Source organism: Bradyrhizobium vignae, assembly GCF_004114425.1.
In the GTDB taxonomy this organism is placed as follows: Bacteria; Pseudomonadota; Alphaproteobacteria; order Rhizobiales; family Xanthobacteraceae; genus Bradyrhizobium; species Bradyrhizobium vignae.
Genome location: NZ_RDQF01000009.1, coordinates 1 through 56,106 on the forward strand (window position 1 = coordinate 1; position 56,106 = coordinate 56,106).

The 56,106-nt window shown below is 63.1% G+C and carries 55 protein-coding genes and 2 pseudogenes (1 of these 57 only partly in view); 30 read left to right on the top strand and 27 right to left on the bottom strand.

The genetic code is table 11. From position 1 onward, the window contains the following. A pseudogene (locus EAV90_RS09950) lies at positions 1 to 152 on the top strand (IS481 family transposase); the annotation flags it as partial. A 158-nt stretch (positions 153 to 310) separates the two neighbouring features. On the opposite strand, the gene EAV90_RS09955 reads toward EAV90_RS09950, so the two are convergent. Then, a complete protein-coding gene (locus tag EAV90_RS09955; RefSeq protein WP_129143244.1) occupies positions 311 to 682 on the bottom strand; it encodes a nuclear transport factor 2 family protein in 372 nt (123 codons plus the stop codon). Between the two features lie 146 nt (positions 683 to 828). Between EAV90_RS09955 and guaA the strand changes: the two genes are divergently transcribed. After that, the gene (gene guaA / locus EAV90_RS09960; RefSeq protein WP_129143245.1) at positions 829 to 2,427 is read left to right on the top strand and encodes a glutamine-hydrolyzing GMP synthase; all 1,599 of its coding nucleotides are present in this window, start codon (positions 829 to 831) and stop codon (positions 2,425 to 2,427) included. A gap of 240 nt (positions 2,428 to 2,667) precedes the next feature. Here guaA and EAV90_RS09965 read toward each other — a convergent pair whose 3' ends face one another. Further along, the gene (locus EAV90_RS09965; protein WP_430644724.1) at positions 2,668 to 3,834 is read right to left on the bottom strand and encodes an ABC transporter substrate-binding protein; all 1,167 of its coding nucleotides are present in this window, start codon (positions 3,832 to 3,834) and stop codon (positions 2,668 to 2,670) included. Between the two features lie 83 nt (positions 3,835 to 3,917). Then, the gene (locus EAV90_RS09970) at positions 3,918 to 5,057 is read right to left on the bottom strand and encodes an acyl-CoA dehydrogenase family protein (protein ID WP_129143246.1); all 1,140 of its coding nucleotides are present in this window, start codon (positions 5,055 to 5,057) and stop codon (positions 3,918 to 3,920) included. Between EAV90_RS09970 and EAV90_RS09975 the strand changes: the two genes are divergently transcribed. The 6 genes from EAV90_RS09975 to EAV90_RS10000 are packed head-to-tail and all read left to right on the top strand — an operon-like array spanning position 5,056 to position 12,742. Next, positions 5,056 to 6,000, top strand: a complete 945-nt coding sequence (locus EAV90_RS09975; RefSeq protein ID WP_164936852.1) for a FadR/GntR family transcriptional regulator — start codon at positions 5,056 to 5,058, stop codon at positions 5,998 to 6,000. The genes EAV90_RS09970 and EAV90_RS09975 overlap by 2 nt on opposite strands. A gap of 57 nt (positions 6,001 to 6,057) precedes the next feature. Further along, entirely contained in the window at positions 6,058 to 6,867 is an 810-nt protein-coding gene (locus EAV90_RS09980; RefSeq protein WP_245509488.1) for an enoyl-CoA hydratase/isomerase family protein, read from the top strand. Positions 6,868 to 6,874: 7 nt separating this feature from the next. Continuing rightward, positions 6,875 to 9,115 carry an acyl-CoA dehydrogenase family protein gene (locus EAV90_RS09985; protein WP_129143249.1) on the top strand — a complete coding sequence of 747 codons (2,241 nt, stop codon included), beginning with the start codon at positions 6,875 to 6,877 and terminating at the stop codon, positions 9,113 to 9,115. Between the two features lie 8 nt (positions 9,116 to 9,123). After that, complete coding sequence (locus EAV90_RS09990) at positions 9,124 to 10,332, top strand: CaiB/BaiF CoA transferase family protein (protein WP_129143250.1); 1,209 nt, start codon at positions 9,124 to 9,126, stop codon at positions 10,330 to 10,332. Positions 10,333 to 10,362: 30 nt separating this feature from the next. Continuing rightward, positions 10,363 to 11,475 carry an NAD(P)-dependent alcohol dehydrogenase gene (locus tag EAV90_RS09995; protein ID WP_129143251.1) on the top strand — a complete coding sequence of 371 codons (1,113 nt, stop codon included), beginning with the start codon at positions 10,363 to 10,365 and terminating at the stop codon, positions 11,473 to 11,475. A 31-nt stretch (positions 11,476 to 11,506) separates the two neighbouring features. Further along, the gene (locus tag EAV90_RS10000; protein WP_129143252.1) at positions 11,507 to 12,742 is read left to right on the top strand and encodes a cytochrome P450; all 1,236 of its coding nucleotides are present in this window, start codon (positions 11,507 to 11,509) and stop codon (positions 12,740 to 12,742) included. Positions 12,743 to 12,786: 44 nt separating this feature from the next. Here the strand turns inward: EAV90_RS10000 and EAV90_RS10005 are convergent, their stop codons facing one another. Then, entirely contained in the window at positions 12,787 to 13,275 is a 489-nt protein-coding gene (locus EAV90_RS10005) for a MarR family winged helix-turn-helix transcriptional regulator (protein ID WP_129143253.1), read from the bottom strand. A 203-nt stretch (positions 13,276 to 13,478) separates the two neighbouring features. On the opposite strand from EAV90_RS10005, the gene EAV90_RS10010 reads away from it, so the two are divergent. The 7 genes from EAV90_RS10010 to EAV90_RS10040 are packed head-to-tail and all read left to right on the top strand — an operon-like array spanning position 13,479 to position 20,421. Continuing rightward, a complete protein-coding gene (locus EAV90_RS10010; protein WP_129143254.1) occupies positions 13,479 to 13,847 on the top strand; it encodes a hypothetical protein in 369 nt (122 codons plus the stop codon). Continuing rightward, entirely contained in the window at positions 13,825 to 15,144 is a 1,320-nt protein-coding gene (locus EAV90_RS10015) for a Rieske 2Fe-2S domain-containing protein (RefSeq protein WP_129143255.1), read from the top strand. The genes EAV90_RS10010 and EAV90_RS10015 overlap by 23 nt, the downstream gene beginning before the upstream one ends. Before the next feature lie 34 nt (positions 15,145 to 15,178). Beyond that, a complete protein-coding gene (locus tag EAV90_RS10020) occupies positions 15,179 to 16,141 on the top strand; it encodes a PDR/VanB family oxidoreductase (RefSeq protein WP_129143256.1) in 963 nt (320 codons plus the stop codon). Positions 16,142 to 16,172: 31 nt separating this feature from the next. Next, positions 16,173 to 17,396, top strand: coding sequence for an ABC transporter substrate-binding protein (locus EAV90_RS10025; protein ID WP_129143257.1), 1,224 nt, complete (start codon positions 16,173 to 16,175; stop codon positions 17,394 to 17,396). Between the two features lie 54 nt (positions 17,397 to 17,450). After that, complete coding sequence (locus EAV90_RS10030) at positions 17,451 to 18,740, top strand: CaiB/BaiF CoA transferase family protein (protein WP_129143258.1); 1,290 nt, start codon at positions 17,451 to 17,453, stop codon at positions 18,738 to 18,740. Between the two features lie 5 nt (positions 18,741 to 18,745). Then, a complete protein-coding gene (locus tag EAV90_RS10035; RefSeq protein ID WP_129143259.1) occupies positions 18,746 to 19,933 on the top strand; it encodes a thiolase C-terminal domain-containing protein in 1,188 nt (395 codons plus the stop codon). Next, a complete protein-coding gene (locus EAV90_RS10040; RefSeq protein ID WP_129143260.1) occupies positions 19,930 to 20,421 on the top strand; it encodes a Zn-ribbon domain-containing OB-fold protein in 492 nt (163 codons plus the stop codon). The genes EAV90_RS10035 and EAV90_RS10040 overlap by 4 nt, the downstream gene beginning before the upstream one ends. Before the next feature lie 716 nt (positions 20,422 to 21,137). On the opposite strand, the pseudogene EAV90_RS10045 reads toward EAV90_RS10040, so the two are convergent. From EAV90_RS10045 to EAV90_RS10090, 10 genes and pseudogenes are all read right to left on the bottom strand, one after another. Then, positions 21,138 to 21,907, bottom strand: a pseudogene (locus tag EAV90_RS10045) (SDR family oxidoreductase). 41 nt (positions 21,908 to 21,948) lie between these two features. Then, positions 21,949 to 22,809, bottom strand: coding sequence for a VOC family protein (locus EAV90_RS10050; RefSeq protein ID WP_129143261.1), 861 nt, complete (start codon positions 22,807 to 22,809; stop codon positions 21,949 to 21,951). A gap of 17 nt (positions 22,810 to 22,826) precedes the next feature. Further along, a complete protein-coding gene (locus EAV90_RS10055; protein WP_164936853.1) occupies positions 22,827 to 23,711 on the bottom strand; it encodes a VOC family protein in 885 nt (294 codons plus the stop codon). After that, positions 23,708 to 24,391 carry a TetR/AcrR family transcriptional regulator gene (locus EAV90_RS10060; protein ID WP_129143263.1) on the bottom strand — a complete coding sequence of 228 codons (684 nt, stop codon included), beginning with the start codon at positions 24,389 to 24,391 and terminating at the stop codon, positions 23,708 to 23,710. Before EAV90_RS10060 ends, EAV90_RS10055 begins: the two co-directional genes overlap by 4 nt. A gap of 1 nt (position 24,392) precedes the next feature. Next, positions 24,393 to 24,707 (bottom strand): non-heme iron oxygenase ferredoxin subunit, encoded by a 315-nt coding sequence (locus EAV90_RS10065; protein WP_129143264.1) that lies wholly within the window; start codon positions 24,705 to 24,707, stop codon positions 24,393 to 24,395. Positions 24,708 to 24,716: 9 nt separating this feature from the next. Next, complete coding sequence (locus EAV90_RS10070) at positions 24,717 to 25,481, bottom strand: SDR family oxidoreductase (RefSeq protein ID WP_129143265.1); 765 nt, start codon at positions 25,479 to 25,481, stop codon at positions 24,717 to 24,719. 9 nt (positions 25,482 to 25,490) lie between these two features. Then, positions 25,491 to 25,976, bottom strand: a complete 486-nt coding sequence (locus EAV90_RS10075) for an aromatic-ring-hydroxylating dioxygenase subunit beta (protein WP_129143266.1) — start codon at positions 25,974 to 25,976, stop codon at positions 25,491 to 25,493. A 14-nt stretch (positions 25,977 to 25,990) separates the two neighbouring features. Continuing rightward, on the bottom strand, positions 25,991 to 27,262 hold the full coding sequence (locus tag EAV90_RS10080) for an aromatic ring-hydroxylating oxygenase subunit alpha (protein WP_208738479.1): 1,272 nt from the start codon (positions 27,260 to 27,262) through the stop codon (positions 25,991 to 25,993). Positions 27,263 to 27,284: 22 nt separating this feature from the next. Further along, positions 27,285 to 27,614: an oxidoreductase C-terminal domain-containing protein gene (locus EAV90_RS10085; RefSeq protein WP_129143267.1), complete on the bottom strand. Its 330-nt coding sequence runs from the start codon at positions 27,612 to 27,614 to the stop codon at positions 27,285 to 27,287. Further along, entirely contained in the window at positions 27,581 to 28,438 is an 858-nt protein-coding gene (locus EAV90_RS10090) for an NAD(P)/FAD-dependent oxidoreductase (RefSeq protein WP_164936854.1), read from the bottom strand. The genes EAV90_RS10085 and EAV90_RS10090 overlap by 34 nt, the downstream gene beginning before the upstream one ends. 189 nt (positions 28,439 to 28,627) lie before the next feature. On the opposite strand from EAV90_RS10090, the gene EAV90_RS10095 reads away from it, so the two are divergent. The 3 genes from EAV90_RS10095 (at position 28,628) to EAV90_RS10105 (ending at position 31,201) form a co-directional block, all read left to right on the top strand. Further along, positions 28,628 to 29,605, top strand: coding sequence for an amidohydrolase family protein (locus tag EAV90_RS10095; protein ID WP_164936855.1), 978 nt, complete (start codon positions 28,628 to 28,630; stop codon positions 29,603 to 29,605). Between the two features lie 91 nt (positions 29,606 to 29,696). Further along, a complete protein-coding gene (locus tag EAV90_RS10100; protein ID WP_129143270.1) occupies positions 29,697 to 30,095 on the top strand; it encodes a hypothetical protein in 399 nt (132 codons plus the stop codon). A 131-nt stretch (positions 30,096 to 30,226) separates the two neighbouring features. After that, the gene (locus tag EAV90_RS10105) at positions 30,227 to 31,201 is read left to right on the top strand and encodes a Bug family tripartite tricarboxylate transporter substrate binding protein (RefSeq protein ID WP_129143271.1); all 975 of its coding nucleotides are present in this window, start codon (positions 30,227 to 30,229) and stop codon (positions 31,199 to 31,201) included. A gap of 1 nt (position 31,202) precedes the next feature. On the opposite strand, the gene EAV90_RS10110 is transcribed toward EAV90_RS10105, so the two are convergent. Next, positions 31,203 to 32,057 (bottom strand): MaoC/PaaZ C-terminal domain-containing protein, encoded by an 855-nt coding sequence (locus EAV90_RS10110; RefSeq protein WP_164936856.1) that lies wholly within the window; start codon positions 32,055 to 32,057, stop codon positions 31,203 to 31,205. A 227-nt stretch (positions 32,058 to 32,284) separates the two neighbouring features. Between EAV90_RS10110 and EAV90_RS10115 the strand changes: the two genes are divergently transcribed. Continuing rightward, a complete protein-coding gene (locus EAV90_RS10115; protein WP_245509491.1) occupies positions 32,285 to 33,490 on the top strand; it encodes an ABC transporter substrate-binding protein in 1,206 nt (401 codons plus the stop codon). Between the two features lie 15 nt (positions 33,491 to 33,505). Continuing rightward, entirely contained in the window at positions 33,506 to 34,408 is a 903-nt protein-coding gene (locus EAV90_RS10120; protein WP_129143273.1) for an SDR family oxidoreductase, read from the top strand. Positions 34,409 to 34,454: 46 nt separating this feature from the next. On the opposite strand, the gene EAV90_RS10125 is transcribed toward EAV90_RS10120, so the two are convergent. Next, positions 34,455 to 34,979 (bottom strand): MarR family winged helix-turn-helix transcriptional regulator, encoded by a 525-nt coding sequence (locus EAV90_RS10125; protein WP_129143274.1) that lies wholly within the window; start codon positions 34,977 to 34,979, stop codon positions 34,455 to 34,457. 219 nt (positions 34,980 to 35,198) lie between these two features. Here EAV90_RS10125 and EAV90_RS10130 point away from each other — a divergent pair, with 219 nt between their 5' ends. From EAV90_RS10130 to EAV90_RS10140, 3 genes are all read left to right on the top strand, one after another. Continuing rightward, positions 35,199 to 36,080, top strand: a complete 882-nt coding sequence (locus EAV90_RS10130) for an SDR family oxidoreductase (protein ID WP_129143275.1) — start codon at positions 35,199 to 35,201, stop codon at positions 36,078 to 36,080. Between the two features lie 45 nt (positions 36,081 to 36,125). Continuing rightward, positions 36,126 to 36,926, top strand: coding sequence for an enoyl-CoA hydratase/isomerase family protein (locus EAV90_RS10135; RefSeq protein WP_129143276.1), 801 nt, complete (start codon positions 36,126 to 36,128; stop codon positions 36,924 to 36,926). A 116-nt stretch (positions 36,927 to 37,042) separates the two neighbouring features. Beyond that, complete coding sequence (locus EAV90_RS10140) at positions 37,043 to 38,668, top strand: AMP-binding protein (RefSeq protein WP_129143277.1); 1,626 nt, start codon at positions 37,043 to 37,045, stop codon at positions 38,666 to 38,668. A 1-nt stretch (position 38,669) separates the two neighbouring features. Here EAV90_RS10140 and EAV90_RS10145 read toward each other — a convergent pair whose 3' ends face one another. After that, on the bottom strand, positions 38,670 to 39,473 hold the full coding sequence (locus EAV90_RS10145) for an enoyl-CoA hydratase/isomerase family protein (RefSeq protein ID WP_129143278.1): 804 nt from the start codon (positions 39,471 to 39,473) through the stop codon (positions 38,670 to 38,672). 130 nt (positions 39,474 to 39,603) lie between these two features. On the opposite strand from EAV90_RS10145, the gene EAV90_RS10150 reads away from it, so the two are divergent. Continuing rightward, positions 39,604 to 40,479: an SDR family oxidoreductase gene (locus EAV90_RS10150; RefSeq protein ID WP_129143279.1), complete on the top strand. Its 876-nt coding sequence runs from the start codon at positions 39,604 to 39,606 to the stop codon at positions 40,477 to 40,479. 11 nt (positions 40,480 to 40,490) lie between these two features. Here the strand turns inward: EAV90_RS10150 and EAV90_RS10155 are convergent, their stop codons facing one another. Further along, a complete protein-coding gene (locus tag EAV90_RS10155) occupies positions 40,491 to 41,504 on the bottom strand; it encodes an NADP-dependent oxidoreductase (protein ID WP_129143280.1) in 1,014 nt (337 codons plus the stop codon). A gap of 127 nt (positions 41,505 to 41,631) precedes the next feature. On the opposite strand from EAV90_RS10155, the gene EAV90_RS10160 reads away from it, so the two are divergent. Genes EAV90_RS10160 through EAV90_RS10170 form a run of 3 tightly spaced genes read left to right on the top strand, consistent with a single transcriptional unit; the run spans position 41,632 to position 44,142 of the window. Next, positions 41,632 to 42,084, top strand: a complete 453-nt coding sequence (locus tag EAV90_RS10160) for a MaoC family dehydratase (RefSeq protein WP_129143281.1) — start codon at positions 41,632 to 41,634, stop codon at positions 42,082 to 42,084. After that, complete coding sequence (locus tag EAV90_RS10165; RefSeq protein WP_129143282.1) at positions 42,081 to 42,962, top strand: HpcH/HpaI aldolase/citrate lyase family protein; 882 nt, start codon at positions 42,081 to 42,083, stop codon at positions 42,960 to 42,962. The genes EAV90_RS10160 and EAV90_RS10165 overlap by 4 nt, the downstream gene beginning before the upstream one ends. Then, positions 42,955 to 44,142 (top strand): acyl-CoA dehydrogenase family protein, encoded by a 1,188-nt coding sequence (locus tag EAV90_RS10170; RefSeq protein ID WP_129143283.1) that lies wholly within the window; start codon positions 42,955 to 42,957, stop codon positions 44,140 to 44,142. The genes EAV90_RS10165 and EAV90_RS10170 overlap by 8 nt, the downstream gene beginning before the upstream one ends. A gap of 17 nt (positions 44,143 to 44,159) precedes the next feature. Here EAV90_RS10170 and EAV90_RS10175 read toward each other — a convergent pair whose 3' ends face one another. From EAV90_RS10175 to EAV90_RS10195, 5 genes are all read right to left on the bottom strand, one after another. Continuing rightward, entirely contained in the window at positions 44,160 to 45,305 is a 1,146-nt protein-coding gene (locus EAV90_RS10175) for an acyl-CoA dehydrogenase family protein (protein ID WP_129143284.1), read from the bottom strand. Between the two features lie 39 nt (positions 45,306 to 45,344). Then, positions 45,345 to 46,274 carry a 3,5-dioxohexanoate:acetyl-CoA acetone transferase gene (gene kce, locus EAV90_RS10180; protein ID WP_129143285.1) on the bottom strand — a complete coding sequence of 310 codons (930 nt, stop codon included), beginning with the start codon at positions 46,272 to 46,274 and terminating at the stop codon, positions 45,345 to 45,347. 9 nt (positions 46,275 to 46,283) lie between these two features. Further along, positions 46,284 to 47,078 (bottom strand): enoyl-CoA hydratase-related protein, encoded by a 795-nt coding sequence (locus EAV90_RS10185; protein ID WP_129143286.1) that lies wholly within the window; start codon positions 47,076 to 47,078, stop codon positions 46,284 to 46,286. Between the two features lie 18 nt (positions 47,079 to 47,096). Then, positions 47,097 to 47,855 (bottom strand): SDR family oxidoreductase, encoded by a 759-nt coding sequence (locus EAV90_RS10190; protein WP_129143287.1) that lies wholly within the window; start codon positions 47,853 to 47,855, stop codon positions 47,097 to 47,099. A gap of 72 nt (positions 47,856 to 47,927) precedes the next feature. After that, the gene (locus EAV90_RS10195; RefSeq protein WP_129143288.1) at positions 47,928 to 49,109 is read right to left on the bottom strand and encodes an acyl-CoA dehydrogenase family protein; all 1,182 of its coding nucleotides are present in this window, start codon (positions 49,107 to 49,109) and stop codon (positions 47,928 to 47,930) included. 129 nt (positions 49,110 to 49,238) lie between these two features. Between EAV90_RS10195 and EAV90_RS10200 the strand changes: the two genes are divergently transcribed. Continuing rightward, a complete protein-coding gene (locus EAV90_RS10200; protein ID WP_129143289.1) occupies positions 49,239 to 50,537 on the top strand; it encodes an enoyl-CoA hydratase-related protein in 1,299 nt (432 codons plus the stop codon). A 26-nt stretch (positions 50,538 to 50,563) separates the two neighbouring features. After that, the gene (locus EAV90_RS10205; RefSeq protein WP_129143290.1) at positions 50,564 to 51,754 is read left to right on the top strand and encodes a CaiB/BaiF CoA transferase family protein; all 1,191 of its coding nucleotides are present in this window, start codon (positions 50,564 to 50,566) and stop codon (positions 51,752 to 51,754) included. Between the two features lie 46 nt (positions 51,755 to 51,800). Here EAV90_RS10205 and EAV90_RS10210 read toward each other — a convergent pair whose 3' ends face one another. The 3 genes from EAV90_RS10210 to EAV90_RS10220 all read right to left on the bottom strand — a co-directional run bounded on the left by EAV90_RS10210 (position 51,801) and on the right by EAV90_RS10220 (position 54,604). Continuing rightward, positions 51,801 to 52,190 carry a Zn-ribbon domain-containing OB-fold protein gene (locus EAV90_RS10210; RefSeq protein ID WP_129143291.1) on the bottom strand — a complete coding sequence of 130 codons (390 nt, stop codon included), beginning with the start codon at positions 52,188 to 52,190 and terminating at the stop codon, positions 51,801 to 51,803. Beyond that, positions 52,190 to 53,338 (bottom strand): thiolase domain-containing protein, encoded by a 1,149-nt coding sequence (locus EAV90_RS10215; protein WP_129143292.1) that lies wholly within the window; start codon positions 53,336 to 53,338, stop codon positions 52,190 to 52,192. Before EAV90_RS10215 ends, EAV90_RS10210 begins: the two co-directional genes overlap by 1 nt. Positions 53,339 to 53,407: 69 nt before the next feature. Next, entirely contained in the window at positions 53,408 to 54,604 is a 1,197-nt protein-coding gene (locus tag EAV90_RS10220) for an ABC transporter substrate-binding protein (protein ID WP_129143293.1), read from the bottom strand. A 271-nt stretch (positions 54,605 to 54,875) separates the two neighbouring features. Here EAV90_RS10220 and EAV90_RS10225 point away from each other — a divergent pair, with 271 nt between their 5' ends. Then, entirely contained in the window at positions 54,876 to 56,048 is a 1,173-nt protein-coding gene (locus tag EAV90_RS10225; RefSeq protein WP_129143294.1) for a phosphotransferase family protein, read from the top strand. Between the two features lie 29 nt (positions 56,049 to 56,077). Here EAV90_RS10225 and EAV90_RS10230 read toward each other — a convergent pair whose 3' ends face one another. Continuing rightward, positions 56,078 to 56,106: the 3' end of a MaoC/PaaZ C-terminal domain-containing protein gene (locus EAV90_RS10230; protein WP_129143295.1), read on the bottom strand. It continues 838 nt past the right edge of the window; only the last 29 of its 867 coding nucleotides appear in the window; its start codon lies beyond the right edge, outside the window; it ends in the stop codon at positions 56,078 to 56,080.

Consider the following 56,106-nt stretch of genomic DNA (forward strand, 5'->3'; position numbering starts at 1 on the left):
TCCGTGGCGAGCGCCTCGCCATCCGCCCCTCGGCAAACGATGCGCAATACGGGATCTTCTTTGCCGCCCACCAAGTCGCTATCATCGACTTGGCGAGCGGAGAATGTGTCGGCTATGTCCCCGAACACCCGTCGGTCATGTCCCCGGGCTGAACACTTGACCGGGCGATCCAGTACTCCGAGACGTCGGTAGCCTATCGAGAAGCCGCGGCGTACTGGATTCCCCGCTTTCGCGGGGAATGACAGCGTTGGGTGGGCCGGCATCGTCCGCACACGCCAAGCGCGCTGCTGCGATGGCCCGCGCGCCAGCGTCAATGCGCCAAATGGTTCGCCGAGCCCTGCACGATCAGCCCCGCCTCGTTCACCCGCAGATATTCGCAGATCTTCTTGCCCCGCTCGTTCTCGTAGAACACCACGAGGCTGTCCGGGCTGACGAACAGATCGATCAGCGAGAAATGCAGGTTGGGCAGCAGGGGCAGCGCCTTGCCCCAATAGGCGCGAAGCGCATCCTTGCCGCGCACCGTGCCGCTGGCATCGAACCCAAGCGCCGGAATGCGGTCCGAGGTCATCACGGCCGCCTCGTCATAGAGCGTGAGCACGCGCTCGAGATCGCGCGCATTCCAGGCCTCGACCCAGGTCCGGCCGAGCGCAGCAAGCGTTGATGGCTGATGATGTTGTGTCATGGCATTCTCCCTGACCGCCCCTGTTTGCGAGTGGGCATAATAGGTCAATATTGCTTACCTATATTCGTTTGTCCATGCCCAAAGAAGCATGTGGGCGCACGGCGACCGCGGTTGCGGCCCGCGCGCGGCCAGCGTATTTGCTGGCCATGACAGCAGCACAGAACGACCGCTCCGCGTCGACGCCCTCGGTGGCCTCGGCGCACGACAAGATTCTCATCGTCGACTTCGGCAGCCAGGTGACGCAGCTGATCGCGCGTCGCGTGCGCGAGGACGGCGTCTATTGCGAGATCGTCCCGTTCAACAAGGCCGAAGAGGCCTTCAAGGAGATGAAGCCGAAAGGGGTGATCCTCTCGGGCGGCCCCGAGTCGGTGCATGAAGCCGGCTCGCCCCGCGCCCCGCAATTGATCTTCGATTCCGGCGTGCCGGTGATGGGCATCTGTTACGGCCAGATGACCATGGCGGCCCAGCTCGGCGGTGAGGTCGAGGGCGGCCATCACCGCGAGTTCGGCCGCGCCGATGTCGAGGTGAAGGCCGAGAGCCAGCTGTTCGCGGACGTCTGGTCGTCGGGCAGCAAGAACCAGGTCTGGATGAGCCATGGCGACCGCATCACCAAGATGCCGCCCGGCTTCTCCGTCGCCGGCACCTCGCCGAACGCGCCGTTCGCGATCATCCAGGACGAGAAGCGCAAGTACTATGGCCTGATGTTCCACCCAGAAGTGGTGCACACGCCCGATGGCGCGAAGCTCATCCGCAACTTCGTGCGCAAGATCGCCGGCCTCACCGGCGACTGGACCATGCGCGCCTTCCGCGAGGAGGAGATCGCGAAGATCCGCGCGCAGGTCGGCAAGGGCAGGGTGATCTGCGGCCTCTCCGGCGGCGTCGATTCAGCCGTCGCGGCTGTGCTGATCCACGAGGCCATCGGCGACCAGCTCACCTGCGTGTTCGTCGATCACGGCCTGATGCGCCTCAACGAGGCCGAGCAGGTGGTCGACCTGTTCCGCCACCACTACAACATCCCGCTCGTGCACGTGGATGCCTCCAAGCAATTCCTCGGCGAGCTCGAAGGCGTCACCGACCCCGAAGTGAAGCGCAAGACCATCGGCCGCCTCTTCATCGAGGTGTTCGAGGCTGAGGCCAAGAAGATCGGCGGCGCCGACTTCCTGGCGCAAGGCACGCTTTATCCTGACGTGATCGAGAGCGTCTCCTTCACCGGCGGCCCCTCGGTGACCATCAAGTCGCACCACAATGTCGGCGGCCTTCCCGAGCGCATGAACATGAAGCTCGTCGAGCCCCTCCGCGAGCTGTTCAAGGACGAGGTCCGCAAGCTCGGGCGCGAGCTGGGCCTTCCCGAAATCTTCGTCGGCCGCCACCCGTTCCCGGGCCCGGGCCTTGCCATCCGCTGCCCCGGCGAGATCACCCGCGACAAGCTCGACATCCTGCGCAAGGCGGACGCCGTCTACATCGACCAGATCCGGAAAGCAGGCCTCTACGACGAGATCTGGCAGGCCTTTGCCGTGCTGCTCCCGGTGAAGACGGTGGGCGTCATGGGCGACGGCCGCACCTATGATTATGTGGTTGGCCTGCGCGCCGTCACCTCAACCGACGGCATGACCGCGGACTTCTACCAGTTCGACATGAAGTTCTTAGGCGAGACCGCCACGCGCATCATCAACGAGGTGAAGGGCGTGAACCGGGTGGTGTATGACGTGACGAGCAAGCCGCCCGGGACGATCGAGTGGGAGTAGCGCGGCCGGCTGCCATTGCGCGGTCTGGCGTAGTCTGGAGAAGGTTGTCGATTCCTTCGTATCGGGGACGCTGATCGAAGTAGTGCTTCGACCTATCGCGCTCGAGGTCTGCAATCCACAACGACTATGCTGACGGAATACTACAGCGCCCTTCAGCGTACAGAAGGGCGGGGGCTCCAGTCTCGAGCACAGTCAAGTTTTGGCACAAAGCGCACCGTCCGCTTCGACCCGGCGAACCGCTCATTCAGCCGACATGGGATCGCCGGTGATGCTCCAGCTTTCGCCGTCGAATACCGCGATCCGGAGGGTCTCGAATGCTCCGTAGTCGTCGGGCTTGGTACTGATCGAGATGCCCGGCAGCATCATCGGCAGGCGTTCGCCGTGCAGTGACGTCGCCTGACGGATCAGGTTTTCCCGCGTGAGGTCGTCGCCGCACTTTTTCAGCACGAGTTCGACGGCATGGACGTTCATATAGGCGACGAGGACCGAATAATCGTCCGGATTGACTGACGCGGCGTACTTTTTCAGGAAAGCCTTGTAGGCCCTGACCTCGTCGTCATTGGCCCAGGCCGGGTCGCCGGGCTGCTTGAGGAACTGAGTGGTCACGAGGCCCTTGGAGGCGTCCAGGCCCGCTGGCTTCAGGATCGTCTCGACGGAGGCGGTCGATCCCCCGATGATGTGCAACGGGCTCCAGTTCAGTTCATGGACCTTGCGAATCGACTGCGCCGCTGCCTTTGAGGACGACTGCTCGACCAGCGTGTCGATGCCGGCGGACTTGAGTTGGACAATCTGTGAATCGATCGTGGGGTCGGCGAGTTCGTAGGACGCCTCCAGCACGATTTGCGCTGCCTTGTCGCCGAGGCCGGCACGAAGGCCTTTCAGATAGTCTTTTCCGTAGTCGTCGTTCTGGTAGAGGACGCCGATCTTGGCTTGCGGCCTGGTCTTCAGCAGGTACTTGCCGATGACGCGCCCCTCGGTCTCGAAATCGGGATAAAGCGGCACGGTCCAGCGGAAGTTCTTGGGATCGTTGAACCGACGTCCGCCGGCGGTGATGAATAACTGCGGGACCTGCTTGGAGTTCAGGTATTTCTGGATGGCGACATTCGGTGCCGTGCCGATGGTGCCGACTTCGGCGAGCACGCCGACGTCCTCGACGAGCTTGCGCGACTGCTCGACCGCTTTGGGGGCGCTGTAGGCGTTGTCAAGCTGCGTGAAGTTGATCTTGCGTCCGTTGATTCCGCCTTGCTCATTGAGCATCTCGAAATAGGCGACGACGGCGCGTCCTGCTCCGGCGCCGAATGCCGACGCCGGACCGCTCAGCGGAGTTGATTGCCCGAGCTTGATCTCGGTATCGCTGACACCCGGCCCGTAGGCTTTTTCCGCGTGCAACTGGGTCGACACCAGCATCGCTGATGCGGCGATCACGCCCAGGGCGCGCCCGATATGGCTGTTCAAGTTAGATCCTCCCGCTTGGTTTGTTTTTCAGATTTTTATCGAAGAAGTTCCCGGGCGATGACCATTCTCTGGATCTGGTTGGTGCCCTCGAAGATCTGCGTCAACTTGGCGTCGCGCATCATGCGCTCGACCGGATAGTCCATGGTGTAGCCGTAGCCGCCGAATATTTGCACGGCGTCGGTTGTCACCTTCATGGCCAAGTCGCTGCCGACGCATTTGGCCATGCTGGCAAGGACGTTCAGCCGCTTCCAGTCGCCGGCATCGCCCGCGCGCGCGCATTCATAGACCAAGGCGCGCGCCGCCTCGATCTGCATGGCCATGTCGGCAAGCATGAACTGCACGCCCTGAAATTCCGAGATCGATTTCTTGAACTGCTTGCGCTCCTTCGCATAGGCGAGGCAGGCATCGAGCGCCCCCTGGGCCAATCCAACGGACTGCGCGCCGATCGTCGGGCGGTTGAGGTCGAGGGCGCGCATCGAGGCGCGAAAACCCTTGCCTTCCTCACCGACGAGGTTGTCCAAGGGGACCCGCACGCTGTCGAAGAAGATCGGCGTGTTCGGTGCGCCGCGGAAGCCCATCTTGCGCTCGTGCCGGCCGAATGTGATTCCCGGCATGTTCTTGGGCTCGACGATGAAGGCGCTGATTCCGTCCGCGCCCGGGCTGTCGCTCGTGCGGGCCATCACGACGATATAGTCCGCCACCACGCCGTAGCTGCACCATTGCTTGCGGCCGTTGAGGACGTAGCAATCGCCTTCCTTCTTGGCGCGGGTGTTGATCGCGGTGACGTCAGAGCCCGCCTGCGGCTCCGAGATCGCGATCGCCGTGACGATGCCGCCCTTCGCGATGATCGGCAGGTATTTCTTGCGTTGCTCCTCGGAGCCGAAGTGCAGCAGCGGCATGATGAACATCGTGTTCAGTGCGGCGATCGACGCGCAGGCGGGAGAAAATCGCGAGATCTCCTCGCGGGCGATGCACGCCATGGTCAAATTGCCGTTCGGGCCGCCATATTGTTCGGGGACCCAGAGCTGCATCAATCCCATTTCGCCGAACAGCTTCACGAGTTCGAGGGGAAAGCGATCGGTCTCGTCGATCTCGGCGGCGATCGGTGCCACGTGCTTGGTCGCCATCTTCCGGATGCTGTCGCGGAATGCGATCTGCTCCTCGGTGAAGCTCATGAACGTCTCCGATATTTTTCTTTGGGAGGCCCAGAAAGGGGCTTCCATTGAATGGGTGATCCATTTAATAATTCACCGCATGGCAACCAAGTCAAGCCCCCATTCATCCGCTGGCACGCGCATGGCGTCGTCGAAACGTCGCGAGCGTGCCTCCGATCACCGTACAGCGGGATCGCCGGCCCCCGTGGCATTCCGGCCGATCCATACGCGGCGCGCCTTCGAGGAAATTTGCGACCGGATTCGCGAGCAGCTCGCACTCGGAGTTCTCAAGCCGGGCGACAAGCTTCCGCCCGAGCGCGATCTTGCCCAGCAGCTCGGCGTGAGCCGCAACGTCCTGAGAGAGGCGCTTCGTAGCCTGGAAATGGCCGGCGTGCTGCGGCTGCAGAAGGGTGTCAAGGGCGGCGCCTTCGTCCAGCAGGGTGATACCAGCCGCATGAACGTGGTCATGCGCGACATGCTGAGCCTAGGCACCATCTCGATCCGCGAACTCTCGGAAGCGCGAGTCCAGGTTCTCGATCTCGTGGTGCGGCTGGCTTGCGCGAACGCCCGGCAGTCAGATTTCGAAGCATTGCAGGCGAATGTTGAGCGAACGGAGCTCTTTACCCGCGAGGGCCGGTTGCTGGAGAGGGTCGAATGCGCGCGAGAGTTCTACAAATTGCTCGCTATCGCCTGCGGCAACAAGGTGATTGCCATGATCACCGATGCCGTCACCGAGATCCACATGCGGTTTGTCTATGCCAAGGTCGCATCGAGCGGGGTCGCGATGGCGCGCCTGGTTGAGCGTCGCAAGCAATTCCTGGCAGCGCTGCGCGAGCGGAATGCCGCGGCTGCGGCTCGGTTGATGCGGGGTCACCTGGGTGCGGTTCAAAAGATGCTGGAGCAGGATCCAGGCGCCATGTCGCTCCAAATCGCGTTGGCGGAGATGAAGCCCGGCATGAAATGACGCGCGTTCATCCGGCCAGCAGGCCGGATGCGAAAACAAAAACGAATGGAGGAAGATGTGTCCCGATACGCCAAATATGAATGCTTGACCGTGGATGTCGCCGACAAGGTCGCGACGGTGACCTTGAATCGGCCGCAGGCCCGCAATGCCATAAATCAAAAGCTGATCCGGGAACTCCGCACGATCTGGGACGATCTTGCCGACGACCATGCTGTCAACGTCGTGGTGCTGACCGGGGCGGGAGAATTCTTCAGCGTCGGCGGCGACGTCAAGGCGATGTCGGAGCGGCCGGGCGGCGACGTGCTGGAGGAGGGTGAGGTCCACGACCCCATGATCAGCCGCCGCGGCGTGACGCGTCAGCTCGAGCTTGACAAGCCGATCATCGCCGCCATCAACGGCGATGCCATCGGCCTTGCCGCGACCCACGCGCTGCTCTGTGACATCACGGTCATGGCGGAGGATGCGCGCATCGGCGACACCCACGTGTCGCGGGTCGGGCTCGTGGCCGGAGACGGTGGCACCGTGATCTGGCCGTTGCTCGTTGGCATCAACAAGGCCAAGGAATTCCTCATTCGCGGCACCCTGCTGAAGGGAAAGGAGGCCGAGCGGATCGGCCTCGTCAATCACGTCGCGCCGCGGGCCGAAGTGCTGGCCAAGGCCCGGGAAATCGCGATCGAGCTGGCGAACGGTCCGACCTGGGCCATCCGATGGACCAAGCTGTCGATCAACCAGATCGTCAAGGATCGCGTGAACATGTTGCTCGAAGCCTCCATGGCGCTCGAGCAGGTGACATTCGAGACCGCCGACCACAAGGAAGCGACGACATCGTTCAAGGAGAAGCGCAAGCCCCGGTTTGGCCAAGGCTAGTCGGCCCATGGACGCCACCGAGCTTCCGACCGACGAGGTCAGGCAGATGCTCCGGGACTCCCTGCGCGGGTTTCTCGGCGAGCAGTGGGATGCCGATTGCCTCAGGCTTGGCTCCAAGCCGCAGGAAGTTGCGGCGATGTGGGCCAAGCTGGTTGGCCAGGGCGTTGCCGGTCTCGGCTCCGCTGCCGAGGAAGGGGGCTTGCGCGAGATCGCTGTCGTGCTCGCCGAGCTCGGGCGCGCGGTGTGTTCTGCGCCGATGTGGTCGGCTGCGCTGGCCAATTTCGCGCTTTCGACGGCAAGGTCGGAACTCGCCGCTGATTGTCTTGAGAAGCTGCATAACGGGACGGCTCGGCTCGCCTTCGCGTTTGGAGCGCTCGATCCCGATGCGGGCGCCGGCGCTCTCCGGGTTCGGGAGGGCAGAGCAGACGGGGTGCTCCGGCTCGTGGAAGCCGCGGATAGCTGCACGCATCTCCTGGTTGCCATCGACCCCGCGCTCCTGGGCCTCGTGGCGCTGGATGCCGCCGGCGTCGCAATTGTCCCGACGCGGGCCATGGGTGCCTGGGGGACTTGCGAGGTGCGTCTCAGTTCGGCGCCGATCAGCCTCATCGCGATCGAGGCGGGCATTATCGACGATCTCTTGCTGAGGGGAAAGCTGGCGCTGATGGCGCGAGCGCACGGTGCCGCCCAGCGAGGGTTCGAGCTCGCCACGGACTATGCCAAGGAACGGCATCAATTCGGTCAGCCGATCGGCCGCTTCCAGGCCATCCAGCACAAGCTTGCCAATGGCTTCATCGCCCTGGAAGGGGTGCGGCTGATCATTGATCATGCGGCCAGACTTCACGATCGCGACGATCGCGAATGGCGCTACTTCGCCCATGCGGCTGTCGCTTTTGCGAGCGATGCGTTGCGACGCGTCTCGCTCGAGACGCATCACGCATTCGGCGCGATCGGTTATGCCGATGAGCACGAGGCACCGCTGCATTTCAAGCGGGTGCATCTCGACACCATCATGCTGGGCGGGGCGGCTCCGGCGAAAAAATGGCTGGCATGCGCGTTGCTGGAGCCGGGCAGTTCGGGCCTGCCTGAATATGATCTTGGCCCGGCCGGCAATTCGCTGCGCGAGCAGGTGAAAGATTGGCTGGAGCGGCATTGGTCGGGAGACCGGAAGGCCAAGTTCGATCGCAAGCCGTTCGCCAAGCGCGAGTTCGATGCCGACTTCGCGCGCGATATCGGCGAGACCGGCTGGATCGGTCTTGGCTGGGCCCGGGAATTCGGCGGCCAAGCCCGTTCGCCGCTCGAGCAGATCGCGTTCGTGGAAACGATGGAGCGGGGCGAAGCGCCACGCATCGGCGCCGCGATCCAGGCCAATGCCCTGATGATGTTCGGAACGCCCGAGCAGCAGCAACGCTATTTGCCCGAGATCCTGCGCGGCGAGGCCATGCACGGGATGGGCTACAGCGAACCGCAGGCGGGCTCGGATCTTGCGGCGCTGCGCACCAGCGCGGTGCGCGATGGCGATCACTGGGTCATCAACGGCCAGAAGATCTGGACCACGACCTGGTGGGGCAAATACATGTTCCTGGCCGCGCGCACCGACAAGGACGCCAGGCCGCCGCACGCCGGCGTCAGCATGTTCATCGTGCCCATGGACGCCGAGGGGATCACGGTCCGGCCGGCAACCACGATGTATGACGGCTCCTTCGCCGACATCTTCTACGACAACGTTCGCATTCCCCTGGAAAACCTCGTTGGCGAGGTCAATGGGGGCTGGAAGGTCCTGACCGGCGCGCTCGCTTTCGAGCGCGGGCTGGTCGGCGGCGGCATCGTCCTGAAGGTCGCTCACGCCTTCGAGCAACTGCGCGGGCATGTCATGGAGAGGGACGCTGCGGGAATGGCGCTCAGCGACGATCCCATCGTGCGCGACAGGATGGCGACGTTGGCTGCAGAGATCGAGATCGGGCGTCAATTGATGATGCATTGCGCTGAGCTTGCCGCGGACGGGGTAACCCCGCCGGAGTACGGCGCGATCAGCAAGGTGTTCTCGGGGGAGCTGATGGAGCGCTTCGGCGAGGCAGCCCTCGACATCCTCGGCGCGAGGGCGGCGCTGTCGGAGCAGATGCCTGGCGCGATCGACAACGGCCGTTTCGAGCAGAACCTGCGTCATTCGCTGATGTGGGTGATCAGCATCGGCACCAACGAGATCCAGCGCAGCCTCATCGCACAACGGGCGCTTGGGCTACCCAGATAGGAGTGAGCATGCAGGTGCAGGAGATCACGAATCTGCCGCTGGAGGGCGTCCGCGTGCTCGACTTCTCGATCATGCTGGCCGGTCCCTATTGCGCGAGGCTGCTTGCCGATGCCGGCGCGGAGGTCATCAAGATCGAGCCGCCCGAGGGTGATGACATGCGTCTGCGGGCCCCGTTGCGGGGCGGCCAGAGTGCCTATTTCGGCCAGCTCAATGCCGGCAAGCGCAGCCTTGCGCTTGACCTGAAAAATCCCGAGGCGATCGAACTGGTCCGCCGGTTGGTCAAGGAGACCGATATCCTGGTCGAGAATTTCCGGCCGGGCGTGATGGACCGGCTTGGCCTTGGCTACGAGGCGCTGCGCGCGATCAATCCGCGCCTGATCTACTGCTCGATCTCGGGCTACGGGCAAACGGGACCGGCCGCCGAGCGCGCTGCCTACGCCATGATCGTTCACGCCGAGAGCGGCTTCGACCGCTCGTTGATGCGGTATGCGGGCGATCGCGACCGGCCGGCGGCGGGGGCCGTTTTCGTTGCGGATGTGCTCGGCGGGATCTTTGGCTATTCGGCGATCCAGACCGCCATGGTCCAGCGCGCGCGAACGGGGACGGGCCAAAGGATCGACGTGGCCCTGATGGATTGCATGCTCAACCTGCTCGTCTACGAATTGCAGGAAGCGCAGTTCGCCCCGCAAGCGCCGCGCGCCGCCTATGGTCCGGTGCGGGCTTCCGACGGCGACATCCTGGTTGCGCCGATCACGCCTCGAAATTTCGCTGCGCTGTGCGAGGTGACGGGGCAGGGTGATCTCGCGAACGATCCGCGCTTCAAGACGGTACCGGGCCGCGCGGCCAACTGGAGCGCGATGATGCAGGTCGTCGAGAAATGGTCCGAGCAGCATACGGTGCGCGAGTGCATGGCCGCCCTCGACAAGGCCGGCGTTCCCAGTGCCGAATATCGCGATCCGGGAGCCGCCTTGACCGACCCGCATCTCTTGCAGCGCGGTGCATTCGCGACGATCGCCGATAGCGCTGGGGAATTCCTGGGCGTCAATACGCCCTGGAAGATGTCGAGCGGATCGACCGCCATGCGGCGGGAGATTCCCGCGGTCGGGGCGCACCGGGACGAATTGCTGTCCCGGGTCCTCGGCCTGTCGGGCGAGGCCATCGCCGGCCTCGCTGACGCCGGAGTGTTTGGAAGCGCCAGCACCCGGTCGAAAGGCTAGTTCACATCAGCACGCCGGAGGGCAGCATCCATGAAGATCATCGCTGCGATAGCAAATGGGCCGCGCGATCCTTTCGAGATCGTCCCTTGCGAACTCTCGGCCCCACGCGGCGGCGAAGTCCTTGTCCGGGTGCACGCGTGCGGCATCTGTCACACAGATCTCGCGGTCAAGTATGGGCACATTCCGGTGCAGATGCCGAAGGTTCTGGGCCATGAAGGCGCGGGCGTGATCGAGCAGGTCGGCCTCGGCGTGACGTCGTTCCGGCCCGGCGACCATGTGCTCATGAGCTATGGCTCCTGCGGCGAGTGCCCGAATTGTTGCGACGGCGCGCTCGGCTATTGCGACCATTTTCGTGCCATCAACTTGTTCGGAAACAGGTCTGGCGGCTCGGCGCTGTCGCGTGGCGGGAGCGAACTGGGCGGTCATTTCTTCGCGCAATCCGCCTTCGCGACGCACGCAATCGCCACCACCAGGAACATCGTCAAGGTCGATGCCGATCTGCCGCTGGATCTTCTTGCGCCGCTCGGATGCGGCATCCAGACCGGCATGGGATCGATCATGAACGTGCTGCGGCCGCAGGCCGGGACCTCGATTGCCGTGTTCGGCGTCGGCGCCGTCGGTCTGTCCGCCATCATCGCTGCGCGGATCGTCGGTTGCTCGACCATCATCGCCGTGGATGTCGTGCCGGAGCGGCTGCGCGTCGCGCGCGAGCTGGGCGCTACCCATGCGGTGTCCGGCCGCGCGGAGAATCCCGCGGCGGAGATCGTCGAGCTCACGCAGGGCGGTGCGCATTTTTCACTCGACACGACGGGCGTACCGGCGGCGGTGGCAAGCTCGGTCAATTGCCTGCGCGCGCGAGGTGTCAGCGCGCAGGTCGCGGCCCCGCCCCGGGGAACGATGTATGCAGCCGAAGCCAGTGTGGTGGTCGGGCGGGGAATCTCCATCCGCGGCGTGGTTGAGGGGGATGCAAATCCCAAGCTGTTCATTCCGCGCATGATCGGCTTCTTCCGCGAAGGCCGATTGCCGCTCGACAAATTCGTCAAGACCTATCCACTCGCGGGGATCAACGAGGCCGTTGACGCCCTCGACAGTGGCCGCGTGGTCAAGCCCGTTCTGACCATGGCGGGGATTGGGAGCGCCTAACAAGACATAAAACAAGCAGGGAGGAGGAACGATGCTCGACATCGCAACGGATAATGCAATCGCCGATCACAGAACCTATGGCAATGTCGGTCTGCAGCACCGGCTCTTCGGCGAACTGCGGCGGGAAGATCCGGTCCATTGGACGCAACCTCAAGGGTATCGTCCGTTCTGGACCATCACAAAATACGCCGACATCATCGAGATCGAGCGCCAGGCCGATCGCTTCATCAACGCGCCGCGAACCAAGCTTCTCAGCATCGACTTCGAAAGCAAGGTGAGAGAGGCGATGAGCGGCAAGCCCATGCTGGTCCGGGCTTTGCCGCAGATGGATAATCCCGATCACGGCAAGTATCAGAAGCTCACCCACGCCTGGTTTCAGCCCCGGCACATCCGGACATTGTCCGAGCGCATGGCGGCGCTGGCGAAGGAGAGCGTCGATCGTCTCGTGGCGATGGGCAACCAGTGCGATTTCTACAATGATATCGCGATCTATTATCCGTTGCGGGTCCTGATGACCATCCTCGGCCTGCCGCGCAGCGACGAGGGCCGCCTGCTCAAGATCACCCAGGCCTATTTCGGCGGCGGCGATCCCGAGATGCAGAAGGGCTCCGACCTGATCGACGCCACGATCGCCTATGTCGACTATTTCAAGGACGTCGCGCGGGAGAGACGGAAAAACCCGCAGGACGACGTGGCGACGGTGATCGCAACGTCCGAGATCGACGGCCGGCCGATTGAGGATTTCGAGGCCTATTCGTATTATGTCGCACTCGCGAGCGCGGGACACGATACGACGAGCGCGACGATCGCCGGCGGTCTGCTTGCCCTGATCGAGAACCCCGAGGCTATGGCCCGCCTGCAGCGCGAGCCCGAGTTGCTATCTGACGCCGCGGAGGAGATGGTGCGTTGGGTATCTCCGGTCAAACACTTCTTCCGCACCGCCACGGCCGACTACGAGATTCGCGGCAAGACGATCAGGGCCGGGGACAGCATCCTCCTCAGCTATCCCTCGGGCAATCGGGATGAGGAAGCCTTCGGTCGGCCCTTCCAGTTCATTCCCGATCGGTCGCCCAACCGGCATCTCGGCTACGGCTTCGGCATTCACGCCTGCATCGGACGGCATCTCGCCAAAGCCGAGATCGTCGCCTTCTTCCGCGAATTCCTCGGCAGGATCGAGCGGGTCGAACTCGCGGGCGCCCCGGCGTGGACCGAAACGTCGTTTCTCGGCGGCGTGAAACGCTTGCCGATCCGTTATTCGGTGCGGTAGCGGAGCGTCGCCGCGCGTGCGCGCCCTCGAAGGCAGGGACAGGGTCAGGTCTCTGAGGACGAGGGCGCGGCTGCCTTGGCGATCGCGAGCATGCATTTGAGGAAGTGGACGCGGTCCTCCTTGCTCAGGGGGGCGAGCAGGGTGTTCTGAAGCTCGGCCGCGGCGGGGATGACGCCGAGAAGGGCTTCCTCGCCTTTGGCGGTGATCTGGACCTGGATCGACCGCCGGTCCTCCGCGTTGCTTCGTTTCGAGATCAGCTTGCGCGCCGTCATGCGCTTGAGCATTTCGCTGAGCGTGTTGCGGTCGCTGCTGATGCGCACGGCGAGGGCGGACGGGGTGAGGGGACCATCCTGATAGAGTGCGATCAACACACCGAACTGCCGCGGCGTGATGTCGCTCTGGCCGGTCAGGTCCTGATAGAGCAGATCATAGCGGGCCTCGAGCAGTCGAAGCAGATACCCAACGCCCCCTTCGAGGCGCCAGTTGCGCGCCATCTCCACCGCGCTCGCATTCTTTTCCCTGGGCGCTGACATGCCGTCGCTGACCTAAACTCTCCTGGAATCGCTCAGGCGTTAGCAGCTTGTCCGATGGCTCTCAACCCATGGCGGAACGGGCCCAGAGTGCTGGCGTCCGGAAAAGCCGGCGCGATCGGATTTGCTATTGCAAGCCATTCGCCGATATAGTACGTATACGTATCAAACAGGGGCGCAACAGCCGCTCTGCCGGGGAGGACTGCTTGGATCTGCGGAAGCTGCTGTCGATTCCCTATCTTCTCGAAGCCGAGGCGGTCGAAACCGAACCCGGTCGGTGGCTCGTACGCCTGGCCTATCCCGAACTGCCCGGCTGCAGTGCGGAAGGCGCGGTGGTCGAGGAAGCCCTGCGGGATCTCGAGCGGCGCCGCATCGAGACGATCATCGGCCTCGTCGAGGCCGGGACATTGCCACCCATTCCACGCCAGCCACTGGCCTCGGCCGATCCGCTCTGGACCGCACGCGATCTCGGACTGTCGGCGCGGGTTGCAGCGCTCCTGGGCACTGCCCCAGAGCAAGCCAGCGACGGAATCCCACTGAAGGAGGAAGCAGATGTTGTCGCGCGAGGACAATGAACGTCTCGTCAGGGTCGGCAAGGGCACGCCGCTTGGAGACCTGTTCCGTCTCTACTGGATTCCCTTCCTGCCGTCCGCGGACGTGGCCAGAGACGGCCAGCCGAAGCGGGTCAGGCTGCTCGGAGAGGACCTTGTTGCCTTCCGGGATTCAGAGGGACGCGTCGGGCTGGTCGACCAGGCCTGTCCGCATCGCGGCGCGCCGATGGTGTTCGCGAGGAACGAGGATTGCGGCCTGCGATGCGTCTACCACGGCTGGAAATTCGACGTCACCGGCGCCACGACGGATATGCCGGCCGAGCCGGTCCGCAGCCGCTTGAAGGAGCGCGTGAGGATCAAGGCATATCCGTGCCGGGAGCGGAACGGGATGATCTGGACCTATATGGGGCCCGACCAGGCTGATCTTCCGCCGCTGCCGAACGTGGAATGGAATCTGGTGCCGCAGGAGCAGGTGCATATCTCGCTGCGCGTGCAGGAGTGCAACTGGCTTCAGGCGGTCGAGGGTGAGATCGATTCCGCCCACGCGCCGCTGCTGCATGGGCGGCTGGACGCGCAGGGTACGACCAGCGCCTGGATCCAGAAGCGCGATCTGCGTCCGACATTCGAATGCATCAAGCAGGACTTCGGTATGAGCATCGCGGCGCGGCGCAATTACGATGCCAATACGCTGTACTGGCGCGTCAACCAGTTCATGCTGCCGTTCTATACGCTGGTCCCGCCGCTGATGCCGTTTCCGGATCTCAGCGGCCATGCCTGGGTGCCGATCGATGATGAGAACACGCTCTGCATCATGTTCTCGTATCACCCCTCGCAACCCCTGCTGCCGAAAACCCGCCAGGTCTTTGCCGACGGGCACAATGGCCGCGAGAGCGGGCATGCCAGCCGCCACGCGCTGGTCGACCATCCGGTGACGGTGCCCTATGCGGGCTATTGGACGAAGTACAATCCGCAGAACGGCTTCCAGTTCGACTACCAGGCGCAGCAGACGACCTGGTTCTCGGGCCTGCCGGGCTTGTGGGTGCAGGACGGGGCCTGCCAGAGCGGCGTGTCGCCGATCTTCGACCGGACCAGGGAAAACCTCTGCTCGAGCGACACCGGAATCGCGATGACCCGGCGCTTCATCCTGGAAGCGCTCGGGGCCTATCGCGATCACGGAACCAAGCCGAAAGGGGTGACGGACCCCGACGTGTTCATGGTCCGGGCGGTGTCGATGCGGCTGCCGCCGGAGGAGTCGTGGGTCGATGTCGGTGCGCCCTTCATGCGCGCCAGGCTCGGCGCCGATTTCGGATACGAGATGTGAGCCCTTCGATGGCAGTCCCGCGGAGGCGCGCGTCATGAGCGATGGCTTGTTCGACGTTCGCGTCAAGCGCATCAGCTACGAGGCGGATGGGATCAATTCCTACGAACTGATCTCGCCGACCGGGCACGATCTCGATCCCTTCACGGCCGGCGGTCATATCGATGTGCATCTGCCGAACGGCATGGTCCGGAGCTATTCGCTGGTCAACGATCAGCGTGAGCGCCATCGCTATGTGATCGCGATCAACAAGGACACGGCAGGGCGGGGTGGCTCACGCCTCCTGCACGACAATCTGAAGGCGGGTGACGTCCTCAGGGTGTCGAGGCCCCGCAACAATTTTGCGCTTTGCGAGCAGGCCGAGCATTCGGTCCTGATCGCAGGTGGAATCGGGATTACGCCGTTGCTGTCCATGGCCCGTCGTCTTGACGCTCTCGGACGGCCCTGCGAACTGTTCTACGCGGCAAGGGCGCCGCGCGCGGCGGCATTCCTCGACGAGATCGCAGTGCTCGCGGCGAACGGGCGCTTGAAGGTGCGCCTCGACTTCGACGACCAGCGTTCCGGCCGCCTGTTCGATCTTGCGGCGGTCATCGATCGGGCGCCGGCGCAGGCTCATCTCTATTGCTGCGGTCCGCAGCCAATGCTCGAAGCCTTCGAAGCCGCGGCAGCCGGTCGCCCGGCCGATCATCGGCATGTCGAGTATTTCCAGGCGAGCGAAGCTCCCGCGACGGCGGGCGGTTTCGAGTTGAAGCTCGCCCGCAGCAACCGGACGATTCCGGTCGAAGCCGGAAAGACGATCCTTGAGGCGCTGCTCGAGGCAGGGATCGCGGCGAACCATGCCTGCTCGGAGGGGGTCTGCGGCACCTGCGAGACGCGTGTGCTCGAAGGCATCCCGGACCATCGCGACCAGTTTCTCAGCAAAGACGAGCAGGCATCGAACAAGACAATGATGATCTGCTGCTCGGGCGCGAGGTCGGGCAGGCTGGTGCTGGACCTCTAACAACAACAAAGTTCGTCAACAGGGTGGAAACATGAAAGTCGCTTTACGTGTCGCCGGAATAGCCTTGCTCCTCGCCGGTCTGTGTTCGCCCGCATGCGCGGCCGCAACGCGCACCATCAAGATCGGCGTCCTCAATGATGCGTCGGGGCCCTATTCCGACAATGCCGGTGAGGGCTCCGTGACGGCGGCGAGAATGGCGGCCGAGGACTTCATGGCGCACCACCCCGACCTCAAGGTCGAGATCGTCTCGGCGGATCACCAGAACAAGGCGGATGTCGGGGCGGCGATCGCCCGTCGCTGGATCGAGCAGGAGAAGGTCGACGCCGTCGCCGACGTGCCCAACTCCGCGGTCGGCCTCGCCGTCAATGAGGTGGTTCGCGGCGGCAAGGCCGCGCTGATCGCTTCCAGCGCGGCATCATCCGATCTGACCGGGAAATACTGCTCGCCCAACACGATCCAGTGGACGTTCGATACCTGGGCGGCATCGCACACGATCGGCAATTACCTGGTTCGTCACGGCGGCAATAAATGGTACTTCATCGCCACCGACAATGCGCTCGGCAAGTCCATGGTGCGGGACGGTACGTCGGTCATCAATGCGGGCGGCGGCGCCGTGCTCGGATCGGTCAATGTTCCCATCAACAATGCCGATTACGCTTCGTTCATCCTGCAGGCGGATGCCTCCGGCGCCGACGTGATCGCTTTCGCGACCGCCGGTGGCGATACCGTCAGCCTGGTCAAGCAGTCTGCCGAGTTCGGCTTGAAGCAGAAGGGCCGGACCTTCGCTGCGATGCTGACGACCACGAACGACGTCGGGGCCAGCGGGCTGGCGGTCGGGCAGGGACTCATCATCACCCAGCCGTTCTATTGGGACCTCAACGAGGCCAGCCGGGCCTGGTCGGCGAAATTCAACGCTCGGCAGCATGATCAGTCCCCGACGGCGTTTCACGCCGGCGTCTATTCTTCGGTGCTGGCCTATCTGAATGCCGCATTGGCTGCGGGAACCAACGACGCGCAGGCGGTCATCCGCAAGATGAAGGAGCAGCCCATCGACGACGCGCTGTTCGGCCCGGTCGTGGTGCGGGCGGACGGCCGCGCCATCCACAACATGTACATCTTCAAGGTGAAGGAGCCGAAGGCGTCGAAAGGCAAATGGGACCTTCTCGACAATGTCGGCGTCCTGAGCGGACCCGAGGCATTCCGCCCGATCGACCAGGGTGGATGTTCGATGGTCGAGCAGGCCAAGGGCAATTGACGCCGGTTGCGATCGGGCACGCCGGGGCTGCCGCGCGAACATGATGGATGCACCATGCTGGACAACATCGAAGCCGACTTTCCAGAGTACACGCCGCGGCCATCCGATGCGCCGAGGGCGCTTGGGGGAATCCGGGTCGTGGATTTCTCCCACTTCATCGCGGGACCATTCGCCACGATGATCCTGGCCGATATGGGCGCAGAGGTCATCAAGATCGAGGCGCCAGGCCGAGGCGACGATCTCAGGCGCTACCCGCCGGTGCATCCCGAACTCAAGGCCGGGGCGCCGTTCGTCTGGACCAACCGCAACAAGCGAAGCGTTGCCCTCGACCTCAAGTCGCCCGAGGGCGTCGCGGTGGTGCGGGAGTTGATCGCAACGGCGGACGTCGTCGTCGAGAATTTCTCCACCGGCGTCATGGAGCGGTTCGGGCTCGACTATGCCGCATGCCGGACCATCAAGCCTGACATCATCTACTGCTCGGTGTCGGCCTATGGACGCGAGGGGACCTTCGCCGACCGGCTCGGCTTCGATCCGATCGCGCAGGTCGAGAGCGGATTTGTGTCCATGAACGGTTATCCTGACCGCGAGGGCGTGCGGGCGCTGTCGCCCGTGATGGACATCAGCACGGCGATGATGGCCTGCAACGCCATCCTCGGCGCACTGGTTGCCCGTGAGCGCAGCGGGCTCGGACAGGCGGTCGAGGTGTCACTGTTCGACAATGCCGTGCTGATGTCCGGCTATGCCACGATGCAGCATCTGTTCACCGGCGCCAATCCGCAGCGGCACGGCAATACCAGTCCTGATACCTGTCCCTCGGGCGTGTTCCAGGCGCAGGACTGCGCCTTCTATATCAATTGCGGAAACGACAAGATTTTCCAGCGACTGATGTCGCAGGTGCTCGATCGCGCCGACCTCGCCGCGGCCGAGATCTATGCGACCGGCCCCGACCGCATCCGGCGGCGGGACGAATTGTTTGCGATCCTCGGCGAGGCCTTCGCGCAACGGCCATGGAGCCATTGGCAAGCCCGGATGCGGGCGGCAGGGGTCCCGTGCGGGCAGGTCCGCACGGTCGGGGAGGCGATCCGGTCGCCCGAAGCGCGAGAGCGCGGCCTCGTCACCCGCATTCCGCACGACACGCTGGGCTGGATCCCGAACGTCAGCCTGCCGATCCGTTATTCCGCGACGCCCGTCGTGGATCCCGTCTCCGCGCCTGCGGTCGGCCAGCATACCCGCGCCGTGCTTCAGGACCTGCTCGGCTACGATGATGCGCGTCTGGCGCGGCTCGCCGCGGCGGGCGCATTCGGCGAGGCCGGGGCTGGGCCGGCCAAGGCGGGGCGGACGTGAGGGCGATGGCCATCGCCGATCGCACGCTGAGAGGCCGCGTCGCCGTCGTCGGGATCGGCGAGACCGACTATTACCGGCACGGCGCGTCGCCCGATCCGGAGTTCAAGCTGGCGCTGAAGGCGATCATGGCGGCGTGCAGCGATGCCGGCATCGATCCGCGCGACATCGATGGCTTTGCCGCCTACAGCGAGGAGCGGAGCGAGGCATCCAGGCTTGCGGCCGCGCTCGGCACGCGGCGGCTTCGGGCTGCGACCATGCAATGGGGCGGGGGAGGCGGCGGCTGCTGCGCGGCCGTCGCCAATGCGGCGGCCTCGATCGTCGCGGGCCTTGCGGATTGCGTCGTCGTGTTTCGCTCGCTCGCGCAGGGGCAATACGGCCGGTTCGGGCAGACAACGGGCATCGACACGATCTCCGGCGAGAAGGCGTATCTGATGCCGTACGGCGTTCTGGCGCCACCGCAGCGCTTCGCCATGCGCGTGCGCCGCTACATGCATGAGCACGGCGTCGGCCAGGACGCGCTGCGGGCGATCGCGCTGGCTTCCTATCATCACGCGCAGGCCAATCCGCGGGCCGTCATGTACGGCAAGCCGCTCGACGCGGCCAAGTATGAGGCCTCGCGCTGGATCGCGGAGCCGTTTCATCTCTACGACTGCTGCATGGAGAACGACGGCGCCGCCGCGCTCGTGCTGGTGCCAGCCGAGCGGGCCGGAGAATTTCGCAACAAGCCGGCCTATGTGCTGGGGGCCGCCGTCGGATCCGGATATCGCGCGGGCGCGATCCCGCACAATTCGCCGCATTACGCCAGCGCCGGCTTCGAAACCGTCGCGGCCGATCTCTATGCGATGGCTGGGCTCGGTCCGTCCGACGTCGGTGTCGTCCAGTGCTACGAGAACTTCACGGGCGGCGTGGTGATGGCGCTCGCGGAACACGGCTTCTTCGCGCCGGAGGAGGCCAACGACTATCTCGCCTTCGACAACCTCGTTGCGCCATCGGGGCGGCTTCCACTCAACACCAGCGGCGGCAATCTGGCCGAGTGCTACATGCACGGGTTCGAACTCCTGCTGGAGGCCGTGCGCCAGGTGCGCGGAACGTCCACGAGCCAGGCGAGGCGCAATGATGTGGCCATGGTGATCGGCGGACCCATGGTCACGCCGGTCAGCAATCTCCTTCTCGGCTCGGAGGCGACGCTGTGAGCGATGAGGCGGCCCGAACCTACCTTCCACGGGGGCTGCCGATCCCGGTCGCCGAGGCCGACGGCCTGTCGGCGCCCTATTGGCAGGGGCTGCGCCAGAACCGCCTCCTGGTGCAGCGTTGCCGCCATTGCGGCACATGGCAGTTCGGCCCCGAATGGACCTGCCATCAGTGCCATGCCTTCGATCCCGACTGGACGGAGATCGAGCCGCATGGGCGGATCTTCAGTTGGGAGCGGGTCTGGCATCCCTCGCACGCCGCGCTGAGGCAGCACGGACCGTATCTCGCCGTGCTCGTGGAAATCCCTCACGCCGGCGGCGTCAGGATGGTCGGAAACCTGCTCGGCGATCCCGCGCAAGTGGTCTCAATCGGCGCGGCTGTGGACGGCGTTTTCGAGCACCATCCTCATCCGGAGCGGCCATATTCGCTGCTGCACTGGCGGCTTTCGTCAGCCCGCGGACGCGAGACGAGAGCCTCCAAAAGGTCCTAGGTTGTCTGAGTGACGAGAGCAGGATCCGCTGCATGTGGCCGCGAATACCATGAGGTGTCTGCCAAGAACGCATCAGCGCGTTCCTGATCTCTGACGGTATTTGCAGGGCCGCCGCGAGTGCGGCCAGGGCAGTTCTGGGTATACAGGCAGCCCTGATTAGTCGATTGACGCCGATAGGTGGCGGAATGGCTAGCATCGAGCGCGGTACGAATTCTTCTGTGGATTCAAGGCTGAAAAATTGAGGCGGATGTACCGTCGGCATTTGTCCGTCAGACCCGCAAAATTTTGCTTGCAGATCACGGCGAAGCGATGTTCGCAATAATAGAGTGGGAGTAGTGCGGCCGGCTGGCATCGCGCAGTTTGGCGTACTTTGGTGAAGTCGTTCTTCCTTTCGCATCGAGGACGCCACCGAACTCGTGAGCTTGGTTTAGTCCGATCGAGATCAGAATTCTACCGCGTTCTCACTCGTGGAGTGTTGCAGCGCAGACAATCGTAAAGAAGGCGATGGTCCAAGCCTCAGGCGGCGGCAATTGTTGGCGGAAAGCGGCTACTCTTGCTCAAGCCTGAGAGTGAAGAACTCGTCTCGTGTGGGTTGGTAGCGCTTTCCCGCTACCAATCGTGCGATTTTGCGCGTCAACCTGCGATCCTGTGCGGTTTTTGGTATCGAAATCTTGTCCAACAGATCGGCAGATTTAGACATGATGAACATGTCGGAATTAAAATGCGCCGGGGTAGGCCCCGCCGTCGATCAGAATGTTCTGTCCCGTGATGTAGCTCGCTTGAGCTGAACAGAGAAAGGTGCAAGTCGCACCGAACTCGTCCGGATGGCCGAACCGTTTGCTTGGGTTGCTGGCACGTACTTCCTCGGTGACCTCTGCCAAGCTACGTGACGAGTTTCGGGCGAGTGCCGCAGGATTGGATCTCAGCCGGTCCGTATCGAACGTGCCCGGCAACAGGTTGTTGACGGTCACGTTGTGCTCGGCGGCAGAGCGCGCTAGGCCCGCGACGAAGCCCGTGAGTCCACTTCGCGCACCGTTCGATAGTGCGAGCATTGCGACCGGCGCCTTGACCGCGTGCGACGTGATATTGACAATGCGGCCGAATTTACGCGCGATCATCCCGTCTATGGTGGATTTGATCAGCGCAATCGGCGCCAGCATGTTGCCATCAAGCGCCGTTATCCAATCGTCACGCTCGAAGTTCCTGAAATCGCCCGGCGGTGGTCCACCTGCATTGTTGATGAGAATATCGGGCTCAGGGCAGGTGGACAGAATGGCCTCGCGTCCCTTCGCGGCTCGTTACATCCGCAACGACTGTTTGAGGTCGGTTGCCTGTGGCCAACTCGATCTCTCGAGAAGTTCTCGCACCGCCGGGTGACAATCACGACTTCGACACCCTCGCGGGCCAGCGCCATGGCGCTTGCTTTTCCAAGGCCTTGGCTCGCCGCGCAGACGATGGCCTTGCGGCCTCGCAATCGCAGATCCATGCGTCCTCGTTGGAGGTTAGCCGCGACTGCGGCGCGACATGTTACTTGTTCGGAAGTGTCATGCCGGCGGGTTTGGAACCCCACATGCAAAAGCTCGTTGGCTCGAATCCAAACTGGCGCGGGCGGTGCGTTGCCTCATCTTCGATTTCATCGACACCCACCGAATATTCGAAAATCATCCCGTCCGGTCCTTTGAAGTAGACGAAGCGGGCTCCCGACGTCGGATGGCGACCCGGCCCGAACACGATCGGCACGCGCTGTTCGTTTAGGAAGTAATAGGAGCGCAGCACATCGTCGCTGTTCTCAACCTGGTGATTGATGTGCTGGATGCCGGCCTGCGGCGCGCGGACCAGCGCAATGGTGTGATGGATGGCATTGACCCGCATCAGCGGGATGTCGCCGATGCGATCGCTGACTCGGGCGTTGCAGACCTTGGTCCAGAATCGCTCGTCGCGGGTGGGATCGGTCGAGTTGAGGCCGACGTGACTGAAACCTGTGATGCCCGCATCGCGGCTTCCGAAATAGCGGCGCCCGCTGCGTTCCGGCCGCACGACCAGTTCGATATGGTTGCCGGTGGGATCGCTGAAGCCGATGAACGCCTTCACCTTGCGCCGCTCCGCCTCCTCCGCGGTTCCGGCGTGGACCGCGTGGCCGAGCGATTCGAGCGTGGTTGCCGCATCCTGGAGACTTGCTTCGTCCTCGACTTCGAAGCCGACCGTCTGCTGCTTCGGATCGCCTTCCGAATAGCACAGTGTATGCGCACGTTCGTCCGATCGGAGGTAGAGGTCGCCCTTGCCGCGCTCGGCGATCTGCAAGCCGAGGCAAGCGGTGGCGAACCGCTCGACCTGTTCGAGATCCGGTGATCCCAGGCGGACATAGCTGACGTCCTTCAATTGGATCATGTCTGGCTCCTGTTCGGTCAGCTCTGCGGGCTCAGTTCGGGAACGCCCTTGCTTTCGCTGCCCCAGTTGCAGAGCGAGGTGGCTGTAGGTGGGAATTGCCGGGGTGGGCGCGGCCTGTCGCCGATCTCGGCCGTGCCGGTGACGTAAGACAGGATCAGTCCGTCGGGTCCTTCGACGTGAAGGAAGATTTGCTGTGAGGCGGGCTGACGGCCGGGGCCCTGCACGATCCGCACCTGATTTTCCTGCATGAAGTAGCTGTTCTGCATGATCTGATCGAGCGCCTCGACCTCGAAGGCGGCGTAGAGCAGGCCACGCCGCTGCGACGGATAGAGGGCGATGCGGTGATGCAGGGCGTCGATGCGCAGGTACGCGATGTCGCCAACCCAGTCGCTCACCTCGCCGCCGAGTAGGCGCCAGAAGGCGAGATCACGCTGGTGGTCCGTGCTGCACAGGCCGATGCCTTGAAATTGCACGATGCCGGCATCGCGCGGCGGAAAGTAGCGCCGGCCGCTGCGTGTGGGGCGGGTTACGAGGTCGATCCGATTTCCGGAGGCGTCCTCGGTCAGCAGGGCTGATTGCACATGTCGTCGCTGGCATTCCACCGGACTGGCAGATCTCGCGGCAAAGCCGTGTGTGCAGAGCCGCTCGCCGATCTCCCGGAGCGCGGCGTCGTCCCAGGCCTCGATGCCGATGCTGGTGCCGTCGTCCTGATCGTCGCAGAGGCTCACCGTGCGGAAGCGATCGTCCGAGCGGAAGGCGAGCTCACCGTCCCGGCCTGCGACCCGCTGCAGGCCGAAGATATCGGAAACGAAGCGCGCGCAGGCCTGCGGCTCGCTCACCGCGTGGCGGACGTAGCAGACCGACGTGATCAGCGGCCGTGTTCCGGTCAAGGGAGCGTTCATCGCAGACGCCCTCGCTTCTGCTCGGCTTCGATGAAGACTTTGATCATCTGCCGCCACAGTCCGAACAGGTGATCGAACCATTTGGGATCGTTGTCCCACAGCGTCCGCAATGCCATGCCGCGGACGACGCCGAGGGTGAGTGCAACGATGTCGGCCGCAACGGATGCCGGAACGCCGCCCGCTACCAACGCTTCGGCCCAGGCCGCTTCGACCGGACGGCGTGCCTTGCGTGAGATGTCGAGGATCTTCTTGCGTACCGCCTGGTCGGTGGAGGTCGAGAGCACAATGTCGATCGCCACCATGAAGTGCTCGCTGAAGAAGAATTCCCTCGCGTCGGCGACGACAGCCTCTATCAGGTCCCGTGGCCGGCTCACCGCGGCGGCGCGGCGGCGACTGAGGATTTGTGCCTGCTCGAACACATATTCGAGCGTAGCGACGACGAGCGAATCCTTGGTCGGGAAATGATGGAGCTGGGCACCGCGGGAGACGCCCGCTTCAGCCGCGACCTCGGCGGTGCGAAATCGCGCGTAGCCGCGACGCCGGATCAGGTTGGCCGCCGCCTTCAGGATCCGCAGCTGCGTTTCAGCGGTCCGCTCGGCCTGAGTCCGGCGGCGTGGCGGTGTCAGCGATCGCCGCGCCGTCTTGAGCGGAGCGGGAGCGCGACTGGCACGGGGTGGCATGTCAAACCTCGATCTGAACTTTCCCGTCTGCGACGGTGACGGGATAGGTTTTCAACGGGATCTCGCAGGGCATGCCGGTGGGCATGCCCGTGGTGACGTCGAACGTTCCGAAGTGGAAGGTGCACTCCACGATCTTGCCGTTGATGATGCCTTCCTCCGACAGCGAAGCCTCGCCATGGGTGCACATATCGGCCGTGGCGTAGATCGTGCCCGCCACGCGATACAGCGCGACATTGGTGCCGTCGGGCAGGGGAGCCTGCTTGATCTCGCCTTCGACAACCTCGTCGGCGGCGCAGAGAATGATTGTTTCGGCCATCGCGAGAACCTAGAGCATGGTGCTGCCGCCGTTGACGCTGATGACCTGGCCGGTCACGAACGACGCTTCGGCGGAGGCAAGATAGGAGACCATCGAGGCGACTTCCTCCATTTCGGCCGGGCGCCCCATGGGGATGACGCTGACGAATTTGGCGGCAAGTGTCGGGTCGCTCTTGGCGATGGCGACCATCTGCGGCGTATTCACCGCGCAGGGAGCTACCGTGTTCACGGTGATGCTGTCCCTGGCGAATTCGCGCGCCATGCCGGTGGTCAGGCCGTGCACGCCCCCCTTGGCAGCATTGTAGGCAGCGTGGTCCCAGAGGCCATTGCGAACTGAATCGGCGCCGAGATTGATGATGCGGCCATAACCTTGCTTGCGCATCGTCGGTGCCGCGTACCAGGAGCACCACAGCACGGTCCAGAGATTGCGATCGATCGTCGCCTTCAACGTCTCCGGCGTGTGCTCCGCAAACGGCTTGATGATGCCGCCGCCGGCATTGTTGACGAGGATGTCGAGGCGGCCGAAGCGTTCGGACGCAAGCCGGATGGTCTTCTCGGCGACGGCCTGTTCGGCGAGATCTCCGGCTTCGCATGCAACCTCCACGTCGAACTGGCCGGCGAGGCGAGCCGAGGCGTCCTTGAGCCCTGCCTCATCGAGGTCGGCCAGGATTAACCTCGCGCCGTCCCTGGCGAGCCGCTCCGCGATCGCAAGGCCGATGCCTTTTGCAGCGCCCGTCACTACGGCAACGTTGTTCTTGAGCTTCTTGTCCACCATCGAACGTCCCTAGAGGATAATGCTGACGCGCCCCTGCGTGCGCAGTCCTTCGCTGTCGAGCAGGCAGCGCTTCTCTCTGATGCGCAAACGTCCGTTCTCGGCGACCAAGCGATAGCGGTTGCTGCCGAAATAGGTGTCCGTGATGCCATCCTTGGTGCGATAGGTGATGAAGGCGGCGCCGACCTCCATCTCGCTGTCGCTCCGGCTGCGGATCCGTACGTTGCTGACCAGGTGCCGCGTGCGCGAATGAGGGAACTCAGCATGCGCGGTGCGCTTCATCAGGCGCTTGACGCGCTCGCTGAGGCGAAAGCGGTCGTCGGCGACATAGAAAAGATTCTTGTCCGGCGAGGAGTCCGCGGGAACGTCGGTCGACGGTACGTAGTAGATCGCGTCTTCCGTGAACAGCTCGAGCCATTCCGGCAGGCGCCATTCGTCCAGCAGCTCCGCTTCGGCGAACAGGAAATCTTCGACGTCGGCCCGGGTGATGTCTTGCATATGCGCCTCCCGTCCTACGCCGATGCCGCAAAGACATGCTTATTCCAGTTCGACCAGAACGCGCGCATCTGCAACTCGTCGTCGTACGCAGGAATGTCCTTGCCCATCCCCTTGGAGATGTCATTCCACTGCGCTTCCGTGGCGTTGCGGAAGCCGCGCTGGCACTGCTCCAGCGCCTCGACATCGTCGGGTGTCGCGAAGCCGCCCGGGCCCAGGAATTCGAGGAAATTGAACAAGCGGTATTTGCGCGCCCAGTCGGTTTCTTCCTTTGGCGCGAGCGCCCATGCGCTGACGGTCATGAAATCGGGGGCGTGCGGATAATAGGTACGGATCGTCACCGCCATGATGTCGTTGACGACGAGATTGGGGAACACGAACAGATTGCGATTGAAGAGCGCAATCCGCCTGGCGCGTTCCTCGCCGAAGCGCGCCACCAGCCCCTGGTAGAGCCGGTCGATCTCGCGCTTGCCTTCGTCGCCCCACATGGGAACCCATTGTGCGACCGGCCGCCCCCATGGTGCCTTGTACTCCAGCACCGCATGTCCATTGCCGAGATCGAGCGCGGCACCCTCCAGCGGGACCGGTACGAGCCCGCCATTGGTTGCCTTCAGGTAATCGAAATAGGTCGCGTGGGTGGTGAGCGCGTGATAGCCGTCGATCGAATTCTCGGTGAGCAGCTTCCAGTTGGCGCGCATCGAGTATTCCTGCGTGCCGCCGACGATAGTCATGCCGGCTTCGGCCTGGTCGCCGACGATGTCGAGATATTCCTTGACCGCGCCGAGATAGGCATCGAGTGTCTCGGCATTCCGATCGAAGCACACGAAGCAGAAATCGCGATAGGTTTCGAACCGCGGCACGTGCTGCATGTTGGACGTGCTGCGCTCCTTGAAGTCGGGCGCATAGGAGGCCTCGCCCGGCTGGCTCCGCAACGCTCCGTCCAGCCCGAACACCCAGCCGTGATAAAAGCACTGGAAGGATTTTGCGTTGCCGTGCTTCTCACGGCAGACCTGAGCGCCGCGATGCGGACATGTGTTGAACATGGCGCGCAGGATTCCCTTGGCGTCGCGCGCGAACAGGATGTTGCGGCCGCCGACCTGACGGGTAACGAAGTCGCCGGGTTTGGGGAGCTCCGAAGCGTGACCGAGATAGAGCCAGCATTTGTCGAAGATGCGCATGCGCTCTGCTTCGAGAATATCCGGATCGACGAAAGCCTGGCGGGACACCTTGAAGATCTGCCTGGCCTCGTCGACCATCAGCGCGGTGTTCATTCGCTGGAACGCATTCATTGCAGTCCCTCCCTCAGCTATCTCAGTGTGCCTTCAGCGCGGCCCGGAGGTCGTAGCCCGGCGACTCGAGCTCGGCGCGCTGTGGCTTCGCGTTGGCGGCAAGGATCCGCCGCAGCATCGCCATGTCCTTGGCCGCATTCACCGAGAGCGCACCGACGAGTTCGATGCCGCGCATGGCCATGATCGAAAATCGTGTACTGTTGGGATCACCGCGCGCGATGTGATCGGCATCGCGCATATCGCCGGCGACCTGGATGTTCAGGTCGTATTGGTCGGTCCAGAACCAGGGCGGATCGTGATATTCCCTCGGCTCGCCGATCATATTGGCGCGCGGCCATGGCAGCGGCTCCATTGCAGTGCAGCATCACCCGCACAGAAGATGTCGGGCACCACGGTGCGGCCGCAGGCGTCGACGGCGATGCCCTCGGCGGCGGGCAGACCGAGCCGGACGGCGAGTTCGGCCGAGGGGGTGACGCCAACGCCGACCAAGACCAGATCGGCGGCGATGTCCGCGCCGTTGCTCAAATTGACCGAACGTGACGTGCTTCCGGTCACCGTCGCGCCGAAGACAAACGTGACACCGTGGCTCCGATGCCTGTCGGCAACGAGGGCGCTGACCAGAGGCGGAAATGCGCGTGCGAGGAGACGCTCCTCGCTCTCGATCACGGTGACATGGCAGCCGCTCCTGGCAGCGGCGCAAGCGGCTTCCAGGCCGATGACGCCGCCTCCGACGATGGCAATGCGCGACCTGGCCTGGATGTGACGACGAAATCGGAGCGCGTCCTCGACGCTGCGGAGATACTGGACCTCGATGCCAGCACCTTCCAGCGCCGAAAGCCGCCGCGGCCGTGTTCCTGTGGCAAGCAAAAGCCTGTCGAAACGGAAATCGCGGCCGTCTGCGGTGGACACGATGCGGCGATCGGCATCGCAATCGATCGCCGCGGCGCCGGTCTCGATGCGGATATCGAGCGTCCTGGTCCAGTCTGCGGCCTGCTTGATGTAAGCGACAGGCGCATCGGAAGATTGGAGTAAGCTCTTCGACAGCTGCGGCCGTTCGTAAGGCGGGTGGGGCTCCTCGCCGATCATCGTGATCGAGCCCTTGAAGCCGCGTGCCCGCAATGCTTCGGCAGCACGCGCGCCGGCCTGGCCGGCTCCTGCGATCACGATGTCGTTCATCGTTCGCGCCACGCTCGCTTCGCTCCCTGATGCGATCATCGATCAGTGTCGATTTTATGGTTCACTAGCATACGAATATGAGATTGCCTAGATGATAAAAACAGTCCAACCTGCTTGTAAATTGGCGATCTGCTTCAGCAAAGCTGCTCGATCGCTTGGTGCGCCGCAAAAAGACGTCGGGGAAACGCCTTGGTCGATGCGATCGACACACACACCCATTTCGTTCCGCGGCATATCCCCGCGGAACCGGGTCGCAATCCGCTCTGGCCTTCCGTCGAGATCCGCGACGCTTCGGCCGCTGTCATGGTGGGCGGTAAAGTGTTTCGGGTAATCGATGCCCGTAGCTGGGACGCGCGCCGCCGGCTCGACGATATGGCGATCGACGACATCGATCTGCAGGTCGTCTCGCCGATGCCGGAGTTGCTGTCGCATTGGTTCCCGTCCGATGACGCAGACGCGCTATGCCGTCATGTCAACGAGGGGATCGCAGCGCTATCCGCGGATCATCCTCGGCATTTTGTCGGGATCGGGATGATCCCCATGCAGGACGCCGCGTTGGCGGCGCGGCGCGTCGAAGAGGTGAAATCACTTGGTCTGCGCGGCATCGAGATCGGCACACACATCGATGGCATGCCGCTCGGCGACACGCGCCTGAATGACGTCTACGCGGCGGCGGAGCAGGCCGGATTGATGGTGCTGATCCATCCGCTGCATCCCGTCGGGCTTGATCGAATGGGTGGTCGTCCGGAGCTTGCGGCTGTGGCCGCTTTTCCCCTAGAGACAGCCTTTGCCGCCGTGTCTTTGATGACCAACGGCGTGCTCGAGCGCTTTCCTGGCTTGCGTATCCTGCTCAGCCATGGCGGCGGAGCGCTGCCCTGGCTGTTGCCGAGATTGCATCGCGCTTACGCGATGGGACCGCCCCTGGAGAGTCTTTTCGCGAGGAATCCGGCGGAGATCGCCCGATCCTTCTACTACGATACGATACTCTACGACGGATCGGCGCTGCGATACCTCGCTGACAAGGCCGGGGCAGACCGGCTCGTGGTTGGATCGGATTACCCGTTCACGATCAAGCAAGACAAGCCGGCTCGGTTCGCCGAGCATGCCCTGTCTGTCGAGCGTGGAGTGCTATCCGCCAATGCAAAGCGGCTGTTCGGGCTCGGATAGGGAGGAGACATTGGGACAATGCTATTCCTATCGCCAATTCTGTTCGCTCGGCCCGTTGCCGCCTCGCACGCCGGCACGACCGGATCCGCAGGTGCCGAAGGACTACAAGCTCGGTCCGTGCGCGCATGGCAAGATCGGTGCCTTCTATTTTTACGCCGAAGGTTCGCAGGATGATCCCGCCTTTGGCTTCTGCGAGATCGAGCTGTCGGTCCAGTATGTGGCCCAGAACAGGATGCGGATCGAACTCTACTGCGTCGCCGACGGTTATCAGAGCGCACGCGGCGTTGGCGCGAGGCATCCGCTGAAGATTGCGGTACTTGCCGGAGAGACCGTTCTGGGGACTGCGAACTGGCACTTTCCGGACGTGATCTGCGGTCACGCCGACCCCATGCATTTCGCTGCGGATATTGATCTGGAGGAAGGACTTTTTCCAACGGCCGATCGCATCGAACTGCGCCGGACGAGCGGCGAGTCTGAACCGTGCGCCTGATGGTCGTCTGAAGTCGGAAGTGGATGTTCTCAGAAATCGTAAAGTAGAGTACGATATCGGAACAAATCGGGACTGCGGACTTGGCTGAGCCGCCCTGCGGATCGTCAAGCGCTTACGCTTAAGGAGAAACCATGCGATTTCGGGGTGCGATCGCTCAGTGCCTTCTCGCCGTATTGATTGCGACGGCCAGTTGGCAGCAGGCCGCGGCGGAATCCTATCCTTCGCGGCGCATAACCCTCATCGTGCCGTTCCCGGCAGGCAGCGCAACCGATGCCGTGACCCGGCGTCTCGCCGAAAGCATTCGCATCGAAACCGGAGCGACCGTGCTGGTAGAGAACAAGCCGGGAGCCGACGGCAATCTGGCGGCGCTTGCGGTGCTGAAGGCCGACGCCGACGGTTACACCGTGTTCGTCACCACGAATTCGACGCAGGCGGCCAATGTCAGCCTGTTCAATGCAATGCCCTATGATCCCGCCACGGACTTTGCGCCTGTGGCTGGGATCATGACCATTCCGATGATGCTGGCCGTCAGGCCGGAATTTTCTGCAAAGACGGTCGCGGAATTCATTGCCCTGGCGAAGACGCGCGAGAAGCCAATCTCATTTGGAAGCGGCAACACCTCGAGCCGGGGCGCTGCGGAATTGTTTCGGGCGAGGGCTGGGATCAGCATGCAGCATGTTCCGTATCGCGGGATGCCACAGGCACTGACGGATGTGCTGGCGGGCGAGATCGACTGCGTCTTCGCCGATCCCGCCAGTGCGCAAGGACTTATCCAGGACGGCCGATTGCGCATCCTTGCCGTGACCAGCAGCGATCGGTTGGCGGGGATGCCCGATGTTCCTACGCTCGCGCAGGCCGGATTGCCTGGTGCGGAGCTCACCGCCTGGGTCGGTGTCTTTGTGCGGGCGGGCACGGCTCCTGACATCGTCGCAAAACTCAGCCAGGCTGTGCTGGCTTTCGTCAACAGCAAGGATACTGCCGGTTATCTCGAATCCGTGGGTGCAAAGCCGTTTCCGGCCAGCCCCAGCGAGCTGAAGGCGTTCGAGGAAGCCGACACGCGACGCTGGGCCGAGATTGTCGCAATCGCGAAGATCGACAAAAAATAGCTCAATCGCGCAGCGTCACAGTCCCTCGATCGAGCACCACGACGTCGCGTTCGAGGACCCGTGAGCGAAAGCGGAGCTGGCCGCCGACGGGGAAGAATTCCGTTCTGATCGTCTCACCCGGGAAGACCGGACGGCTGAAGCGGGCCGACAATGAAACGAGGCGTTCGGGCCGGCCATCCGCAAGGGTAGCGAGGGCCGCGCGCGTTGCGACACCGAGCGTGCACAGGCCGTGGAGGATCGGACGGTCGAAGCCGGCCTTTGCGGCGGCGTCGGGATCGGCGTGTATCGGATTGTAATCGCCGCTCAGCCGATAGATCAGAGCACTTTGCGGCAGCGTGGCGATGTCGCAGGTTTGCGCGGGAGTCTGGGCCGGAAGGGCAATTGGCTCGCCGGGGACATCGCCAAAGCTGCCGCAGCCACCGTCGCCGCGCAGGAACAGCACGCTGCGGACCGTCGCCAGCCGGCCTCCCGAATCGGAATCCTTAAGCGTCTTGACGAGATGGAGGATCGCGCCTTTTCCCGGCCCCTTGTCCGCCACGGCGGCAATCTCGTAGCTGGCTCCGACAGTGCCTTCGGCCGGTATCGGAGCATGAATTTCGAAGTGCTGTTCGCCGTGCAGGAGCTTCAGCCAGTCGATGCCGAGTTCCGGCCGTCTCGCCCAGAAGCCGGGATGGGCAAGCACACAGCAGATCGAAGGCACGGCCTTGAGATGTGCCTCATAGACGAAATCGAGCTGCGCCGGGTCAAGGGGATCGGAACCAAAACCGAGGCCGAGCGCATAGAGCATACTGTCGCGACGAGTGTAGCTCTGAGTGACTGACTCAAAATGAAAATTTCGTACGGCTTCGAGGTTCACGGCGTCCTCCAGGCTTGCGATGTCCCGATTCATCGGGACGCGGTCGAATGGCAGTTGCAATCTAGCGCAATCACATAGTACACAAGTGTACTAATTGGCGTGTGACGACGCAATGGGGGCGGAAAGGGAGAGGCGGCGTGAAGTGGGGTGGTGGCCATTCAAGTCGGGCAGTCCGCGTCGCCGGACCGCGCAGGCGGCTTTTGGGGGCGCACGGAAATCGCCGCGTTATCGGGGTCGCGACGCTAATCCTGGCTGGTCTGCTCACAAGCCACGCCTCAGCCGGGGAGAAGCGCTACGGCCCGGGTGTAACCGACACCGAGATCAAGATCGGTAACACATCGCCCTATAGCGGCCCGGCCTCCGCCTTCAGCATGGTTGCCAAGACCGAGGAAGCCTACTTCCGCAAGGTCAACGCGGAGGGTGGCATCAACGGACGGCGCATTGTCTTCCTGTCATATGACGACGCGTATTCGCCGCCGAAGACCGTCGAACAGACGAGGCGACTGGTCGAGAGCGACGAGGTTCTGCTGGTCTTCAACGCGCTCGGCACCGCAGCCAATTCGGCCGTGCAGAAATATCTGAACGCCAGGAAGGTGCCGCAATTGTTCGTGTCGAGCGGAGCGGCCAAGTGGAATGATCCTCAGAACTTCCCCTGGACGATGGGATTTACCCCAAGCTACGAAACCGAGGGCTACATCTACGCAAGATATGTGCTGCGGGAACGGCCGACGGCGAAGATCGCGATCTTCTTTCAGAATGACGATTTCGGAAAGGACTACCTCCGGGGAATCAGGAAGGCGCTCGGCGACCAGGCCGCATCGATGATCGTCGCGGAGGAAGGTTTCGACGTGTCGGAGCCGACGATCGACTCGCATCTCGTCAAGCTGAAGGCAACCGGCGCGGACGTGCTGTTCGATATTGCTACGCCGAAATTTGCGGCCCAGGCGATCAGGAAGGTGTCGGAGCTGGGCTGGCAGCCGCTGCACTTTCTCAGCTATGTGTCGGCCTCGATCGGCAGCGTGATCAAACCCGCAGGGTTCGAGCATGCGCAGGGATTGATTTCGGCAGCCTATTTCAAGGATCCGAACGACCCTACGTGGAAAGATGATTCCGGCCTCAAGCAGCTCAATCAGTTTCTTGATGGCTATTTTCCGGGCGCCGATCGCAGCGATACGCTGATCGTGAACGGCTACAACACGGCGCAGGCGCTCGTTTATCTGCTCAAGCAGTGTGGCGACGATCTCACCCGCGAGAACGTGATGCGGCAGGCAGCCCACCTGAAAGAGGTTGAGCTCGACATGCTGCTTCCCGGCATCCGCTTGAATACGTCACCAAGCGATTTCGCCCCGGTGAAGCAATGGCAGTTGATGCGCTTCGAGGGAGCGAACTGGCATCTGTTCGGCGACGTGATGAGCAGCGAAACGAAGAACTAGGCAGGGAGACGACAAATGGGACGACTATGTGCCGGGCGGGTCGCGATCGTGACGGGGGCCGGCCGCGGACTCGGCCGCGAATACGCTCTGATGCTGGCGGAGCAGGGCGCCAAGGTCGTGGTCAACGATCTCGGCAGCACGGCTGCGGGCGAGGGCGCCGATCTCTCGCCTGCTCAGGAGGTTGTCGACGAGATCAGACGGGCCGGTGGCGAAGCTATTGTGGACGGTAGCGATGTCAGCGACTGGGCCGGCGCCAAGGCTCTGATCGACGCTGCCATCGACGCTTTCGGCCGGCTCGACGTCCTCATCAACAACGCCGGTATCCTGCGGGATCGCATGATGGTCAACATGACCGAGGCGGAATGGGACGCGGTGATCAAGGTGCATCTCAAAGGTACCTTCGCCCCGTCTCACCACGCTGCGCAGTACTGGCGCCAGGAAACCAAGAAGCGTGGAGCGCCGGTCAGCGCCCGCCTGATCAACACCTCATCGGCCTCCGGATTGTTCGGCAATGTCGGCCAGAGCAACTATGGAGCCGCGAAGGCCGGTATCGCCGCCTTTACCATCATCAGCGCCATGGAGCTGCGGCAATACGGCATCACGGTGAATGCAATCGCGCCGCGCGCGCAGACCCGCATGACCGAAGGGTTGCGTGAGCGCACCGAAGAGGAGATCAAGCGCCGAAATCCGCGGTGGGTTGCCCCGATCGTGGTCTGGCTCGCGAGCGAACAGTCTAGCGAGGTGACCGGTCGCGTGTTCGAGGCAGGCGATGGGATTCTCAAGGTCGCGGAGGGATGGCACGCCGGCCCGGGAATTGACCCGGTCGAGGATCCCAACGAACTCGGCCCTCAGGTGGCGAAACTGATGCAGGAAGCGCGGCCCAACGCCGATATCTGGGGACGCGACATCGTCTCATGAGCCTGCCAAGGACTCCTCCCGGAGCACCTCAGGCGGGTGGCTGGCTTCAGGCCGCCGCCCGCCGCTTTTTCCGGGTTTTGGCTCGCGGCGTCTCCTCCTCCTCGTCCTCCCCGCTCTCGGTTTCCGTGCCATCAGACAAGGCCAGAAGGTTGTGCTTCATCGCAAGGAGGGCTTCCGAAGCGGCTTCGAGCTGCTTGCGATCGATCCCGTTGACGATCCTTGCATTGAACTTGTCGGTCTCCCTCCGGAGCTTCTCGAGGAATCCGCGGGCCTGCTTGGTGACATAGACGCGCTTGATCCGCCGGTCGACCGGATCGGCCTGGCGTATCACGAACCCCGAGGTCTCCAGCCGGTCGATCAGGGCACCGACGGCGACCTTGCCGACGTCGAGCTCATTGGCGAGCTGGACCTGGGGAAGGCCATCCTTGCGCGAAATGAACGCCAGGACCCACCATTGCGAGCGGGTGATCCCGAGCGGCGCAAGCGCCCGATCGAACATCATCCTCCTGAGCCGCGACACGTCATGGATGAGATATCCAAGCCGAAGATCCCAATCGGGCTGTTCAACCATTGATGTTTCCCTTGAGGCGAGCCGGAGGCAGAGGTTCAACTAATACCATACACCAGCGTATTTTAAAGCAGAGGCGGTGGGAATCGGGCAGAAATCCCCCAAAATTTCCCAAGAGCCAGGATTTACAAAACAAGTACGCTAGTGTATTAGTTTTACGAGGCGCCGGTCCCTTGGACGAAGAAGCGCTCCCTGAAAGCGATTGCAGGAAGGAAGTCGTCCATGTTCGATGCTGCCGTGCTGAAGGGAAAGCGCATCCTGGTTACGGGCGGGGGGACGGGCCTCGGCAAGGAGATGTCGGTGGGTTTCGCCGCCCATGGCGCTCACGTCTACATCTGCGGGCGGAGGAAAGAGGTCCTCGATCAGGCCGTGCGCGACATCGCCGAGCGGTCCGGGGGAACGGTCTCCGCGCTGCTTGCCAACGTACGTGATCCCGACAGCATCGAGGCGATGATGTCGAGCATCTGGGCGGAGGGGCCGCTCACCGGGCTCGTCAACAATGCCGCGGCCAACTTCCTTGCGCCGACCGAAAGCCTCTCGCCCCGGGGCTACGAGGCGGTGCGCTCCACGGTGATGGATGGTTCGTTCTATGCCTCGCTTGCCTGCGGCAAGCGGTGGATCGCCGCGGGGCTCCCGGGCAGCATCATCAGCAATCTGGTCACTTGGGTGTGGACCGGATCGGCCTATGTGGTGCCGTCGGCGATGGCGAAGGCGGCCGTACACGCCATGACCATGTCGCTCGCGGTCGAGTGGGGACCCAAGGGTATTCGCGTCAATGCCATCGCGCCCGGGCCGTTTCCGACTGAGGGGGCGTGGGACAAGCTCAATCCGCTCGCCGAGACAGGCGTCGGCGCGACCCAGGCCGAGGAGGTGCCGCTGCGCCGTTTCGGCAAGATGGACGAGCTGCGCAATCTCCTGATCTTCCTGATGTCGGATGGCTCTAGCTACATCACGGGGGACACGATCAGCATCGACGGTGGCCATCATCTGGCCGCGCCGAGCACGTTCGCGGGGCTTTCAAAACTGTCGCCGGCCGACTGGCAGCGTGCGCGCGAGGCCATTCAAGCATCGGTTCAGAAAGAGAAGCAGGCGCGCTCCATCTGAGCATTGAGAGTGGGCGCTTCGAGCGCGTTATGAAGGGGAGAGGCGATGGGACTGGGCATATCGACCAAGAGCTTTGAGTGCACCATCGATGGTGCTCTTGCCCATATTGTCCTGGATCAGCCCGCCCGTGGCAATCCGATTGATGGTGATTTTTGTCGTGAATTCGGCCTGGCGATCGCTGAGCTGAGCGAGCGTGCCGACGTGAGAGCCGTGCTCCTATCCGCACGCGGGCGGTTGTTCAGTGTGGGTGGCGACCTCATGGCGTTGGTGAAGCAGAGCGATGCGCTGCCGGCAACGATCAAGGCCTGGACCGCCGATCTTCACGTTGCGCTCGCAAGGATGGTGCGCATGCGGGCCCCCGTCGTCGCAGCGGTTCATGGCAACGTCGCCGGCGGCAGCGTGTCGCTGATGGCGGCGGCGGACCTCGTGGTGATGGCGGAATCGGCGAAGATCTCGGCTGCCTTCTCCAGGATCGGCTTCAGCCCGGATAGCGGGTCGACCACCACTGTCACGCGGCGCATCGGTGTCGCGCGCGCAAGGCGCTTTTTCCTGCTGGGTGAGACGCTCGATGCAGCGGCGGCGCTGTCGCTTGGACTGGTTGATTTCGTCGTTCCGGATGCTGCAGTGCAGACCGAGGCTGCGCGGCTTGCCAGGGAGTTCGCGGCAGGCCCGACCGAGGCGTTTGGCGCGATCAAGCGTCTATTCTCGCAAACGGCCGATCAGTCGTTCGAGAGCCAGCTCGAGGAGGAGGCGCAGACGCTCGCCGCGATCTCGCGAACGGCCGACGCGCGGGAGGGCGTAAGAGCCTTCCTCGAGAAGCGAAAGCCGGTGTTTTCCGGAAGATGAATACGGCCGGAAGCGACAATTTCGACCATTGGCAGGAAATCGTACGCTACAGTAAAGTATCATAATGAATGAATAATCCGGCGCCAAAGCCGGAAAGAGCAGCATTAGAGGGAGAAATGATCGTGGTCGCCGCCATACGAGACACGTCTCATGCACACTTTCGGCAAGCCGGCTATTGGCTGGACAAAACCGTCGATCAGCTCCTGACGGAAGCCGTTGCGAGAGCGCCCGAGAAGGTCGCCATCGTTGCCGACCGCGCCGATCGCGATCAGGCCCGACGCTTCACCTACAGGGAATTGGATGAGCTCGCCAATCGGGCCGCGAGTTCGCTGTCGCGGCTCGGCGTCGGGCGTGGCGATATCGTCACTGTGCAATTGCCCAATTGGTGGGAATTCGTCGTCACAGCCTTCGCATGCAGCAAGATCGGCGCCGTCTTGAATCCGGTGATGCCGATCTTGCGGGAGCGTGAGCTGGTCTACATCCTGAACTTCTGCCAGGCGAAGGTTTTCATCGTACCGAAGAGCTATCGTGGCTTCGACTACGCGGCCATGGCGCAGGGCATGCGCGCGGAGCTGCCGTACCTGAAGCATGTGATCGTTGCCGACGGCGAGGGCGACACGGGCTTTGAGAGGATGCTGCTGTCGGCCGACCCGGACGAGCTCTCGCCCGGTTTGCGTCCGGACGACATGGCCGTGCTGATGTTCACGTCAGGAACGACCGGCGAGCCGAAAGGCGTCATGCACACGTCGAACTCGCTGATTGCATGCTGCAAGGCATTGTCTGGCCGGTTCGGACTCGATTCCAGCGACGTGCTGCTGGTGGCCTCTCCGGTGGGCCATATGACCGGCTATGCCGCGATCGTCCTGCTGTCGGTCTATCTCGGCGGCACGATGATCCTTCAGGATATCTGGGAGCCCAAGCGCGGCGTCGGCCTGATGGCTCGAGAAGGTGTCACCTATACCGCGGCCTCGACGCCGTTCCTGAGCGACATCTGCGATGCCGTGAAGGGTGGCTCGCCGCAGCCGAAGAGTCTGCGATCCTTCCTGTGCGGCGGGGCGCCGATCCCGTCGGTCCTCATCGAGCGTGCGGCCGCAGAGCTCGGTCTCAAGGTCTGCTCCCTCTGGGGCATGACTGAAGTGCTATCGGGGACGCTGACCGAACCGTCGCGAGCGGCCGAGAAGTCGGCGAGCACGGACGGCCGTTCGCTGGAGGGAATGGAGGTCAGGATCGTCGACACCGAAGGCCATCCGGTGCCTGCGGGCGAGCCAGGTCGATTGCTGGTCCGAGGTGCGCAGATGTTCAAGGGCTACTACAAGCGACCGGAGCTGCCGACCTTCGACGGGGACGGCTGGTTCGATTCCGGCGACCTCGCCTACATGGACAAGGACGGTTACATCCGGATCTCCGGTCGTGTGAAGGACATCCTGATCCGAGGCGGCGAGAATGTGCCGGTCGTCGAGATCGAAAACTTGCTCTACAAGCATCCTGCGGTTTCCGCGGTGGCGGTCGTCGGATTTCCGGATGCCCGGCTCGGCGAGCGCGGCTGCGCGTTCATCGTGCCTCGCAGCGGCAGCACGATCGATCTGGCGGCCGTGCAGGCCTATCTGGGCGAGGCGAGGATGGCGAAGCAGTTCTGGCCGGAGCGCATTGAACTTGTGGCCGAGCTTCCGCGCACGGCTAGCGGCAAGATCCAGAAATTCAAGCTGCGCGAGCTTGCCGCAGCAATGGCCGAAGCAAAGTAGGTCATTGGTCGGAGTAGGTCGGAGTTCGCCGCTCGCGAAACGCGGCGACGGCTTCCGCATGATCATGGGTCTCGAGGAGGATGACCTGCTGCCGGTCCTCCATCATCAGCGCCGCGTCGAGGCTCGGCGCGTCGATCAGCGTGTTGAGGGCCTGCTTCGTCATGCGCAGACCCATCGGCGACACGCGTAACATATCCTCGGCCAGCTCGAGTCCCTTGGTGAGAAGATTTTCGGCAGGCACGATGTCGCTGACGAGGCCAATCGCTTTCGCCCGTTCAGCCTTGAGGAAGCGGCCTGTGAGCAGAAACTCCGAAGCCACGGAAAGGCCAACGAGGCGCGGTAGCAGATAGCCCGAGCCCATGTCGCAGCCCCCCACCCCGATGCGGATATAGGCAGCGTTCATCCTCGCGTCGGGCGCCGCAAAGCGGACGTCGCAGGCGAGCACGAAGGAGAAGCCGGCGCCACACGCCGCACCATGGACGAGCCCGATGATGGGTTGCGGACATGACCGCATCAGGCGGATCACGCCCGAATAGTTTTGTTGCATCTTGAGTTGGCTCTGCGGGCGGCCCTTGCCGGGTGCAGCAAATGCATCCGATCCGAGGTCTGCGCCGGCGGAAAACTGTGGCCCATTGCCGCGCAGCAGCACGACCCGCGTCGTTGGCCGATCGTGCAGGTCTGAAAAATAGACGCTCAGTTCCGCAATCATATCGGGCGAGACGGCGTTGAGCTGGGTCGGACGGTTCAACGTCAGGATATCGATCGCGCCGCGGCTCTCGACGGTGATGGTGCTCGGCTGCGTCATGGGCTCGCTCTCCACGTTGATTGTCTTGATGTCAGATAGTAATAAAGTGTACGATCATGGAGCGCAATGCCACCGTCGCCTGGCGAGAACAGCGAATGGCCGGCGATACGACCTTCAAGGGAGACCGGAGATGCCATATCAGTCCGTGTTCAGGCCGGACCTGTTCAAGGGACAGACCGTCATTGTGACCGGTGGCGGGAGCGGGATTGGACGCTGCACCGCTCACGAGCTCGCGGCCCTTGGTGCGAACGTCGCAATCCTCGGCCGGACGATGGAAAAACTCGTCGAGGTACAGCGTGAGATCGAGGAAGACGGCGGACAGGCGATGAGCCATGCCTGCGACATCCGCGATGAGGCCATGGTGGTTGGCGCGATCGACGCCGTGCTCGCGCGCTACGGCCGCATCGACGGCCTGGTCAACAATGCGGGGGGACAATTCCGGGCGCCGTTGAAGACGATCTCGACCAAGGGCTTCGAGGCCGTCGTGCGCAACAACCTGACCGGCGGGTTCATCTTCATGCGCGAAGTCTATAATCGCTGGATGGAGGCCAATGGCGGTTCGATCGTGAATATCATTGCCGATATCTGGCATGGCTGGCCGGAGTTCGGCCACTCGGCGGCTGCCCGCGGCGGCATGCTCACCTTGACGGAGACGGCTGCGTGCGAATGGTCGTCCTCAGGTGTCCGCGTCAATGCGGTTGCCCCCGGCGGCATCGTCTCCAGCGGGTTCGATACCTACACGCCGGAGATGCAGAAGAAGCTTCATGACTTCACCGCTGGCGTACCGCTTCAACGCTTCGGGACGGAGGCCGAGATATCCGCCGCAATCACCTACCTGCTGTCGCCGGCAGCGGCTTATGTCACCGGATCCTGCATCCGCGTCGATGGCGGTACGCCAAATGCCCGCACGACGTGGAAGCTCGAGCCGCACAATCGCAGCGTGCCGTTCGAGGGCTTCCACCGCGCGAAATTGCCCGAGGTAATGAAGCGGAAGGCCAGCGCGTAGCGACCTGTCGATCAATCGACGCTGATGATCAGCTTGCCGTGATTTTCACCGCGGTAGAGTTGTGCGATTGCGCCGGGGGCATGCGCCAGCCCCGGGAGGATCTCCTCGTCGTGGACGATCTTGCCGGTAAGCGCGAGTTCGGCGAGGCGCGCCGCGGCCGCGTCGAATTCGGCGAGGTGATCGAAGATGATGAAGCCCGACCAGCACAGGCGGCGCGTGAGAATCTCGCGTTCGGGCCGCGGCCCGCTCGGGACGGGCGTCCAGGACGCATTCGCGGCCGTGCCGCACTGGATGATGCGTCCGCGCAGCCGCATGGTCCGAATCGCGGCATCGGCGATCGCGCCGCCAGTGTTGTCGAAGAAGATATCATTGCCATCAGGGCATGCCGCGCGAAGCGCCGCCCCAAGGTCGGCGGTCTCGCGGTAGTTGATCATGTCCTGATAGCCATACCGGGCCTTGGCCTGTGCCATCTTGTCGGCGGAGCTGGTGAGGCCGACCGCAGGGCAGCCTGCGATGCGCGCGAGCTGGCCGACGAAGCTTCCGACGCTGCCGGCAGCCGTCGACACCAGCACGTGCTCGCCGGGCTTGGGATGACCTAGGCCGTGAAAGGCAAGATAGGCAGTCAGGCCGTTCATGCCGAGCACGCTGAGATTGGCGCTGAGCGGGAGGGCGGACGGAACGACCCGCCGCAGAACGGCGTCCGGTTTGGTGACGCAATAGCGCTGCCAGCCAAACCATCCATAGACGAACTCGCCGGCGCGAAATTCCGGCACATTGCTTTCGACGATCTCGCCCACGGCGAGCGCGCGCATCGGTGTGTTCAGCGGTACGGGCGCGCTGTAGTTCCCCTCGTCATTGGCCCATCCGCGCTGCGCCGGATCGACCGAAAGATAGCGGTTTTCGACCAGAATCTCGCCTTTGCCGGGCGCGGACACCGGCTCCGTCGTGAGCGTGAAGTGTTCGGCCTGCGGTATCCCATTTGGCCGGGTCGTCAGCCGCACCTGTCGATTTTCGCGCAAGGACATGAGCGTTCCCCACAATTGGTACACTTGTGTACGATCTGAGTATACGGTAGAAATCGGACGGGAGACAAGGACAACGCGGCGGCCGCGGCCGTCGCTCTACCCTGCAACATATGACAAGAGGCAAGCAATGGCGGGGCTCTACTTCGAGCAATTCTCGGTTGGACAGATCTTTGTCCATGAGATCCGGCGCACGGTGACGGATATGGACAACATCCTGTTCTCGTCGCTGACCTACAATCCGGCGGCGGTCCATATCGATCACGAATATGCCAAGGGCACCGAGTTCGGGAAGCCCCTGATGAATTCGATCTTCACGCTCGGCCTGATCATCGGCTTGTCGGTCCAGGACACGACGCTGGGAACCACCGTCGGCAACCTGGGCATGGAGGACACCAAATTCCCGCGGCCGGTGTTTGCTGGCGACACGCTGCGGGCCGAGACCAAAGTGATTGCGGTCAGGGAGAGCAAATCGCGTCCGACGCAGGGCATTGTGACGTTCGAACATCGCGGCTTCAATCAGCGCGATGAGGAAGTGGTCTATTGCCGCAGGAGCGGATTGATGATGCGGAGGCCCGCATGAAGCTGCGCTCGCTTCTCTTCGTGCCTGCCGACAGCGAGCGCAAGTTCGCCAAGGCGGACGGCATCGGCGCCGATGCGCTGATCCTCGACCTCGAGGATTCCGTGGCCCCCGGACGCAAGGCCTTTGCGCGAGGCGCGGTGAAGGAACTTTTAGGCGGCGGGCCACGCAATTGGTCGTTCCTGGTTCGCATCAATCCGTTCGGGACGGGGCTCACGCTGGAGGATCTGGCGGCGGTGGTTCGCCCGGGTCTCGACGGCGTCCTCATCCCGAAGGTCAACGGCATCGAGGACGTCGATCTCGTTTCCCACTATGTCGACGTGCTGGAGGTCGCGACCGGCGTTTCACCGGGGCATGTCAAGCTGCTGGTTGTTGCGACCGAAACGCCGGCCGCCATGATCGGCTTCAATGGCTACGCCCGCAAGAACAGCCGGCTGGTCGCGATGACCTGGGGGGCGGAGGACCTGAGCGCCGCTCTGGGCGCGCTTACGAACAAGGAACCGGACGGCGCCTGGACCTTCCCGTACCAGGTGGCGCGCGCGCAATGCCTGTTCGCGGCGGGCGCAGCCGGCGTCGCCGCGCTGGATACGCTCTATGCGGATTTCAGGGATCAGGACGGCCTGGCCGAAAGCTGCCGCCTCGCACGCCGCGACGGCTTCGTCGGTCGGGTCGCGATCCACCCGGATCAAGTCGCGACCATCAATACCTGTTTCACGCCCTCGGATGCCGATCTTGCGCACGCACGCCGCGTGGTCGCGGCGTTCGCTGCGTCGCCGGATGTCGGAACGGTCGGGATCGACGGGAAGATGTACGACATTCCGCATCTGGTCGCAGCGCGGCGCACCCTTGCGTCGGTTGGGGAGGGACATTCGAATGAATAACAGGTCATTCTCCAACCAGCTCGACGTGCCGGAGGATCACGCCGCGATACGCGAAGGCGTGCGCGCGGTCGTCTCGCGGTTCGATGATGAGTACTGGCTGGCGCGCGATGACGACGGCGAATTTCCCCGCGAATTCCATCGCGCCATGGCCGACGCCGGCTGGCTCGGCATCACCATGCCGGAAGAGTATGGCGGGGCCGGGCTGGGTGTCACCGAGGCCGCAATCATGATGCATGAGGTCGCGAGCCATGGCGGCGGCATGACCTCGGCGTCGGCCGTACATATCAATCTGTTTGGACCGCACCCGATCGTGGTGAAGGGAACCGACGACCAGAAGCGGCGCTGGGTGCCGCGCCTGGTGTCGGGCGAGGACCAATGCTGCTTCGGCTTCACGGAGCCCGATGCCGGATTGAACACCACGCGCATCAAGACGTTCGCCGAGAAGGTGCCTGGCGGCTATCGCGTATACGGACAAAAGGTCTGGACGTCGACTGCGCAGATCGCAAACAAGATCATGCTGTTGACCCGAACGACGAAGTTCGAGCACTGCAAGCGGCCCACCGACGGCATCACCATCTTCTATACCGACCTCGATCGTTCCAAGATCGAGGTACGTCGTATCCCGAAGATGGGACGCAAGGCTGTCGATTCCAACGCCATCTTCATTGATGGCCTCTTCATCCCCGAGACCGATCGAATCGGCGAAGAAGGCAAGGGCTTCTCCTACATCCTGCACAGTCTCAATCCCGAACGCATCCTGATCGCGGTCGAGGCCATCGGAATTGGGCAGGATGCGCTACGACGGGCAACGCAATACGCCAAAGAACGTGTGGTCTTCGACCGTCCGATCGGTCAGAACCAGGGCATCCAGCACCCGCTCGCCGAGAAATGGATGTACCTCGAGTCAGCGTGGCTGATGGCGATGCGCGCCGCCTGGCTCTATGATGCCGGCAAGCCGTGTGGCGCCGAGGCCAACAGTGCCAAATTCCTCGGTGCGAGAGCCGGGCATGATGCCGCGTGGCAGGCGATCATGACCCACGGCGGCTTCGGATACGCCAAGGAGTATCACGTCGAGCGGCTGTTCCGCGAGGTTTCGATCACCCGTCTTGCGCCAATCACCGAGCAGCTCATGCTGAGCTTCATTGCCGAGAAGGTGCTCGACCTGCCGAAGAGCTACTGACGCGCGCCGTCGGCGCGTCAGAGATTGCGGGAGATCAACTCCCGCATGATCTCCGATGTGCCGCCATAGATCCGCAGTACGCGTGCGTCCGCGAACAGGCGGCAGATCTCGTATTCGCGCATGAAGCCATAGCCGCCAAAGAACTGCAGGCACTGATCGACCAGTCGCCCGTGCATTTCGGTGACCCACAGTTTTGCGGTCGACGCGGCGTAAGTCGTCAGTTCGCCGCGGACATGCTGGCTCAGGCACTGATCGACATAAGCCCAGCCGACCTGAAGATCGGATTTGAGGTCCGCGAGCTTGAAGCGCGTGTTCTGGTAAGAGCCGATGGCATGTCCGAAGGCCTTGCGCTCCAGGACGTAGGCCTTGGTGATGTCGAAGGCCTTTTGCGCCGATGCGATCGAGTGAAGGGCGATCGTGAGACGCTCCTGCGGCAGCTCGCTCATCAGCGCAGCCATTGCGCCGCCTTCCGAGCCAAGCAGATTGGTGACGGGCACGCGGACCTGGTCGAAGAAGAGCTCCGATGTGTCGGAAGAGAGATGACCGAGCTTGTCGAGATTGCGACCGTGACGAAAGCCGGGCCGGTCGGTTTCGACGAGGATCAGGCTCATGCCGCGGGATCCGCCGTCCGGATTGGTACGTGTCACCGCGATGACGAGGTCGCACATCTGACCGTTCGAAATGAAGGTCTTCTGCCCGGAGATGACATACTCGTCGCCGTCGCGCACGGCGCGGGTGCGAATGCCCTGAAGATCGCTGCCGGTCCCCGGTTCGGTCATGGCGATAGCGCAGACGGCTTCACCCGACACCATGCGCGGCAGCCATTTTCTCTTCTGCTCTTCGGTGCCGTAGCTGAGGAGATAGCCGCAGCAGACATCGTTGTGGACCGAGAAGTCGGTGGCTGGACCCGCGAAGCCCGAATAGGCGAGCTCTTCGATGACGACGGCGTTGTGGCGGAAATCACCACCGATGCCGCCATATTGCTCCGGCACCTGGGGACAGAGCAGGCCAGCATCGCCTGCCGCCGGCCATAATGCGCGATCAATGATCCCGGCCTTCTCCCATTCCTGGAAATGCGGCGCAATCTTCGATGCGGCGAAGCGCCGGACGCTTTCGCGCAGGAGGGCGTGCTCTTCGTCGAATACGGGGCGATTGGGCAGCATGTCTGTCCGCCATGGGTTGAGAGCTAGAAGCGTTGAGAGCTAGAACGCGACCTTGTCGCCGCCCTTGAGCTGAAGGATTTCACGGGCCTCGTCCGGACTTGCGATCTCGAGCCCCAGGCCTTCGATGATCTTGCGCACCTGCGTCACCTGTGTCGCATTGGTTTCGGCGAGACGGCCGGCGCCGAGCCAGAGGCTGTCCTCGAGACCGACACGGACGTTGCCGCCCATTGCGGCCGCCATGGCGGCAACCGGCATCTGTGCGCGACCCGCGCCGAGCACGGACCAGCGATAATTGTCGCCGAACAGCCGGTCGGCGGTTCGCTTCATGTGCATGACGTCGTCTGGATGCGAGCCGATCCCGCCGAGCAGTCCGAAGCAGGTCTGGATGAAGAGGGGCGCCTTCACCAGCCCCTCGGTCCAGAAATAGTGCAGGTTATAGAGATGGCTGGTGTCGTAACATTCGAACTCGTAGCGCGCGCCGGAGCTGTTGAGCGTCTCCAAGGCGTAACGGATATCCTTGAACGAGTTGCGGAAGACGAGGTCATGCGAGCCCTCCAGCATCTCCGGCTCCCAGTCGTGCTTGAACGACTTGTATCGCTTCAGCATCGGGAACAGGCCGAAGTTCATCGATCCCATGTTGAGGCTCGCGACTTCCGGCTTCCAGGTCGCCGCCGGGCGAACGCGCTCCTCGACCGTCATGTAGGGGGAGCCACCGGTCGTGAGATTCACGACGACGTTGGAACCTTGCTTTATGACACGTAGGAACGGCTCGAACGCCTCGGGCGATTGATCCGGGCGTCCATCGACCGGATTTCGCGCGTGCAGGTGCACGATTGCGGCGCCGGCCGCCGCCGCGCCGAGCGCGGACTCGGCGATCTCCGCCGCCGTCACCGGCAGGTGCGGCGACATCGACGGTGTGTGGATCGACCCGGTAACCGCGCAGGAGATGATGACCTTGTGAGGCGCCATGGGGGGCCCTTAGCGCGTGAACTTGTGGAAGTCCGGATCGCGCTTCTCGTTGAAGGCCGCGACGCCTTCCTTCGATTCCGCGGTGTCGTAGAACAGCTTTACGGCGTGGAGCGCGAAATTGCTGATGCCGCGGATATTGTCGGAATCGGCATTGAAGGAGCGCTTTGCAAGCGCAAGCGCGGTCGGCGAGCGTTGCGCGAGCTTGTCGGTCCAGTCCTTTACGGCGGCGTCGAGCTGCGCCATGGGGACGACCTTGTTGACGAGACCCATCTCGCGCGCCTGTTCGGCGGTATAGCGCTCGTTCAGATACCAGATCTCCCGCGCCTTCTTGTCACCGACATGACGGGCCAGAAAAGCCGTGCCCCAGCCGGCATCCACCGAGCCGACCTTGGGGCCGACCTGGCCGAACTGGGCATGCTCTGCGGCGATCGTCAGGTCGCAAAGCGTTGCCAGCACGTTGCCGCCGCCAATCGCGAAGCCGTTGACGCGGGCGATCACGGGCTTCGGCACGTCGCGGATTAGACCCTGGATCTCGTTGATCGGCAGCCCGACCACGCCGCGGCCGTCATATTGGCCTTCATGGGCCGATTGGTCGCCGCCGGTGCAGAACGCCTTCTCGCCAGCGCCGGTCAGCACGATGCTGGCAACGTTGCGGTCGTTGGCGGCAAGCTGGAAGGCATGGATGAGCTCGTCCAGCGTGCGCGCGCGGAAAGCATTGTAGACCTTCGGCCGGTTGATGATGATCCATGCGGCGCGGTCGCGGATTTCGTAGATGACGTCGGTGAATTGCTTGGGATCGGTCATGAGATTTCCTCGCGCAGGTTAGATCATGTTCATTCCGCCGGAGACGGAAATGGTTTGCCCGGTGATGAATTTGCCGTCGTCGGAAGCCAGCATCGCGACGATTCCGCCATAGTCGTCGGGCTCACCCATGCGCTTGAGCGGGATGCCTCTGAGCATGGCATCCTTCCATTTCACGGCGTGCTCGCCCTCGCCAAGCACCGTCGCCATCATTGGCGTGTTGGTGGGGCCGGGGCAGACGGCATTGAGCAGGACATTCTTGCGCGCCAACTCGCGCGCAAGCGATTTGGTGAAGGAGATCAGCCCGCCCTTGCAGGCGGAGTAGACCGCCTCGTCGCTGGTGCCGACGCGCGCTGCATCGGATGCGATATTGACGATCCGGCCGCCGCCGCGCTCGGCCATCAGGGGCGCAATTGCCTTGTGGGTGTTGAGCGGCCCATAGAGGTTGATGCGGATGATCTTGTCCCACAGTTCCCGGTCGGTCTTCAGGAACGGCATCGGCCGGTCCCAGCCGGCATTGTTGACCAGGAGCCAGATCGGTCCCAGGTCGGCCTCGACCTTGGCGACCGCAGCGTTGACGGAATCCGCATCGCCCACATCGACGGCATAGGTCTTGATGACGGCCTGCGGTGCGAGCTTCGCGGTCTCGTCGCCGCCTTGCGGATTGATATCGAAGATCGCGACCTTGCAACCTTCCTCGGCCAGCCGCAGCGTCAATCCTCGTCCGATGCCCTGTCCGCCGCCGGTCACGACGGCAACTTTTCCCGATAGGCCCTTCAACGTCGATCTCCCTTGTCGTTTTATCGTCTTGTCGTTTCTTTGGCGGCCTTCGATGGGTCGAAGGCGAGGGGGCTATGAAGCCGACCCGTTCTTCTGAATGTCGTATCCGCGTTGCGAGTACATTTGGCGCGCGATGATCGTCTTCATGATTTCGATCGAGCCGCCGGCGATCTTGACCACACGTGCGTCGGCGTAGGCCCTGGCGATCGGATATTCCCACATGTAGCCCCAGCCGCCGAAGAGCTGGAGGCACTCGTCGACCGTCTCGCAGTGCAGTTCGGACGTAAACATTTTGGCCATGGCGGCGTCGACCGGATCGAGCTTGCCTTCCATGAACAGGGCGATGCACTTGTCGGTGAAGACACGCGCGACGGCGGCCTTGGTCCTGAGTTCGGCCAGCTTGAACTGCGTGTTCTGGAAGTCGGCAAGCTTCTGGCCGAAGGCGCTCCGCTCGGAGGTATATTGCAGCGTCCAGTCGATCACGGTCTCGGCAACGGTCGCCGACCGGATGGCCTGTGCCAGACGCTCCTGAGATAGTTTTGTCATCATCTGCGCAAAGCCCCGGCCTTCCGTGCCGAGCATGTTGCTCGCGGGAATGCGGACATTGTCGAAGAACAGCTCGGAGGTATCTTGCGCCCTCATGCCGAGCTTTTCCAGATTTCGGCCGCGCTTGAAACCGGGCCGGTTGCTTTCGACGATGAACAGGGTCACGCCCCTGGCACCGGCCTGGCCGTCGGTCTTGGTGGCGAGCACGATGAAGTCGCAAAGCTGGCCATTGGAGATGAAGACCTTCTGGCCGTTGATGACGAAGTCATCGCCATCACGCGATGCCCGAGTCCTGATCGCCTTGAGGTCGCTGCCGGCGTGAGGTTCCGTCATGCCCAGCGAGCCGATCGCCTCGCCAGAGACCATCTTGGGCAGCCATTTGCGCTTCTGGGCCTCGCTTCCGAACGACAGAAGATAGGTGGCGACCAGGTCGGTGTGGATCAGAAAGCCGGGCCCGCTGGCGCCGGCGCGCCACAGTTCCTCGAACACGACGACGTCGAAGAGATAGTCGAGGCCCATGCCGCCATATTCCTCCGGCACGGTGCAGCAGAGCAGACCGGCTGCGCCGGCTTTCAGCCACAGATCGCGCGGGACGATCCCATCCTCTTCCCATTGAGCGTGGAAGGGCACGATCTCGCGCTCGACGAAGCGGCGGACCGTCTGCCGGAAAATCTCGTGTTCCTCGCGGAAGATCGTGCGTTCGATCATTGTCAAAGCGCGCCCTGTCTGATTTAGTTTGCTAGTGTACAGTATTTGGTTTGGGTATACAACCCGAAACGATAAACAAGCAAGTCCGATCGTACACCAACGAACGGTAACTGAAAGGAGAGGGAAGCGATGACCGTTGGGCCGGAGTTGATGCAGTTTCGCATCGAAGTGTCGCAGCAGCGCGTCCTGCACCTCATCTTTGACATGCCAGGACGTTCGATGAACGTGTTCTCGAATGTGGCGATCGAGGAGCTTGGTCTGTTTGCCGACTGGCTGAAGAGAAGCGATGTGGCGGGCGTCGTCATCCGTTCCGGCAAAACGTCCGCCTTCTGTGCAGGCGCGGACTTGGCGGAGCTGGAAGCGGCCTACGATGTGATCATGGCGGCGCCGTCGGGCGAGCGCGATCAGCTTGCCTTTGACCATTTCTTTCGATTGAGCCATGGTCTGCGCAAGCTCGAGACGGCCGGGAAGCCGGTTGCGGTCGCAATCGCCGGCCTTGCCTTGGGCGGCGGCTGCGAGTTTGCGCTTGCGGCACATCACCGGGTCATCGCCGATCACCCGCAGGCGACGTTCGGCCTGCCGGAATCACTCGTCGGATTGCTGCCCGGCGGCGGTGGAACCCAGCGCTTGCCACGTCTGATCGGGATAGAGGCGGCACTGCCCGTGTTGCTCGAGGGGGCTCGGATCGGCGGGCAGGCGGCGATCGCGGCAGGACTTGCACATGAATTGGTAGCGCCAGGCGAGGAAGTCGCCGCCGCCGAGCGCTGGGTGCTGTCGCGGCCGCAGGCGGCGCAGCCCTGGGATCGGCCGGATCGGCGGGCCGCGGATGAAGAGCACGTGAGCGCGATCATCGGGCAGAAGCGAAGCAAGATGCTGGCCGAGACGCTCGGCCACTATCCGGCTCTCTGCGCGATTCTCGACTGCGTCGAACAGGGGCTGCCGCAGGGCTTCGATTCGGCGATCCGGACCGAGATGCAGATCTTCGCAAAGTTGATCCAGCGGCGGGAGCCCCGCAATATGATCAGGACATTGTTCCTCGGCCGGCTCGATCATGAGCGGCTGAAGAAGAAGGGCGCGAGCCACAAGATCACGGAAGCCGTGGCCGCGGTCTCGAACGTGCTCGGCGCCCAGTCGGAGCGTGGCAAGGAGCTGGCGGAGGCGTTTGCGCGGGCAGGTTTTCGAGTCGAGCCGCCGCGCAAGGTGGAATTCGATGGGCGCATTGCGGGCACCGTCTACTGGCTTGACGACGAGCCGAGGACGTGGGGCAAGGAGCTGCTCCGCGCGCGTCTGGCGGATGCCGAGGCCGCGGCCGCGGGCTGGCGGTCGCAGCTCGACGAATCCGAGCGCCGCGCCGCGGACTATATCCTGGTCACGCAGGCAGGCTTTCCCGCCTATCTCGGCGGCCTGTTTGCCGCGGGGCTGAGCTAGTCAGATTTCGGACAAGGAGAGACGTCGTGTCCAGACCTCTTGAAGGCATCAAGGTTCTCGATCTGTCGAAGGTGCTCGCAGGTCCGCTCTGCGCGCAGTATCTTGGTGATCTCGGCGCCGAGGTGATCAAGGTCGAGGCGGTGGGGCAGGGGGATGAGACGCGGGGGTGGCCGCCGTTCCCTGCCCCTGGGCTCGGTACTGTCTTTCTGAGTGCCAATCGCAACAAGCGCAGCATCGCGATCAACATGAAGTCCGACAAGGGCCGCAAGCTGGTGCACGAGCTCGCTAAGGCCGCCGACGTCGCCATCGAAAGCTTCGGCACTGGCGTCGCCGAGCGGCTGGGAATCGATGCAGCGAGCCTGTGCGCGCTGAATGACCGCCTGGTCCATTGCAGCATCTCGGGCTTCGGCCGGACGGGGCCGCTCAGGAGTTCGCCCGGCTACGATGTGATCCTGCAGGCCTTCAGCGGCATCATGTCCATGACGGGCGACGACGGCGGTGGTTATATCCGCAGCCCGATCTCGCCGATTGACCAGATGACCGGCGTGCATGCCTTCAGCGGCATACTTGCAAGCCTGTTCGCGCGGGAGAAATCGGGCAAGGGGGCGGCGATCCAGGTGTCGCTGTTTGACACTGCGCTAGGGTTTCTCGGCTACAATCTCCAGACCTTTTGGGAGCGGGGAATGCAGCCGGCCAAGTGTGGCTCCAGTCACGAGTCGTTGTGCCCATATCAAGCGTTCGAGGCCGCGGACGGGCCGATCATGATCGGGGTGGCCAACGACAACCTCTGGCGCAAGTTCTGCGCCGTTGCTGGTTTGACTGCCATCGTGGATGACCCGAAATTCCGGACCAATGCCGATCGGGTCAAGCATCGTGCTGAAACATTGCGACATGTCCAGGCGGTGATCGCGACCAAGACCGTCGAGCATTGGAACGCAGCGCTCAACGAGGTCGGCATTCCCTGCTCTCCGATCAATACGCTCGCCCAGCTCTTGGATCACCCGCACACAAAGGCCGACGATCTCATCATGCGGTACGATCATCCTGCGGCGGGGCCGCTGAACTGCGTCGGTCACCCCGTCACGTTTGTCGGAGAAGAACGCAGCGCGGGCCTACCTCCGCCCACGCTCGGCCAGCATACCGATGATGTGCTCAAGGAGCTTGGTCTCTCCGCCGCGAGCATTGCCGAGTTGCGCCGCGAAGAGGTCGTCGGTTGATCGGCGTCCGTGTCATCGAGCCCGACAACAGGACGGCCCGCCGCAGTTAGATCGTCGTGAAGAACGGCAGCGGGGCGCCGTCGGTCGGCTTGAACACCACCTTCACCTTCTGGCCGATCTTGAGCGTCGTAAGATGGCAGTCGACGAAGTTGGTCTGCACCGACGGTCCCTCCTTCAGCGTGACGTAGCCGATGGCGTAGGGACCGGTCGGCGACTTCCGCATCAGGCTGTACGTGTAGATCGTGCCCTCGCCGGACGCCTCCTCCCACACCGTCTTGTCGGAGTAGCAGAACGGGCAGATCGAGCGCGGGAAGTAATGCGCTTCACCGCAGGCGGTGCAGCGCTTGATCATGAACTTGCCCTCTTTCGCTGCATCCCAGAACGCTGCGGTCTCGGGGTTCGTCACCGGGGCCGGATACTTTTTCACTTCGCTCATCACACGCGCTCCAGAATGGCCGTCGAGGCGGCGTGGCGGACGCCCAAGAGGCCGCCGGTGCCGTGGGCGATGGCGAGATCGCAATTCTTGACCTGCACCTTCGGATGCGCCTCGCCGCGCAGCTGCCGCACGGCCTCGATGATCTTGGTCATGCCGCCGCGGTTGACCGGATGGTTGCTGCACAGGCCGCCGCCATCGGTGTTGAACGGCAGCTTGCCGACGCCCGAGATCAGGTTGCCGTCGGCGACGAACTTGCCGCCCTCGCCCTTCTTGCAGAAGCCGAGGTCTTCGAGCTGCATCAGCACCGTGATGGTGAAGCTGTCATAGATCGAGGCGTACTTGATGTCCTTCGGCGTGATGCCGGCTTCCTCGAAGGCGCGCGGGCCGGACCAGACGCCGGCAGAATAAGTGAGGTCGAGATCCTTGCCGCCGCGCGGACCCTTCATCGCCTCGCCATGGCCGATCAGGCGCACCTGCGGCTTCTTCAGGCTCTTGGCGATCTCCGGCGTCGTCACGATCAGCGCACCGCCGCCGTCCGTGACGACGCAGCAGTCGAGCCTGTGCAGCGGATCGGAAATCATTGGCGAGTTAACGACATCCTCGACGGTGACGACGTCCTTGAGCATCGCATGCGGATTGTATTGCGCGTGATGGGAGGCCGCGACCTTGATCCAGGCGAGCTGCTCGCTGGTGGTGCCATAGTCGTGCATGTGGCGCATGGCGCACATGCCGTAGGCGTTGTGGGTGGTTGCACCATATGCGGTCTCGAAATCGGCTTCGGCACCTGGAGCGCGCACCTGCGCCGGACCGGTCCGCGGTTTACCCGCAAGCGTGATCAGCGCGATCGAGCATTTTCCGGTCGCAATCGCTTCGGCGGCATGCCCGAGATGGATGATGTAGGAGCAGCCGCCCGTATCTGTGCCGTCGACGTGGCGCACCTTCAACCCGAGATAATCGACCATCGGCCAGGCGCCGCCCGGCGCATCGCCGGAGAAGAAGTAGCCGTCGATATCGTCCTTGGTAAGCCCCGCATCCTCGATCGCGCCCTTGGCGACCTCGGCATGGAGTTGAGCGGTGGATTTGTCCGGTGCGTGCCGGGTTGGATGCTCATAGATTCCGGCAATGTAGGACTTGCCCTTGATGGTCAACGCAGGTCTCCGTTCGATTTGTTCTGCCGTTTGTGCCTGCCCGGCGCGCCCGGCAGGCCATGGCCACCGCTACTCGTCGAGCAGCTTCCAGGAGGTCTTGTCGAAGATGGCCATACGCAAGGAGGGGTAAGGGGCATAGTTCTCTTTGGAATTGGTGAGCTCGATTCCCGGAAGAAGCATGCCGACACGCTCTTTGTTGAAGCTCGTCGCCTGAGCGAGCAGGTTTTCGCGGGTCAGATTGTCACCGCATCGTTGAAGACCCTTCGCGATCGCTTGCGCATTGATGTAGCCGGACAGCGCAATGAAGTCGTTGGGGCTGTCGTTCGGAGCCCATTTCTTCATGAAGGTAACGTAGTCCTTCACCTCCGCGTCTTCGGCCCAGCCCGGATCATTGGCCTGCTTGGCAAATTGGGTCGTGTAGGCGCCCTGGACGTTGTCGAGACCGGCTGGTGTCAGCACGCCCTGGATCGAGTTGACCGGACTGGCGAGGAATTGGACGGGCTTCCAGTTCAGCTCATTCGCCTTCTTGATGCCCTGCGCAGCAAATTTCGGCGTCGTAAAATAGACCAGCGTATCGGCGCCGGCTGCCTTGAGCTTGAGTATCTCGGAATCGATCGTCGGGTAGCTGAGTTCGTAGGAGGCTTCCGCCACGATTTTCACCGAACTTTCGGCGCCGAGACCGGCCTTGAGGCCAGTGAGGTAGTCCTTCCCATAATCGTCGTTCTGGTAGAGCACGGCGATCTTGGCATTCGGCATCTTCTTGAGGATGAACTTGCCGAAGGTGGCTCCCTCCATCTCGAACGGCGGGTAGAACGGGACGGTCCACGGGAAGTTCTGCGGGTCGTTGAAGCGGCGTCCACCGGCTGAGATGAAGACCTGAGGCACCTTGTTCTGGTTGAGATATTTCTGGACGGCTACATTGGGCACGGTGCCCACGGTACCGACCTCAGCCAAGACACCGTCGTCGTCGATCAGCTTGCGGGTTTGTTCGATGGCCTTTGGCGGGCTGAATGCGTTGTCGAGGGAGATCAGGTTGACCTTCCTGCCGTTGATCCCGCCTTGCTCGTTCAGCATCTGGAAGTAGCCGGTCATCACGCGGCCATAGCTCGAGAACGTGGACGCCGGCCCGCTATAGGGGACGGTCTGGCCGATCTTGATTTCAGTGTCGGTAACGCCCGGACCATACTGCTTTTCGGCCGCTACCGCCTCCATGGTTACACTGGTCAGGAACAGGACCGAAGCGCTCACCAAAATCGAAGTTCTCATGCTGGCTCCCACATCGCTTCTTGTTTTATGGATGAAATAAGTACACTATAGTACGATATTTTGGAAGCTGAAAATGCGTCAATCGGCGGCGCCCGGGGCACCGCAATATATCGCGCTGCAATCAAGAGATCGATGACTGCGATCCACCCATTTCGGCGCCAGGGTCGCCTTGACGTCAACGCGATTGTGGTTCAGATAGTACGTAAGTGTACGAAATATTCGGCCGACGGCCCACAAGCTTTGCGGCCGCACGCCGGCGAAGGGAGGGACCATGGCTGCCTCGGGTGCAACAGCACTGGCCGCGCTGAAGATTGGCGGGCGCGTCGCCTTCGAGCGCCTGATGCGACCAAAGGCCCGCCGCGCAGAGGATGTTCCATGCTCGCCGGGAGCCATCACGCCGGAGTGGCTGACCGCGGTGCTTTGTCAGGAAACAGCCGGCGCGGTCGTCACCGACGTCGTGGTGAAACCTGCGAGCGCCGGGACGCACGAACGCCATCAGTTGATTGTCAGTTACAACGACGCTGGCCGGCGTGCAGGCTTGCCGCAGTCGATGTTCACGAAGTCGCTGCCGAGCGTCGTCACGCGCATGATCGGCGGCTTCAACGGCACCGCGCGGGTCGAGGGCCGCTTCTACATGCAGCTACGGCCGCAGCTCGATCTCGAGGCGCCGATCGGCTATCACGCGGCGTTCGACCGCCAGACCTACGCCTCGATTCTTCTTCTGGAAGACATGGTCGCAACCAAATCGGCGACCTTTTGCAACTACAAGACCTATGTTGACCGCGAGATGGCGGAAGACATGGTCGACGTTCTGGCCGCGCTGCATGCGCGCTTCTACGGCGATAGAGAGCTTTCGGCGCGGTATCCCTGGGTGGCCAGCTATCCGCGCTGGTTCACCATCGGCGCCGAGAAGATGAGCCTCGAGCACTACACTCGGAAGGCGTTCGACGCCGCCGCTCATGTCATCCCGAAGAGCCTGCTCGTGCAGCGTGACGCGGTCTGGCCGGCCGCTGTGCAGGCGCTTGCCGTTCACGATAACGAGCCGCAGGGGCTGATCCATTCCGACGTGCATATCGGCAATTGGTATCGCACCGGGGCCGGGAAGATGGGCCTATGCGATTGGCAGTGTCTTGCCCGCGGTCATTGGTCGCGGGACTTTTCCTATGCAGTGACGGCGGCGCTGACACCGGACGATCGCCGCAACTGGGAGAAGGACCTGCTCCGCCGCTATCTCGACCGGTTCGCCGGATTGACGGGAACCAGGCCAGACTTCGAGCGAAGCTTCCTCAACTATCGTCAGCAGATGGTGCATGCGCTGCTGATGTGGACGATCACGTTGTGCCATTCGCCTTTGCTGCCGGCCATGCAGTCGGAGGCGACGACGCTCGCGATGATCGAGCGAATCTCGACAGCGATGGCCGATCTGGATTCTCTGCGCAGCTGATCGGCGTCGGCGAAAGGGGCGGCAACCTGTCAGGCTGCCGTTAGCCGGCATTCGCCGC

Coding starts and splice junctions, on each gene's coding strand:
- EAV90_RS09955 (WP_129143244.1), bottom strand. CDS start 682: ATGACACAACATCATCAGCCATCAACGCTTGCTGCGCTCGGCCGGACC.
- guaA (WP_129143245.1), top strand. CDS start 829: ATGACAGCAGCACAGAACGACCGCTCCGCGTCGACGCCCTCGGTGGCC.
- EAV90_RS09965 (WP_430644724.1), bottom strand. CDS start 3,834: ATGCTGGTGTCGACCCAGTTGCACGCGGAAAAAGCCTACGGGCCGGGT.
- EAV90_RS09975 (WP_164936852.1), top strand. CDS start 5,056: ATGAACGTCTCCGATATTTTTCTTTGGGAGGCCCAGAAAGGGGCTTCC.
- EAV90_RS09970 (WP_129143246.1), bottom strand. CDS start 5,057: ATGAGCTTCACCGAGGAGCAGATCGCATTCCGCGACAGCATCCGGAAG.
- EAV90_RS09985 (WP_129143249.1), top strand. CDS start 6,875: ATGGACGCCACCGAGCTTCCGACCGACGAGGTCAGGCAGATGCTCCGG.
- EAV90_RS09990 (WP_129143250.1), top strand. CDS start 9,124: ATGCAGGTGCAGGAGATCACGAATCTGCCGCTGGAGGGCGTCCGCGTG.
- EAV90_RS09995 (WP_129143251.1), top strand. CDS start 10,363: ATGAAGATCATCGCTGCGATAGCAAATGGGCCGCGCGATCCTTTCGAG.
- EAV90_RS10000 (WP_129143252.1), top strand. CDS start 11,507: ATGCTCGACATCGCAACGGATAATGCAATCGCCGATCACAGAACCTAT.
- EAV90_RS10005 (WP_129143253.1), bottom strand. CDS start 13,275: ATGTCAGCGCCCAGGGAAAAGAATGCGAGCGCGGTGGAGATGGCGCGC.
- EAV90_RS10015 (WP_129143255.1), top strand. CDS start 13,825: ATGTTGTCGCGCGAGGACAATGAACGTCTCGTCAGGGTCGGCAAGGGC.
- EAV90_RS10020 (WP_129143256.1), top strand. CDS start 15,179: ATGAGCGATGGCTTGTTCGACGTTCGCGTCAAGCGCATCAGCTACGAG.
- EAV90_RS10025 (WP_129143257.1), top strand. CDS start 16,173: ATGAAAGTCGCTTTACGTGTCGCCGGAATAGCCTTGCTCCTCGCCGGT.
- EAV90_RS10030 (WP_129143258.1), top strand. CDS start 17,451: ATGCTGGACAACATCGAAGCCGACTTTCCAGAGTACACGCCGCGGCCA.
- EAV90_RS10035 (WP_129143259.1), top strand. CDS start 18,746: ATGGCCATCGCCGATCGCACGCTGAGAGGCCGCGTCGCCGTCGTCGGG.
- EAV90_RS10050 (WP_129143261.1), bottom strand. CDS start 22,809: ATGATCCAATTGAAGGACGTCAGCTATGTCCGCCTGGGATCACCGGAT.
- EAV90_RS10055 (WP_164936853.1), bottom strand. CDS start 23,711: ATGAACGCTCCCTTGACCGGAACACGGCCGCTGATCACGTCGGTCTGC.
- EAV90_RS10060 (WP_129143263.1), bottom strand. CDS start 24,391: ATGCCACCCCGTGCCAGTCGCGCTCCCGCTCCGCTCAAGACGGCGCGG.
- EAV90_RS10065 (WP_129143264.1), bottom strand. CDS start 24,707: ATGGCCGAAACAATCATTCTCTGCGCCGCCGACGAGGTTGTCGAAGGC.
- EAV90_RS10070 (WP_129143265.1), bottom strand. CDS start 25,481: ATGGTGGACAAGAAGCTCAAGAACAACGTTGCCGTAGTGACGGGCGCT.
- EAV90_RS10075 (WP_129143266.1), bottom strand. CDS start 25,976: ATGCAAGACATCACCCGGGCCGACGTCGAAGATTTCCTGTTCGCCGAA.
- EAV90_RS10080 (WP_208738479.1), bottom strand. CDS start 27,262: ATGAATGCGTTCCAGCGAATGAACACCGCGCTGATGGTCGACGAGGCC.
- EAV90_RS10085 (WP_129143267.1), bottom strand. CDS start 27,614: ATGGAGCCGCTGCCATGGCCGCGCGCCAATATGATCGGCGAGCCGAGG.
- EAV90_RS10090 (WP_164936854.1), bottom strand. CDS start 28,438: ATGAACGACATCGTGATCGCAGGAGCCGGCCAGGCCGGCGCGCGTGCT.
- EAV90_RS10105 (WP_129143271.1), top strand. CDS start 30,227: ATGCGATTTCGGGGTGCGATCGCTCAGTGCCTTCTCGCCGTATTGATT.
- EAV90_RS10120 (WP_129143273.1), top strand. CDS start 33,506: ATGGGACGACTATGTGCCGGGCGGGTCGCGATCGTGACGGGGGCCGGC.
- EAV90_RS10125 (WP_129143274.1), bottom strand. CDS start 34,979: ATGGTTGAACAGCCCGATTGGGATCTTCGGCTTGGATATCTCATCCAT.
- EAV90_RS10130 (WP_129143275.1), top strand. CDS start 35,199: ATGTTCGATGCTGCCGTGCTGAAGGGAAAGCGCATCCTGGTTACGGGC.
- EAV90_RS10135 (WP_129143276.1), top strand. CDS start 36,126: ATGGGACTGGGCATATCGACCAAGAGCTTTGAGTGCACCATCGATGGT.
- EAV90_RS10140 (WP_129143277.1), top strand. CDS start 37,043: ATGATCGTGGTCGCCGCCATACGAGACACGTCTCATGCACACTTTCGG.
- EAV90_RS10145 (WP_129143278.1), bottom strand. CDS start 39,473: ATGACGCAGCCGAGCACCATCACCGTCGAGAGCCGCGGCGCGATCGAT.
- EAV90_RS10150 (WP_129143279.1), top strand. CDS start 39,604: ATGCCATATCAGTCCGTGTTCAGGCCGGACCTGTTCAAGGGACAGACC.
- EAV90_RS10155 (WP_129143280.1), bottom strand. CDS start 41,504: ATGTCCTTGCGCGAAAATCGACAGGTGCGGCTGACGACCCGGCCAAAT.
- EAV90_RS10160 (WP_129143281.1), top strand. CDS start 41,632: ATGGCGGGGCTCTACTTCGAGCAATTCTCGGTTGGACAGATCTTTGTC.
- EAV90_RS10165 (WP_129143282.1), top strand. CDS start 42,081: ATGAAGCTGCGCTCGCTTCTCTTCGTGCCTGCCGACAGCGAGCGCAAG.
- EAV90_RS10170 (WP_129143283.1), top strand. CDS start 42,955: ATGAATAACAGGTCATTCTCCAACCAGCTCGACGTGCCGGAGGATCAC.
- EAV90_RS10175 (WP_129143284.1), bottom strand. CDS start 45,305: ATGCTGCCCAATCGCCCCGTATTCGACGAAGAGCACGCCCTCCTGCGC.
- kce (WP_129143285.1), bottom strand. CDS start 46,274: ATGGCGCCTCACAAGGTCATCATCTCCTGCGCGGTTACCGGGTCGATC.
- EAV90_RS10185 (WP_129143286.1), bottom strand. CDS start 47,078: ATGACCGATCCCAAGCAATTCACCGACGTCATCTACGAAATCCGCGAC.
- EAV90_RS10195 (WP_129143288.1), bottom strand. CDS start 49,109: ATGATCGAACGCACGATCTTCCGCGAGGAACACGAGATTTTCCGGCAG.
- EAV90_RS10200 (WP_129143289.1), top strand. CDS start 49,239: ATGACCGTTGGGCCGGAGTTGATGCAGTTTCGCATCGAAGTGTCGCAG.
- EAV90_RS10210 (WP_129143291.1), bottom strand. CDS start 52,190: ATGAGCGAAGTGAAAAAGTATCCGGCCCCGGTGACGAACCCCGAGACC.
- EAV90_RS10220 (WP_129143293.1), bottom strand. CDS start 54,604: ATGAGAACTTCGATTTTGGTGAGCGCTTCGGTCCTGTTCCTGACCAGT.
- EAV90_RS10225 (WP_129143294.1), top strand. CDS start 54,876: ATGGCTGCCTCGGGTGCAACAGCACTGGCCGCGCTGAAGATTGGCGGG.